The 57,205-nt window shown below is 69.2% G+C and carries 52 protein-coding genes and 3 tRNA genes (1 of these 55 running past the window's edge); 37 read left to right on the top strand and 18 right to left on the bottom strand.

The genetic code is table 11. From position 1 onward, the window contains the following. A protein-coding gene (gene ppsA, locus C560_RS0119280) for a phosphoenolpyruvate synthase (protein ID WP_026539438.1) crosses the window boundary here: on the top strand, positions 1-930 show its 3' end. Its footprint begins 1,491 nt before the window's first position; only the last 930 of its 2,421 coding nucleotides appear in the window; its start codon lies beyond the left edge, outside the window; its stop codon occupies positions 928-930. 25 nt (positions 931-955) lie between these two features. Here the strand turns inward: ppsA and C560_RS22455 are convergent, their stop codons facing one another. Then, positions 956-2,890, bottom strand: coding sequence for a heavy metal translocating P-type ATPase (locus C560_RS22455; RefSeq protein ID WP_043423424.1), 1,935 nt, complete (start codon positions 2,888-2,890; stop codon positions 956-958). A gap of 214 nt (positions 2,891-3,104) precedes the next feature. On the opposite strand from C560_RS22455, the gene C560_RS0119270 reads away from it, so the two are divergent. The 3 genes from C560_RS0119270 to C560_RS0119260 all read left to right on the top strand — a co-directional run bounded on the left by C560_RS0119270 (position 3,105) and on the right by C560_RS0119260 (position 8,529). Next, positions 3,105-4,196, top strand: coding sequence for an SDR family oxidoreductase (locus C560_RS0119270; RefSeq protein WP_026539437.1), 1,092 nt, complete (start codon positions 3,105-3,107; stop codon positions 4,194-4,196). A gap of 67 nt (positions 4,197-4,263) precedes the next feature. After that, on the top strand, positions 4,264-5,241 hold the full coding sequence (locus C560_RS0119265; RefSeq protein WP_026539436.1) for a polysaccharide deacetylase family protein: 978 nt from the start codon (positions 4,264-4,266) through the stop codon (positions 5,239-5,241). 57 nt (positions 5,242-5,298) lie between these two features. After that, positions 5,299-8,529 (top strand): HAD family hydrolase, encoded by a 3,231-nt coding sequence (locus C560_RS0119260; protein WP_026539435.1) that lies wholly within the window; start codon positions 5,299-5,301, stop codon positions 8,527-8,529. Between the two features lie 41 nt (positions 8,530-8,570). Here the strand turns inward: C560_RS0119260 and C560_RS0119255 are convergent, their stop codons facing one another. Continuing rightward, positions 8,571-9,578, bottom strand: coding sequence for a zinc-dependent alcohol dehydrogenase family protein (locus C560_RS0119255; protein ID WP_026539434.1), 1,008 nt, complete (start codon positions 9,576-9,578; stop codon positions 8,571-8,573). 55 nt (positions 9,579-9,633) lie between these two features. Then, on the bottom strand, positions 9,634-10,545 hold the full coding sequence (locus C560_RS0119250; protein ID WP_026539433.1) for a universal stress protein: 912 nt from the start codon (positions 10,543-10,545) through the stop codon (positions 9,634-9,636). A 238-nt stretch (positions 10,546-10,783) separates the two neighbouring features. On the opposite strand from C560_RS0119250, the gene C560_RS0119245 reads away from it, so the two are divergent. Further along, positions 10,784-11,752: a spermidine synthase gene (locus C560_RS0119245; protein WP_026539432.1), complete on the top strand. Its 969-nt coding sequence runs from the start codon at positions 10,784-10,786 to the stop codon at positions 11,750-11,752. Positions 11,753-11,780: 28 nt separating this feature from the next. Here C560_RS0119245 and C560_RS0119240 read toward each other — a convergent pair whose 3' ends face one another. Continuing rightward, positions 11,781-12,698, bottom strand: a complete 918-nt coding sequence (locus C560_RS0119240; protein WP_043423423.1) for a LysR family transcriptional regulator — start codon at positions 12,696-12,698, stop codon at positions 11,781-11,783. Positions 12,699-12,829: 131 nt separating this feature from the next. On the opposite strand from C560_RS0119240, the gene C560_RS0119235 reads away from it, so the two are divergent. Together C560_RS0119235 and C560_RS0119230 are read left to right on the top strand one after the other, a co-directional pair. Next, the gene (locus C560_RS0119235) at positions 12,830-14,212 is read left to right on the top strand and encodes an MFS transporter (RefSeq protein ID WP_026266668.1); all 1,383 of its coding nucleotides are present in this window, start codon (positions 12,830-12,832) and stop codon (positions 14,210-14,212) included. A 78-nt stretch (positions 14,213-14,290) separates the two neighbouring features. Continuing rightward, positions 14,291-15,040, top strand: a complete 750-nt coding sequence (locus C560_RS0119230; protein ID WP_026539430.1) for a 3-hydroxybutyrate dehydrogenase — start codon at positions 14,291-14,293, stop codon at positions 15,038-15,040. 96 nt (positions 15,041-15,136) lie between these two features. Here the strand turns inward: C560_RS0119230 and C560_RS0119225 are convergent, their stop codons facing one another. Both C560_RS0119225 and C560_RS0119220 read right to left on the bottom strand, forming a co-directional pair. After that, positions 15,137-15,772, bottom strand: coding sequence for a LysE family translocator (locus C560_RS0119225; RefSeq protein ID WP_026539429.1), 636 nt, complete (start codon positions 15,770-15,772; stop codon positions 15,137-15,139). 58 nt (positions 15,773-15,830) lie between these two features. Beyond that, on the bottom strand, positions 15,831-17,327 hold the full coding sequence (locus C560_RS0119220; RefSeq protein ID WP_026539428.1) for an amino acid permease: 1,497 nt from the start codon (positions 17,325-17,327) through the stop codon (positions 15,831-15,833). Positions 17,328-17,593: 266 nt separating this feature from the next. On the opposite strand from C560_RS0119220, the gene C560_RS0119215 reads away from it, so the two are divergent. Then, positions 17,594-18,565, top strand: coding sequence for an NAD(P)-dependent alcohol dehydrogenase (locus tag C560_RS0119215; RefSeq protein ID WP_026539427.1), 972 nt, complete (start codon positions 17,594-17,596; stop codon positions 18,563-18,565). 27 nt (positions 18,566-18,592) lie between these two features. On the opposite strand, the gene C560_RS0119210 is transcribed toward C560_RS0119215, so the two are convergent. Continuing rightward, a complete protein-coding gene (locus tag C560_RS0119210) occupies positions 18,593-19,033 on the bottom strand; it encodes a protein-tyrosine phosphatase family protein (RefSeq protein ID WP_026539426.1) in 441 nt (146 codons plus the stop codon). A gap of 294 nt (positions 19,034-19,327) precedes the next feature. Between C560_RS0119210 and C560_RS0119205 the strand changes: the two genes are divergently transcribed. The 5 genes from C560_RS0119205 (at position 19,328) to C560_RS0119185 (ending at position 25,719) form a co-directional block, all read left to right on the top strand. Further along, positions 19,328-20,200 carry an IclR family transcriptional regulator gene (locus tag C560_RS0119205; protein ID WP_026539425.1) on the top strand — a complete coding sequence of 291 codons (873 nt, stop codon included), beginning with the start codon at positions 19,328-19,330 and terminating at the stop codon, positions 20,198-20,200. Positions 20,201-20,470: 270 nt separating this feature from the next. Further along, positions 20,471-22,225, top strand: coding sequence for a urocanate hydratase (gene hutU, locus C560_RS22450; protein WP_051533279.1), 1,755 nt, complete (start codon positions 20,471-20,473; stop codon positions 22,223-22,225). Positions 22,226-22,320: 95 nt separating this feature from the next. Further along, complete coding sequence (gene hutH / locus C560_RS0119195; RefSeq protein WP_026539424.1) at positions 22,321-23,913, top strand: histidine ammonia-lyase; 1,593 nt, start codon at positions 22,321-22,323, stop codon at positions 23,911-23,913. 152 nt (positions 23,914-24,065) lie between these two features. Beyond that, positions 24,066-24,302 (top strand): hypothetical protein, encoded by a 237-nt coding sequence (locus C560_RS0119190; RefSeq protein ID WP_018774814.1) that lies wholly within the window; start codon positions 24,066-24,068, stop codon positions 24,300-24,302. A 112-nt stretch (positions 24,303-24,414) separates the two neighbouring features. Then, positions 24,415-25,719 (top strand): cation:proton antiporter, encoded by a 1,305-nt coding sequence (locus C560_RS0119185; protein ID WP_026539423.1) that lies wholly within the window; start codon positions 24,415-24,417, stop codon positions 25,717-25,719. 31 nt (positions 25,720-25,750) lie between these two features. Here C560_RS0119185 and hutG read toward each other — a convergent pair whose 3' ends face one another. Then, the gene (gene hutG, locus C560_RS0119180) at positions 25,751-26,710 is read right to left on the bottom strand and encodes a formimidoylglutamase (RefSeq protein ID WP_026539422.1); all 960 of its coding nucleotides are present in this window, start codon (positions 26,708-26,710) and stop codon (positions 25,751-25,753) included. A gap of 109 nt (positions 26,711-26,819) precedes the next feature. After that, a complete protein-coding gene (locus tag C560_RS0119175; RefSeq protein ID WP_018774811.1) occupies positions 26,820-28,262 on the bottom strand; it encodes an NCS2 family permease in 1,443 nt (480 codons plus the stop codon). Positions 28,263-28,383: 121 nt separating this feature from the next. Between C560_RS0119175 and C560_RS0119170 the strand changes: the two genes are divergently transcribed. Continuing rightward, positions 28,384-28,977, top strand: coding sequence for a copper resistance CopC family protein (locus tag C560_RS0119170; RefSeq protein ID WP_026539421.1), 594 nt, complete (start codon positions 28,384-28,386; stop codon positions 28,975-28,977). A 40-nt stretch (positions 28,978-29,017) separates the two neighbouring features. Here C560_RS0119170 and C560_RS0119165 read toward each other — a convergent pair whose 3' ends face one another. Continuing rightward, complete coding sequence (locus tag C560_RS0119165; protein ID WP_043423421.1) at positions 29,018-29,647, bottom strand: FAD-binding protein; 630 nt, start codon at positions 29,645-29,647, stop codon at positions 29,018-29,020. 472 nt (positions 29,648-30,119) lie between these two features. On the opposite strand from C560_RS0119165, the gene C560_RS0119160 reads away from it, so the two are divergent. The 6 genes from C560_RS0119160 (at position 30,120) to C560_RS0119135 (ending at position 38,071) form a co-directional block, all read left to right on the top strand. Next, positions 30,120-31,157: a universal stress protein gene (locus C560_RS0119160; RefSeq protein WP_018775998.1), complete on the top strand. Its 1,038-nt coding sequence runs from the start codon at positions 30,120-30,122 to the stop codon at positions 31,155-31,157. Between the two features lie 43 nt (positions 31,158-31,200). Further along, on the top strand, positions 31,201-33,951 hold the full coding sequence (locus tag C560_RS0119155; RefSeq protein ID WP_026539419.1) for a PEP/pyruvate-binding domain-containing protein: 2,751 nt from the start codon (positions 31,201-31,203) through the stop codon (positions 33,949-33,951). A gap of 85 nt (positions 33,952-34,036) precedes the next feature. Continuing rightward, complete coding sequence (locus tag C560_RS0119150; RefSeq protein ID WP_026539418.1) at positions 34,037-34,834, top strand: hypothetical protein; 798 nt, start codon at positions 34,037-34,039, stop codon at positions 34,832-34,834. Positions 34,835-34,943: 109 nt separating this feature from the next. Continuing rightward, positions 34,944-36,032, top strand: coding sequence for a LolA family protein (locus C560_RS0119145; protein ID WP_026539417.1), 1,089 nt, complete (start codon positions 34,944-34,946; stop codon positions 36,030-36,032). Between the two features lie 40 nt (positions 36,033-36,072). Further along, entirely contained in the window at positions 36,073-37,161 is a 1,089-nt protein-coding gene (locus C560_RS0119140) for an ABC transporter ATP-binding protein (RefSeq protein ID WP_026539416.1), read from the top strand. 97 nt (positions 37,162-37,258) lie between these two features. Beyond that, positions 37,259-38,071, top strand: a complete 813-nt coding sequence (locus C560_RS0119135) for an ABC transporter permease (RefSeq protein ID WP_051533294.1) — start codon at positions 37,259-37,261, stop codon at positions 38,069-38,071. 64 nt (positions 38,072-38,135) lie between these two features. Here the strand turns inward: C560_RS0119135 and C560_RS0119130 are convergent, their stop codons facing one another. From C560_RS0119130 to C560_RS0119110, 5 genes are all read right to left on the bottom strand, one after another. Further along, entirely contained in the window at positions 38,136-39,611 is a 1,476-nt protein-coding gene (locus tag C560_RS0119130) for a C40 family peptidase (RefSeq protein WP_026539414.1), read from the bottom strand. Positions 39,612-39,804: 193 nt separating this feature from the next. Beyond that, the gene (locus tag C560_RS0119125) at positions 39,805-40,725 is read right to left on the bottom strand and encodes a cation diffusion facilitator family transporter (RefSeq protein WP_026539413.1); all 921 of its coding nucleotides are present in this window, start codon (positions 40,723-40,725) and stop codon (positions 39,805-39,807) included. Between the two features lie 10 nt (positions 40,726-40,735). Then, a complete protein-coding gene (locus C560_RS0119120) occupies positions 40,736-41,197 on the bottom strand; it encodes a metallopeptidase family protein (RefSeq protein ID WP_026539412.1) in 462 nt (153 codons plus the stop codon). A gap of 9 nt (positions 41,198-41,206) precedes the next feature. Further along, positions 41,207-42,187, bottom strand: a complete 981-nt coding sequence (locus tag C560_RS0119115) for a DMT family transporter (RefSeq protein ID WP_018775989.1) — start codon at positions 42,185-42,187, stop codon at positions 41,207-41,209. An 86-nt stretch (positions 42,188-42,273) separates the two neighbouring features. Continuing rightward, complete coding sequence (locus C560_RS0119110) at positions 42,274-43,155, bottom strand: ArgP/LysG family DNA-binding transcriptional regulator (RefSeq protein WP_026539411.1); 882 nt, start codon at positions 43,153-43,155, stop codon at positions 42,274-42,276. A 68-nt stretch (positions 43,156-43,223) separates the two neighbouring features. Between C560_RS0119110 and C560_RS0119105 the strand changes: the two genes are divergently transcribed. Together C560_RS0119105 and C560_RS0119100 are read left to right on the top strand one after the other, a co-directional pair. Then, positions 43,224-43,826, top strand: coding sequence for a LysE/ArgO family amino acid transporter (locus tag C560_RS0119105; protein WP_026539410.1), 603 nt, complete (start codon positions 43,224-43,226; stop codon positions 43,824-43,826). A gap of 127 nt (positions 43,827-43,953) precedes the next feature. Further along, positions 43,954-44,499 (top strand): methyltransferase family protein, encoded by a 546-nt coding sequence (locus C560_RS0119100; RefSeq protein WP_043423420.1) that lies wholly within the window; start codon positions 43,954-43,956, stop codon positions 44,497-44,499. Between the two features lie 56 nt (positions 44,500-44,555). On the opposite strand, the gene C560_RS0119095 is transcribed toward C560_RS0119100, so the two are convergent. Beyond that, on the bottom strand, positions 44,556-45,575 hold the full coding sequence (locus tag C560_RS0119095; protein ID WP_026539408.1) for a PHP domain-containing protein: 1,020 nt from the start codon (positions 45,573-45,575) through the stop codon (positions 44,556-44,558). A gap of 188 nt (positions 45,576-45,763) precedes the next feature. On the opposite strand from C560_RS0119095, the gene C560_RS0119090 reads away from it, so the two are divergent. The 15 genes from C560_RS0119090 (at position 45,764) to C560_RS0119020 (ending at position 55,416) form a co-directional block, all read left to right on the top strand. Further along, positions 45,764-45,836 (top strand) — tRNA-Glu (locus tag C560_RS0119090). A 105-nt stretch (positions 45,837-45,941) separates the two neighbouring features. Beyond that, positions 45,942-46,015, top strand: a tRNA-Asp gene (locus C560_RS0119085). A gap of 48 nt (positions 46,016-46,063) precedes the next feature. Next, positions 46,064-46,139 (top strand) — tRNA-Phe (locus C560_RS0119080). 281 nt (positions 46,140-46,420) lie between these two features. Then, positions 46,421-47,125, top strand: a complete 705-nt coding sequence (locus tag C560_RS0119075; protein ID WP_026539407.1) for a class I SAM-dependent methyltransferase — start codon at positions 46,421-46,423, stop codon at positions 47,123-47,125. Between the two features lie 348 nt (positions 47,126-47,473). Continuing rightward, the gene (locus C560_RS0119070) at positions 47,474-47,932 is read left to right on the top strand and encodes a hypothetical protein (RefSeq protein WP_026539406.1); all 459 of its coding nucleotides are present in this window, start codon (positions 47,474-47,476) and stop codon (positions 47,930-47,932) included. Between the two features lie 196 nt (positions 47,933-48,128). Then, a complete protein-coding gene (locus tag C560_RS0119065; protein WP_081801766.1) occupies positions 48,129-48,650 on the top strand; it encodes an Asp23/Gls24 family envelope stress response protein in 522 nt (173 codons plus the stop codon). Further along, positions 48,647-48,838, top strand: coding sequence for a hypothetical protein (locus C560_RS0119060; RefSeq protein WP_026266861.1), 192 nt, complete (start codon positions 48,647-48,649; stop codon positions 48,836-48,838). Before C560_RS0119065 ends, C560_RS0119060 begins: the two co-directional genes overlap by 4 nt. Further along, on the top strand, positions 48,835-49,218 hold the full coding sequence (locus C560_RS0119055; RefSeq protein WP_026539405.1) for a hypothetical protein: 384 nt from the start codon (positions 48,835-48,837) through the stop codon (positions 49,216-49,218). Before C560_RS0119060 ends, C560_RS0119055 begins: the two co-directional genes overlap by 4 nt. After that, positions 49,215-49,874, top strand: a complete 660-nt coding sequence (locus tag C560_RS0119050; RefSeq protein ID WP_026539404.1) for a DUF6286 domain-containing protein — start codon at positions 49,215-49,217, stop codon at positions 49,872-49,874. The genes C560_RS0119055 and C560_RS0119050 overlap by 4 nt, the downstream gene beginning before the upstream one ends. Continuing rightward, positions 49,871-50,482, top strand: a complete 612-nt coding sequence (locus C560_RS0119045) for a hypothetical protein (protein ID WP_026539403.1) — start codon at positions 49,871-49,873, stop codon at positions 50,480-50,482. Before C560_RS0119050 ends, C560_RS0119045 begins: the two co-directional genes overlap by 4 nt. A 267-nt stretch (positions 50,483-50,749) precedes the next feature. Then, positions 50,750-52,033, top strand: a complete 1,284-nt coding sequence (locus C560_RS0119040) for an ABC transporter substrate-binding protein (protein ID WP_026539402.1) — start codon at positions 50,750-50,752, stop codon at positions 52,031-52,033. 7 nt (positions 52,034-52,040) lie between these two features. Continuing rightward, positions 52,041-53,078, top strand: coding sequence for a carbohydrate ABC transporter permease (locus C560_RS0119035; RefSeq protein ID WP_026266860.1), 1,038 nt, complete (start codon positions 52,041-52,043; stop codon positions 53,076-53,078). Continuing rightward, a complete protein-coding gene (locus tag C560_RS0119030; RefSeq protein WP_026539401.1) occupies positions 53,075-53,974 on the top strand; it encodes a carbohydrate ABC transporter permease in 900 nt (299 codons plus the stop codon). Before C560_RS0119035 ends, C560_RS0119030 begins: the two co-directional genes overlap by 4 nt. A gap of 10 nt (positions 53,975-53,984) precedes the next feature. Further along, positions 53,985-54,239: a hypothetical protein gene (locus C560_RS0119025; protein WP_026539400.1), complete on the top strand. Its 255-nt coding sequence runs from the start codon at positions 53,985-53,987 to the stop codon at positions 54,237-54,239. A 109-nt stretch (positions 54,240-54,348) separates the two neighbouring features. Beyond that, the gene (locus C560_RS0119020; RefSeq protein ID WP_026539399.1) at positions 54,349-55,416 is read left to right on the top strand and encodes a LacI family DNA-binding transcriptional regulator; all 1,068 of its coding nucleotides are present in this window, start codon (positions 54,349-54,351) and stop codon (positions 55,414-55,416) included. A 3-nt stretch (positions 55,417-55,419) separates the two neighbouring features. On the opposite strand, the gene C560_RS0119015 is transcribed toward C560_RS0119020, so the two are convergent. After that, entirely contained in the window at positions 55,420-56,331 is a 912-nt protein-coding gene (locus tag C560_RS0119015; RefSeq protein ID WP_026539398.1) for a hypothetical protein, read from the bottom strand. A 31-nt stretch (positions 56,332-56,362) separates the two neighbouring features. Continuing rightward, positions 56,363-57,169: an exodeoxyribonuclease III gene (locus C560_RS0119010; protein ID WP_026539397.1), complete on the bottom strand. Its 807-nt coding sequence runs from the start codon at positions 57,167-57,169 to the stop codon at positions 56,363-56,365. Positions 57,170-57,205 lie beyond the last annotated feature (36 nt).

The following is a 57,205-nucleotide window of genomic DNA, read 5'->3' as shown; positions in this document are numbered from 1 at the left end:
GCCTTCCAGTGGTGGCGGCTGCCGGCGGACGGCGTCGGGCTCGCCCGGATGGAATTCATCATCAGCAGCCTGATCCGCGTCCATCCCATGGCACTTGTCCACCCGGAACGGGTCACGGACCCCACCGAGACGCAGCAGATCCGGGAGCTGGCGCAGGCCTATGCGGACCCGACCGAGTACTTCGTGGACGCCCTGTCGCAGGGCATCGCCAAGATCGCCGCACCGTATTATCCGCGCCCCGTGATTGTCCGGCTCAGCGACTTCAAGACCAACGAATACGCCCACCTGCTCGGCGGGGGCGCCTTCGAGGAACCGGAAGAGAATCCCATGCTTGGATTCCGCGGCGCTTCCCGGTACTACGACCCCCGTTACCGCGAGGGGTTCGCGCTCGAATGCGCCGCGCTCAAGCGTGTCCGCGAGAAGCTCGGGTTCACCAACGTGATTGTGATGGTGCCGTTTTGCCGCACGCCGCAAGAGGCGGACAAGGTCCTGGCCGTGATGGCCGAGCATGGTTTGGTCCGCGGCAGCAACGCTCTGCAGGTCTACATGATGTGCGAAATCCCGTCCAACGTGGTCCTGGCCGAGAAGTTCGCCACGCGGTTCGACGGGTTCTCGATCGGCTCCAACGACCTCACACAGCTGGTCCTGGGCGTGGACCGTGACTCCGGCCAGCTCGCGGCGCTCTTCGATGAGCGGGACGAGGCCGTGATGGCGATGATCAGCGAAGCCATCCGGAAGGCCCACGCCGGCGGCATCAAGATCGGCATTTGCGGGCAGGGACCGAGCAACCATCCGGAGTTCGCCGCGTTCCTGGTGCGGGAAGGGATCGACTCGATCTCCCTGAACCCGGACAGCTACCTCAAGACCGTGCCGCGGATCGCGGAAGCGGAGGCAGAATCAGCGAAGGCAGCGTCAGCCAGGACGGCGTAAGCCAGGACGGCGTAAGCCGGGAAACTCAGCCCGGTAGCGGGGCCCGCCGCGCGCTTTCCCCGGACCGCACCCTGGCGGCTGCGCCGTGGCGGCCGGGGCCGAGAGAGCGCAGGGCGTTAAGGATCGTGGCGAGATCCACCAGTTCCTGGGACAGGGCGCCGGCGATGGCCGGCACGTAACCCGCGGCCGCGGCCAGCATGAGGGCCACGCTCAGCCCGATGCCGATCCAGATGCTCTGCAGCGCCACCTGCACGGTGCGTTGGCCGATCCGGACGGCGGTCGCCACCTTGGAGAGGTCATCGAGGATGATCACGACGTCGGCCGACTCGCCGGCCGCCGTCGAGCCGCGGGCGCCCATGGCGATTCCGACGTCGGCGACCGCCAGGACGGGGGCATCGTTGACGCCGTCGCCGACCATCATGACCGGACGGTCCGGCAGCGACCTGACGGCCTCGACCTTGTCCCGCGGCAGGCACTCGGCGCGGACATCGGTGAGCCCTGCCTCGTCCGCGATGTGCCGGGCCGTGGCGAGCGCGTCCCCGGTCAGCATGACCGTCCGGCGCACGCCCAGGTCCTTGAGCTCGCCGAGGGTGCGGCGGGCCTCTTTGCGGATGGGATCGCTCATCACCAGGGAGCCCACGAAATTTCCACTGGCACCGACGTAGATGGCGAGCTCGCCGCTGGCCAGCCCCGTCTCCACCACGCCGGACGCCCACTCCGCGACGAACGCGGGCTTGCCCACCACCACGTCCTGGCCGTCGAACCTGGCGCGCACCCCGTGGGTGGCGAATTCAGTGGCTTCGGTGGCGGCCGCGAAGGGCAGGGCCCGGTTCCGGGCGGCGTCCATCACCGAGGCGGCCAGGACATGCGAGGAATACTGCTCCGCGGACGCCGCCAACTGCAGGACCTCGTCTTCTGCGAGGGGCCCGGCGGTCCGGATATGCACCAGGGACGGGCGCCCGTACGTAAGGGTTCCCGTCTTGTCGAAGGCGGCCGTCTTGATCCGGCTCAGCTGTTCCAGCACCCCGGCGTACTTGACGATGACGCCGGAGTGCGCGGCGCGGCTCATGCCGCCGAGGAATGCCACCGGCGCGGCAATCAGCAGGGGGCACGGCGTGGCCACCACGAGGACCTCGGCGAAGCGTTCCGGGCTGCCGCTGATGATCCAGCCCACGGCGCCGAGCAAGTACGCGAGGGCCGTGAACGGCACGGCGTAGCGGTCAGCGAGCCGGACCATGGGCGCCTTGCTTTCCGCCGCCTCCTTCACAAGGGCGACGATCCGGCTGTACTGCGAATCCTCCATGCGCGCCGTGACCCGCATCCGGACCGCGGCCTCACCGTTCAGCGACCCGCTCATGAGGCCGTCCCCGGCGGACCGCTCCACCGGCAGGCTTTCCCCGGTGAGCGAGGACTCATCGAAAGATCCGAACTCGGAGAGCAGGACGCCGTCCAGCGGCACCACCTCGCCGGGCTTGACCAGCAGGATGTCCCCGATCTCGACGTCGGCGGCCGCCACGTCCTCGTGCTGGCTCTCTGTCTGGGTTCCGGCTGTGTCGGTTCCGGCTGTGTGGGTTCCGGCAGCGGGGGAGCCGTTGCGCTCCCGGTGGGCCGTCTGCGGGACGCGTTCGAGCAACGCGGTGAGTTCGCCCTTGGCCCGGCCGGCGGCGTAGTCCTCAAGGGCAGTGCCGCCCGCGAGCATGAGTACGACGATCATCGACGCGATGTACTCGCCCACCAGCACGGTGCTGACGATGGCGGTGACGGCCAGGATGTCGATGCCGAACTGCCCGCCCGCGAGCCGGCGCGCCATCCCGACGGCGAGGTAGGCCGCAACGGCCAGGGCGTAGACGCTCGCAGCGGCCCGGGCTATGCCGTCCTGGCCTGCAGCCACAAGGACCAGCACCGCCAGCAGGACAAGGAGGGTCCCGGCCACGAGCGGATACCGGAGCACGTATTTCACGGAGGTTCCGCCTTAGCTTCGTATCAGTTTTGGCGTCTCCCTGAATCCTACTGCGCGGCTGCGACCGGCTTGCCGCGGCAGCCTCCCGGACCGTCCCCGGACCCCGGCATGAGAGGCTGGAAGAGCATCCGTCCCGTTCAAGCCGGGCCGGGGCGCCGGACCCGGCAAATGTAACGGCCCGCGGCGCAGCACAAGCGATGCCAGGAGGAATGACGTGCAAAGCAGTTCAGAGACCGTCGGCACCCGGACCGCCCTAGTGGTGGGGGCAAGCGGAATTGCCGGATCCGCCCTGGTGGACAGGCTCGCCGAGGAGGGCTGGGACGTCGTGGGGCTCTCCCGCAATCCCCTCCGCCGCCGCGGCGTACGCCATGTGAGCGCGGACCTGACCTCCGTGGAGGACCTGCGCAAGGCCCTGGCAGGTGTTTCACCCACCCATGTGTTCTACACCGCCTGGTCCAGGCGGAAGACCGAACAAGAGAACATCGACACAAACGCGGGCATGCTGCGGAACGTCCTCGCCAGCCTCAACGGCAAGCCTGTGAGGCACGTCGCCCTCATGACCGGGCTGAAGCATTATCTGGGCCCGTTTGAAGCGTATGCGGCCGGGGAAATGCCGGACACCCCCTTCCGGGAGAGCGAGCCGAGGCTGCCGACGCCGAACTTCTACTACGCCCAGGAAGACGAGTTGTGGGCAGCGGCCGCGAAACAGGGCTTTGGCTGGTCCGTGCACCGGGCGCATACGGTGATCGGGCATGCAGTCGGGAACACCATGAACATGGGACTCACGCTCGCCGTTCAGGCATCCATCTGCAAGGAACTGGGCCAACCATTCATCTTCCCGGGTTCCGAGACGCAATGGAACAGCCTCACGGACATGACCGACAGCGGTCTGCTGGCGGACCACATGATCTGGGCGGCCACAGCGGACAACGCGAGCGACGAGGCCTACAACATCGTCAACGGCGACGTCTTCCGCTGGCGGCGCATGTGGCCTGCGCTGGCAGGCTACTTCGGGGTCGAACCGGTGGGCTACTTCAACGAACCCCGCCCCCTGGAGCAGCAAATGCGCGGCATGGAAGGCGTGTGGGCGGACATCGCCGCCCGCCACGGGCTGGCCGAACCCGATATGGCACGGCTGGCATCCTGGTGGCACATGGACGGCGACCTGGGCCGGAACCTCGAGGTGGTCACGGACATGAGCAAGAGCCGGCTCGCCGGCCTTACCGGGTACCGCCGCACGGAAGACGCATTCCTGCAGCTGTTCGACCGCTACCGTGCGGACCGCTTGATTCCGGCGTCCTCCTAGGCTGCGGCACGGCCGCGCGGGGCTTTCAGCACTGGACCGGCCTTGACCGGCGAGGCCACAGTGAACCATGCGGTCCATGGTTGCGGGCGGCCGGCGCCGGCTGATGGTGATAGCGGCCGTCGTGGCTGCGCTGGGCCTGCTCGCCGCCGGCGCCGCGGTCCTGCTGTTGCCGGGGACGCCGACGGCGTTCCCGCCCGCATCCACGCCTGTCACCGCGACGGCATCCGGGACCGTCCCCGCAACTGCCTCCGCCTCCGGGACACAGACCCCTGCCTTGACGAGCGCGGCATCGCCGTCCCCGGGCACCGGCCTGCCTGCTCCGGCCGTGCCGGTTCCCGTCCCGCCGCCCGCCCCGGAACCGGCAGCTCCCGCTCCGGTGCCGCCCGCGGTGCCGCCCGCGGCGCCGTTCCCCGGCGCGCTCGCCGGCCGCGACGTGGAAACCATCCCGGGTGCGGGCGCCGCCGTCGCCCTGACCTTTGACGCCGGCGCCAATTCGGCCGGACTGCCCGGCATCCTGCAGAGCCTCGCCGCCGCGCGCGTGCGGGGCACGTTCTTCCTCACCGGCAGCTGGGCAGCCGCGAACCCCGGAGGGGTGGCGGCGATCGTCGCCGGCGGGCACCGGGTAGGCAACCATTCCATGACGCACCCGGCCTTCACCGGCCTGTCGGATGCCGGCATCGCGGACCAGCTCCGCTCGGCCGAACAGGCCATCAGGGCGGCCGGCGCGGACCCGCGGCCGCTCTTCCGCTTTCCCTTCGGTGACCGCGACGCCAGGACCATCGCCGCGGCCAACAACCTCGGCTATCTTCCGGTGCGCTGGAGCGTTGACACCCTGGGCTGGAAAGGCACCAGCGGCGGCGTGACAGCGCAGCTCGTGGCGGACCGGGTCCTGGCGGGCCTGAAACCGGGGGAAATAGTCCTGATGCATATCGGCTCCAATCCCGACGACGGGACCACGCTGGACGCTGATGCGCTGCCCCAGGTCATCAGCCGCATCCGCCAGGCCGGCTACGACTTCACCACCCTCGATGCACTGCTGGGCTGAGCGCAGCCGGGCCAAACGCCGCTGTCGCCCCGCGCCGATCGCTGGTAGGACTGGGCCATGACGGAGTCGCCCACAGTTGCCGCCGCGCTGGCGCCCGTCGATGCCGTGATCTTCGAGCTCGACGGAGTCGTGACAGACACCGGCGAGCTCCGCGCCGCGGCCTGGAAACAGCTCGTGGACGACCTCATGAAGGACCCCCGGCTTCCCGCTGGCGCGCGGCGCGGGTCCCTCACGGACGACGAATTCGCCCGCTGCATCGAGGGCCGGACCCTGGAGGACGGCGTGGCCGGGTTCCTGGCCTCGCGCGGGGTCGCCATTCCCCGCGGCTCACCCGCGGACAGCCCGGCAGGGTGGACGGCGTTCGGGCTCGCGCGGCGCCAGAACACGACCTTCGAAGCCCTGTCCGCGGGCCGGCCCGTCCCCGTCTTCCCCGGCACGGCCGCCCTGCTTGAACGCCTCCGGGCAGGGCGGATCCCGGTGGTCCTCGCCACGTCCGGCCTGAACGACGCCGCGATCGTTGCCGCAGCGGGCCTTGTCGATGTCTTTGACCACATCGTGGACGGCCAGGCTGCCCCGGACAACGGCGCCGCCGGAGTGCCAGCGCCGGAGCTGGCCCTGGAGGCCGCCCGCCGGCTGGAGATCGCCCCGGCCCGGGCCATGGTGATCGCCGGGGCCGCGGCGGGGGTGGACGCCGGGCGGCGTGGGGGATTCGGGCTCGTGGTCGGCCTCGACCGGGCCGGGCGGCGGGCCGCGCTGGAAGCCGCGGGCGCCGACGTCGTGGTTGAAGACGTCAGTGAACTGGACATCGGGCTGGTCATCACGCACCCGTGGCTGCTGGTGTACGAGGGCTTCGATCCCGCCCACGAAGGGCACCGGGAGGCGCTGACCACGCTCGGCAACGGCTACCTCGCCACCCGCGGCGCCGCCCCGGAACACCGCGCGGGGGGCGCCCATTATCCCGGCAGCTACCTTGCGGGCGTCTACAACAGCCTCGCGAGCATCGTCCAGGGCGTAGAAACCGTGGACGAGCACATGGTTAACATCCCGGACTGGCTGCCGCTGGATGTCCGGGTGGGCGACGGTGCGTGGTGGTCCGACGGCGGCCTGACCCTCCGCAGCGAGCGGCGCACCCTGGACCTCAAGCGGGCCCTGCTGAGCCGGGAAGCGCTCTTGGCGGACGACGCCGGACGGCAGCTTCAGGTACTCCAGCGCCGGCTCGTGTCCATGGCCGAGCCCCACCTGGCCGCACTGGAAACCACGCTGACCGCCGTCGGGTGGAGCGGGTCCATCAGCATCCGCAGCGGTTGCGACACCGGCGTCACCAACTCCAACGTGCCCGAGGACGCCCAACTGGCCAACCGGCACCTGACAGCGGTGGCCGTATCCTCGTCGGTGTCTTCGTCGGTGTCTTCGTCGGAGGACGGTTCGGGCGCCGCGGAGCTGACTGTTCAGGTGCAGACGTCCGGGAGCAGGATCGGGATCGCCCTGGCGCTGCGGACCCGGATTTCCGGCGGCGGGGTTCCCGGGACGGTCGGGGCCGGCGCGGTTCCCGAGTCGGCCGGAGGCATGTACAGCCACCGCTTCGAGCTGCAGGTCACTGACGGCATCCCCGTCACGGTCACCAAGACAGCCGCCGTCGCCACCTCCCGGGACCACGCCGTCGCCTCGCCAGTCTCGGGGGCGCTCGCGGTGCTCTCGCGCGCACCCCAGGAGTTCGACGCGCTGCTGGCGGACCACGAGGCGGCATGGAGCCTGCTGCTGGCACCGTTCATCATCGAATCCGATGCCCCGTCCCAGGCCCAGCTGATCCTGAACCTGCACGTTTTCCATCTGCTGCAGACACTGACCACCCACACCGCCGAGCTCGATGCCGGGGTCCCGGCCCGGGGGCTCCACGGCGAAGGCTACCGGGGGCACATCTTCTGGGATGAACTCTTCGTCCTGCCGGTCCTGAACTCCCGGCTGCCCGCGGTGGCGCGCGAGCTGATTGACTACCGCTGGCGGCGGCTGGGAACCGCGCGGGACGCGGCCCGGAAGGCCGGGCTGCGCGGCGCGCTTTTTCCGTGGCAGAGCGGCAGCGACGGCACCGAGCAGACACCCAAGTTCCTGTTCAACAAGCTTTCCGGGCACTGGATGCCGGACTACTCACGCCTGCAGCGGCATGTTGGGCTGGCGGTGGCCTACAACGCCTGGCAGTACTTCGAAGCGACCCAGGACCGGGGCTGGCTGACCCGGCACGGCGCCGAGATTGTGGTGGACGTCGCCAGGCTGTTCGTCTCCCTGGCGGAGCACGACGCCGCCCAGGACCGGTTCCACATCAAAGGCGTCATGGGCCCGGATGAGTACCACACCGGCCATCCGGGCAACCCCGGCGGCGGGCTGGACGACAACGCCTACACGAACATCATGGCGGCCTGGGTGTTTGACCAGGCGGTCTGGATCATGCATTCAGTACGGGGTTTCGACATGGAGGAACTCCGGGCACGGCTGGGGATCACGGGCACGGAAATCGACGCCTGGGCGCACATGAGCCGGCGCATGTTCGTTCCCTTCCACGACGGCGGCATCATCAGCCAGTTCGACGGTTACGGCGCCCTGCGGGAACTCGACTGGAATCACTACCGCCGCGCCTACCGCAACATCGAACGGCTGGACCTGATTCTCGAAGCCGAAGGGGACAGCACCAACCACTATCGGCTGGCCAAACAGGCGGACGTCCTCATGCTCCTGTATGTCCTGGGCGAGGACCAGCTCCTCGGGTTCCTGCGCCGGATGGGCTACGACGTCGCGCCGGCGCAAATCGCGGCCACTGTGGACTTTTACCTGGCCCGGACCGCGCACGGCTCCACCCTTAGCCGGGTCACCCATGCCTCGGTGCTGGCGCAGCACGATCCGGAGCGGGCGTGGGCGACCTTCCGGGAAGCCCTGGACACGGACCTGGACGACACCCAGGGCGGCACCACGCGCGCGGGCATCCACCTGGGCGCCATGGCAGGCTCGATCGACGTGATCCAGCGCAGCTTCGCCGGACTACGGATCACCCGGGACGCCCTGGACTTCACCCCGCGGCTGCCCGCCGAGCTGTCCCGGGTGGAGTTCCAGGTCCGCTACCGTGACCAGTTGCTGGCCGTGCACCTCGGCTCGGACCGGCTGCGGGTGTCCGCCGCCCCGGGGGACGCGTCTCCGGTGCTGGTGCGGGTGGGCGTCGAGAAGGTGCTGCTCCGGGCGGGCCAGGAACACGAGTTCCGCCGGGACGCCGGGACCCCCGGCTGGACGCGCGGGGCGTGACCTGGGCGTCTTTGCGGCGACTCGCCTGCGATGGTTCCGGGCTACGTCGCGTCCAGGTGCAGCACGGCCGCTCCGGTGATCCGGTCCTCCGCCAGGTCCCGCAGGGCCTGGTCCGCGGCCTCGAACGGGTACGCCACAGTGGTCGGGCGGAGCGGGATCTCGGCGGCGATCCGGAAGAACTCCTCGCCGTCGGCCCTGGTGTTGGCGGTGACGCTGCGCAGTTGGCGCTCTTCGAAGAGCTCGTCGGCGTAGTGCAGGGACGGAATATCGCTCAGGTGGATGCCCGCGACGGCGAGCGTCCCGCCGCGGTCCAGGGCGCGGAGCGCAACCGGCACCAGCCCGCCCGCGGGGGCGAAGAGGATCGCGGCATCCAGGGGATCGGGCGGTTGCTCCTCGGCCCCGCCCACGAACGTCGCGCCCAGGTCCAGGGCCAGCGCGCGCGCCTGCGCGGACCGGGTCATGACGTACACGCGGGCACCGCGGTAGAGGGCGATTTGGGCGGCCAGATGCGCGGAGCCGCCGAACCCGTAGATGCCCAGCCGGCCGCCGATCGGCAGTTCGGCCCGGGTCAGGGCACGGTAGCCGATGATGCCTGCGCACAGGAGCGGTGCGGCCTCCTCATCGCTAAACGTCTCCGGGATCCGGTAGGCGAAGTTCTCCGCCACCGTGATGAGCTCGGCGTACCCGCCGTCGCGGTCCCAGCCGGTAAACGTGGGCGACAGGCAGAGGTTTTCCTGGCCGCGCAGGCAGAACCGGCAGGCGCCGCAGGTACCGCCCAGCCAGGCCACGCCCACCCGTTCGCCAAGGCCGAACCTGGCGGCCCCCGGGCCCTGCCCGATCACCTCGCCCACTACCTCGTGGCCCGGGATAATCCCGGGGTGCCGCGGCGGGAGGTCGCCCTCGGCCAGGTGCAAGTCCGTGCGGCACACACCGCAGACCCGCACTTTCAGCAGGACCTCTCCGCGTCCCGGCACAGGGTCCGGGCGGTCGGCGGCCACGAGGGGCCCGCTGGACATGGGCCCCGGACGTCCAACTTGCCAGGCGCGCACCGCGGCCTCCTTCTCTGCAGCCTGTGCAGGTCCGCATCGGTTACGTTCGCGGCGGCTAGCGGGTGACCAGCACGTTGCAGCGCGCCTTGTGCAGCACGGCGGAGACCGTGTTGCCGGCTCCGGCCGCGGGGTTGTGGGTCCCGAGCACCAGGACGTCGGCGTCGTCCGCGGCGTCGAGGAGCTCCCGGGCGCCATGGCCCTCGCGCAGGACGCCGGAAACCTCCAGCCCTGGCGCCAGCCCGCGGGCCTCGTCGATGGCGCGGTCGAGCAGCTCCTGGCCCTGGAGCATGGCGTGGCGGCCGTGATCTTCCCGCGCCCCGCCGCGCAGCGGTTCGACGTGGACGAGGTGCAGCGGGGCGCCCAGGACTTTGGCCAGCCGGACGGCCTCGGCCACCGTGGCCGGGCTGCGGGGCGAGGCATCGACTCCCACCACGACGGGGTGGGCCCGGCGGCGCGGGCGCCGGATGATCATCACCGGGCAGGGTGCCGAGCCGGCCAGATCAATGCAGACCGAGCCGGCCACCTGGCCCAGGACGGCGCCGAGGCCCCGGCTGCCGACTACCAGCAGCCGCGCGTCCCGGGCGGCGTCGCGCAGCACGGGTGCCGCGAGCCCGGCCTCCATGAGCCCGTCGACGGCGGGGCCCGGGCGTTCCGGCCCATTCTCGGAAACGGTTGGCTCGAGGCCCGGCGGCGCGGCGCCGGCTGCTTCGCGGACGGCCTTGCGGGCCAGTTCTACGCCCTCGGCGAGTATGGCTTCCGCGGAGTGCCGCAGCCCGCTGCCGGCCACCCCCTTGACGGGGCCCAGGTTCTTGGTGAAGACCGGCCACACCCAGGCATGGACCACCAGGAGGTTCAGCCCGGCGGCGGCCGCGTATTCGGCCGCCCAGCGAACGGCGAGTTGGGCGGCCCCGGACCCGCCGTAGCCGACCGCCACGGTGCCGCCCTGTTGCCCTGTGGGTGCCGACATTTTCCCTCCCGGCTCGGCGGACGCACCCCTTCGCCCGGCACTCTGTGCAGCCCCAGTAGAACCCTGCGGCCCGGGAATGGCTAGGGGCTTTGGTCCCGCGGGCTGCCCGTGGCGTCCGGTGCGGTGCCACCCGGCCCCGGGGCCCCGTTCCCCGGTTCCGGGTTCCCCGGTTCCCGCGGCCGGGGGCGGGGCTGTCGGTGAACTAGGGTTGAAGCATGCATAATGCGGGGGAAAGCTGATGGCCAAGCGGGGCAAAGGGCGGGGCGCCCAAACCGCCGGGCCGGGAGTGGTGGAAGTGCCCAAGGGTTCCCGTCCGGCCGGTCCTGTGGCCGGGGTGTATTACATCGATACCGGGGACTGCGAGCTGATCCCGGACCAGGACAATTCCACCGGCTGGCTCCTGCGCATCAACGGCGTCATGAGCTCGCACATTGACCTCGCGGACCCGTTGTTCCTGGACTTTGAGTACATGCGCTGGATCGCAGCCCTGGTGGAGTCGCGCTGGCCGCGGGAGCCTGGTCCCAGGCTGCGCGCCCTGCACCTCGGCGGGGGAGCATGCTCGCTGGCACGCTATTTCCACGCCGCCTATCCGGACGCCCGCCAGGTGGTGGTGGAGCTGGACGGCAAGCTTGCCGACTACGTCCGGGGCTGGTTTGACCTGCCCAAGGCACCGCTGCTGCGCCTGCGCGTGGGGGAGGCCCGCGAGGTCACGGAGGGCCTGACCCCGCAGACCCGGGACCTGATCATCCGCGACGTCTTCGCCGGCTCGCTGACCCCGCGGCCGCTGACCACCCGGGAATTCATCGGGCACGCCAAACGCGTCCTGGCGCCGGGCGGGATATATGTGGTCAACTCCGGCGACGCCCCGGACCTCAAGAATGCCCGCGAGGACGCCGCCACCATCGCCGACGCCTTTGCGTACACAGTGATCATCGCGGATCCGGCCATGCTGAAGGGCCGGCGCTACGGCAACATGGTCATGGCCGGCAGCGATGTCCCGTTCGACGACGACCCCGGCCTCGCGCGGCGCCTGCTCGGCGGTGCGGTGCCGGCCCACATCTGGAACGACGAAAAGGTGCGGGCGTTCGCGGCCGGCGCCGCCGTCCGGCATGACCCGAAGACGCCTGTTCTCGTGGAGCCGCCCCTCGCGGAGCCGCCCGTCGAGCCCCCGGCCGGGCCCCGCGCAGGGACGCCGGCTGCTCCGTAGCGGCCCTTTTGCGGCACCATAACGGCGGCTACGGAGCAATCGATGTGGTTGCTCCCCGGCCCAGCAGGGCATCGCGGTGCGCCGCGGTCTGCTCCCGCAGCGCCTGCACGAGCGCGGCCACTGCCGGCCGGCGCATCGAATCGGGCCGGAGCACCATCCAGTAGGGGAGCAGTTCCGCGAATTCCTCCGGCAGGAGCCGGACGAGATCCGGATGCAGGTCGGCCGCGAAACAGGGCAGGAACCCGATCCCGGCGCCGGCCCGGGTGGCCTCCACATGGACGAAGACGTTGGTGGAGCTGAGGCCGTCCCGCATGGTGGGCACCAGCCGCCGCGGGGCGTCCAGATCGTCCACCTGCAGCATCGAATCGACGAAATAGACCAGCGAGTGGGCCGTCAGTTCCTCCACGGTCGCGGGGGTGCCGTACTCGGCGAGGTAGCCGCGGGAGGCATACATTCCCAGCATGTACTCGCCGAGCCGCGCGGCCTCTGCCCGGTGCACCTGCGGCTCGCCGACCACCACCTCGATGTCCAGGCCGGACCGCTGCTGGAGCGCCCGGCGCGTCACGGTGATGATCTCGACGCTGAGGCCGGGATGGTCGCGGCGGAGCCGGGCCACGGCCGGGGCGGCGATGTAGGCGCTGAAACCGTCCGTCGCGGTCATCCGTACGACGCCGGTGATGGGGTCCGGCGTGTGCCCGGGCTGTTCCAGGGTGCGCACGGCACTCTCGACCTGCTCGGCCACCCGCACGGCCTCGGCACCGAGCTCGGTGAGCTCCCAGCCGCCGGAGGCGCGCGAGAGCACGCGGCCGCCCAGCGCCTTCTCCAGCGCCGCGATCCGCCGGGAGACGGTGGTGTGGTTCAGCCCGAGCGTCTGGGCCGCCGTCGTAAATTTCGCCGAACGGGACACCGCGAGCAGGACCAACAGGTCATCGGGATTGGCGTTCATATCTGCAATTCTGCACATACAGGGTGCCGGTTTGGCCATTGAATCGCCGTGGATGTGCGGCAATACTCAATGGAGCCATTTCAGTGCTGTGCGTCACAGCGCGTGTCACCGTGGACACTAAGGAGAATCAGATGAGCGTAAACGAACGCTCTGCAACAACCCCCGTAGCACCCGCATCCAAGGGTTCCGGGCTCAAGAAAATCGTCGCAGCATCGATGGTGGGAACCGTCGTCGAGTGGTACGAATTCTTCCTCTACGCCACCGCCGCCACCCTGGTGTTCGGCAAGTACTTCTTCCCCGCCACGGGCAACGAACTGGACGGCATCATCCAGGCGTTCCTGACCTACGCCGTCGGTTTCGTGGCCCGCCCGCTGGGCGGCATTGTCTTCGGCCAGATCGGCGACAAGCTCGGCCGCAAGCCCACCCTGCAGCTCACCATCATCATCATCGGTGTCTCCACCTTCCTGATGGGCTGCCTCCCGGGCTTCGCCACCCTCGGCTACCTGGCGCCGGCGCTGCTGGTTTTCCTGCGGTTCATCCAGGGCTTCGCCCTCGGCGGTGAATGGGGCGGCGCAGTCCTGCTCGTCGCCGAGCACAGCCCCAACAAGTCCCGCGGCTTCTGGTCCAGCTGGCCCCAGGCCGCCGTTCCCGTGGGCAACCTGCTCGCCACCCTGGTCCTGTTCATCATGTCCAACGTGCTCAGCTCCGCCGACTTCCTCAGCTGGGGCTGGCGGGTGGCGTTCTGGCTTTCCGCCGTGATCGTGTTCGTCGGTTACTACATCCGCACCCACGTCTCCGAATCGCCCATCTTCCTCGAGGCCAAGGCCCAGCTGGAAGAGGATCAGTCCGCCAGCTACGGCGTCCGCGAAGTCATCCGCAAATACCCCAAGGGCATCCTGCAGGCCATGGGGCTGCGGTTCGCGGAAAACATCATGTACTACCTCGTGGTCAGCTTCGCGATCGTCTACCTGAAGTCCGTGCACAAGTACGACACCTCCTCGCTGCTGCTGGCCCTGCTGATCGCCCACGTCGTCCACTTCCTCGTCATCCCGCAGGTCGGGCGCCTCGTGGACAGCTGGGGCCGGAAGCCGGTGTACCTCGTCGGTGCCGTCACCGGCGCCACCTGGCCGTTCTTCGCCTTCCCGATGTTCGATACCCGCAACCCGGTAATCATCGTCCTGGCGGTCACGATCGGCCTGTGCCTGCACGCCTTCATGTATGCCGGCCAGCCGGCCCTCATGTCGGAGCTGTTCCCGACCCGGATGCGCTACGCCGGCGTCTCCCTCGGCTCGCAGGTCACCTCGATCTTCGCCGGTTCGCTGGCGCCGCTCCTGGCCACCCAGTGGCTCAAGGACACCGGCTCCTGGCTGCCGACCGCGATCTACCTGCTGGTCGCCTGCGCCATCACCACCGTGGCAGTGCTGAGCCTGAAGGAAACCAAGGGCATCGCGCTGGAGGACGTGGACCGGGCCGACGCCGAACGCGAAGGCCTCCCCGTGGCAGCCACCCGCTGAGCTGCCTGAGTTTGGGCCGGCTCCAGCATGGCTGGAGCCGGCCGCCTCATCGAAACTTTTGACATGGAAGGCTGAGTTATGGAAAACACGCTGAACGGGCGCAAGGCCCTGGTCACCGGCGGCGCCGGCGGGATCGGCGCGGCCAGCGTCCGGGCGCTGGCGGCACGCGGGGCCAAAGTTGTGATCGCGGATAGGGACGAGTCCGCGGCAGCCGCGCTCGCCGACGAGGTCGGCGGCACCGCGTGGGCCGTCAACCTGCTCGACGTCGAATCCCTCCAGACGCTCAGCCTGGACTGCGACATCCTGGTGAACAACGCCGGAATCCAGCGCATCAGCCCCATCGAGGACTTCGATCCGGCCGACTTCCGCCGCATCATCACCCTCATGCTGGAGGCGCCGTTCCTGCTGATCCGGGCCGCGTTGCCGCACATGTACGCCAACAACTTCGGCCGCATCATCAACCTGTCCTCCGTGCACGGGCTCCGGGCCTCGCCGTTCAAGAGCGCCTACGTTTCGGCCAAGCACGGGCTCGAGGGCCTGAGCAAGGTGACGGCCCTCGAAGGCGGGGCGCACGGCGTCACGTCCAACTGCATCAACCCCGGCTACGTCCGCACGCCCCTGGTCGAATCGCAGATCGCGGACCAGGCGAAGGTGCACGGCATCCCGGAGTCCGAGGTGCTCGCCAAGATCATGCTGACCGAATCAGCGGTCAAGCGGCTCGTGGAGCCCGAGGAAGTGGCGTCCCTGGTGGCGTGGCTTGCTTCCGACGACGCCGGGATGGTCACCGGCGCCAGCTACACGATGGACGGCGGCTGGTCCGCGCGGTAACCCGGCCGCCGAAACCATCGCGGGGTCACTTATCGCCCATGCGGAAGGTATTTATGGGCGGTAAGTGACCCCGCGATGTACTGCTGGAGCAGTGTGCTAGTTCTTGTTGCCCACCAGCGCGAGGGTGCCGCCGAGCCCGATCATCATCACGCCGCCGGTGGTGCTCAGAGCGGCGATCCGCCGGGGGGAGCGGGCAAACCAGTGCCGGGCCGTCCCGGCCGCGAGGGACCACGTGCTGTCCGAGACCAGGGCAATGAGCAGGAAGACCGCCCCCAAGGTAGCGAGCTGCACGGGAATCGCTCCGGCCGAGTAGTCCACGAACTGGGGAAGCACGGCCACGAAGAACACAATCGACTTGGGGTTGGTCGCGCCGACGATGAAGCCTTCCCGGAGCACGCGGGCGGTCGAGGTCGGGTTCGAGGACGACGCCGTCGCCGGCGCGCCGCCGCGGTGCCGGATCGCCTGGATCCCGAGGTAGACCAGATAGGCGGCGCCGGCGAATTTCACCACGCTGAACAGCAGCAGGGACTGGGCCAGCACCACGCCGACGCCCAGGGCCACGGCGGCGATCTGCACCACCTCGCCGGCCGCGTTGCCCAGGACGCTCAGCAGCCCGCCCCTGCGTCCCAGGGCCAACGTCCGTCCGATCACGAACAGCACGCTGGGCCCCGGGACGGCGATGAGCACGAGGGCGGCAAGGGCAAAAGCCAGGAGGTTGGCGGCGGGAACCATGCCTGATCTTAACCCCGTGAGGGCGCGCCCGGGAGTGCCCTGTGAGGGGCGGGGACCATTACCGCCCGGCGGGAACCTGCGGGAGCTGGGCGGTCTCGTCGACCAGTTCCGCCCGCGCCCGGCCGTGGCCGCGGACCCAGAGCCGGTAGGCGAGGACCAGGAGGCCGAGCCAAACGGTGCCCACGTACAGCGCCACCCGGGTGTCCTCGAATGCGCCCAGAATCACGATCACCAGGGCCATGAACGCGATGGTCAGGATGGAGGCGGCGGGCCACCACGGGGAGGGGAACTCCGACGCCGGCAGGGACTTGCGGGCGATCTCGCGTTTCATGGCGACATGGGAGGCCAGGATCATGACCCAGACCCACACGGTGGCGAAGGTGGCGATCGAGGCGATCAGCAGGAAGACGTCCTCCGGGATCACGGCGTTCAGCACCACCCCCACCAGCAGGATGCCGGTCATCATCACGACGGTCATCCACGGCACCCCGTGACGGGAAACCTTGCCGAAGCTCGCCGGGGCGTGGCCCTGCCGGGCCAGGCCGAAGAGGATCCGGCCGGCGCCGAAGATGTCGCTGTTGACCGCCGAGAGCGCCGCCGTGATCACCACGGCGTTGAGGATGTGCGGCGCGGCCGGGATCCCCAGGCCGCTGAAGATCTGCACGAAGGGGCTGCCGTTGCTGCCAATTTCGTCCCACGGGAACAGGCTCATCAGCACGCCGAGGGTCAGCACGTAGAACAGCAGGACCCGGACGGGGACGGTGTTGACGGCCTTGGGGATGACCGTTTTCGGATCGGCGGCTTCACCGGCGGTGATGCCGAGGGTCTCGATGCCGCCAAACGCGAACATCACCACGGCGAAGGAGGCAAGGAGCCCTTCGAACCCGTTGGGGAACAGGCCCCCGTGGTCCACGAGGTTGCCGAGCCCTGGCGCCACGGTGGCGCCGCCGGTCTGGAAGCCGAAGACGATGATCGCCGCCCCGCCCGCGATCATGGCGATGATGGCCGCAACCTTGATCAGGGAGAACCAGAATTCCAGCTCGCCGAAGACCTTGACGCTGAGCAGGTTCAGTGCCGCCAGGAAGAAGATGATGGCCAGGATCCAGACCCAGCGCTCCACGCCGGGGAACCAGAATCCCATGTAGATGCTGAACGCCGTGACATCCGCGATGGCCACGATCGCCATCTCGAAGACATAGGTCCAGCCCGTCACGAACCCTGCCAGCGGACCCAGGTAGCGGCTCGCGTATTGGCCGAAGGAACCGGACACCGGATGCCGCACCGCCATTTCGCCGAGGGCGCGCATCACCATGAAGACCGCGGCGCCGCCGATCATGTAGGCCAGCAGGACGGCCGGCCCGGCCTTCTGGATGGCGGAGGCGGAGCCGTAGAACAGCCCCGTGCCGATCGCCGAGCCCAGCGCCATGAAACGGATGTGGCGGACGTTGAGTCCCCGGCTGAGTACGGAGTCGACTGCTGCGCCGACGGCGGTGACGGCGTTGCCGTTGCCTGCTTCGGCGGGCGCCGGTTTCGTGGCGGTTTGGGCTTGTTGCATGCGAATACCTTCTCGTCATTGGGAGGGGGATCGCTATCCAGCAGACCATGTCCGGCCTTGCTGTGATGAGTTTCACGGGAACTTGGTGTCTTTCATTTCAGACTGTGCGGCGCCCCGCGCGGGGCGGCGGCCGCCGCCGTCGTCAAACCCCGACCGGCGGGGGAGCGGCGAAAGAGCTTGACAACATGTCAGGATTTCCTCACATTCGAGGTGTCGTCCGGCGCCTGCGGTTACACAATGGCGAGCTGACCCAGAGGAGACGCACCATGAAAGCGATCGTCCAGGATGTTTACGGTTCCGTTGAGGTGCTGGCACTGCGCGACGTCGACGCCCCCGTGCCCGGCGACGACGACGTGCTGATCCGGGTCCGGGCCGCCGGCGTCGACCAGGGCGTCTGGCACCTCATGACGGGCCTTCCGTACCTGACCCGTGTGGTTGGCTACGGGCTCAGGAAACCGAAGACCCGCATCCGGGGCCGGGCCGTGGCCGGCCTGGTGGAGGCTGTCGGCCGGAATGTCGTCGGCTTCCGGACCGGGGATGAGGTGTACGGCACCTGCGAGGGATCCTTCGCCGAATACGCGTGCGCGAAGGAAGGCCGGCTCGCGCTGAAGCCGAAAAACCTCAGCTTCGAGCAGGCCGCCGCCGTTCCGATCTCGGCCGTCACGGCCCTGCAGGCGCTCCGGGACGCCGGCAGGGTCCAGGCCGGGCAGGAGGTCCTCGTCATCGGCGCGGCCGGCGGTGTCGGCACGTACGCGGTGCAGCTCGCCAAGGCGTTCGGGGCGCAGGTGACGGGGGTGTGCAGCACCGCGAAAACCGATCTGGTCCGCTCGATCGGCGCGGACCACGTCATCGACTACAAACATGACGATTTCGCGGACGGATCCCGGCAATTCGACCTCATTGTGGACACCGCCGGCAACCGGCCGCTCACCGTGCTGCGGCGGGCGCTCAAGCCGAAGGGAACGCTCGCGATCGTCGGCGGGGAAGGCGGCGGGCGGCTGGCCGGGGGCATTGGACGTTCGCTCGGCGCCGGACTGCTCTCGGTGTTTGTCGGCCAGCGGCTCACGGGCGTCATGTCCGCAGAACGGGCGGAGGACCTCCGGTTCCTGACCGGGCTGATCGAGGCCGGCGCGGTGACCCCCGTTATCGGCAAGAGCTATGCCCTGGCGGACGCGCCGGCGGCCATCCGTGACCTGCGCGCAGGCCAACTCCGCGGGAAGGCCGTCGTCACCATTTGAGCCCGGTTTCGTTTGGTGCGGCGCGGCCTACGGTGTCCCGGCGGGGAAGCGGGCGACGTACTGCCGCTGCCACGGGGTTTCCACTGTCCGGCGCCGGTATTGGCGGCGGACGTAGGACACCGCCTGGCCGGGCGGGACTCCGTCGAGGATCGCGATGCAGGCCAACGCGGTGCCGGTCCTGCCGATGCCGCGCCAGCAGGCCACTTCAACCCGTTCGGCCTCGGCCCGGCGCCACACCTCCCGGAACGCCTCGAGGGCATCCGGCTGGTCGAGCGGCAGCCGAAGGTCGGGCCAGGGCACCCAGCGGGACTCCCACCCCACGGGCGGCGGCTGCTTGCCCAGCAGGTACACGCCGAACTCGGGAAACGGCCCGGCCGGAAGCGGGTAGTGCAGGCCGCGGCCACGGATGAGCCGGCCGGACGGAAGGGCCATGATGCCCTCCGCGGAAGCTTCCCACGTGTGCTTCATGAACCCGATCGTAGTCCGTCCTGCCGCCCGTTGTCCGTGAAACGGAGCCGCCGGATGTCCGCCGCTGCAGGCGGCGACGGGCTGGTGCCGGTGGCCGGGGACCCGCCGGGAAGCCGGCGCCCATGTTCATCGGCACACCGGAGGCCGGGCGGGCGAGGGGAAGCCCCTGCACTGCCTTCCGGAACTTGTCCGGCATTCCAGACAGTCGTTCCTGCGGGAGGGTGTCGGTTGACCGTCGCGGGGCGCATGCTTAAGTACGGGATACCGGACACCGCCCGACCCTGAAGAGGATCCATGCCACCCACCAGCACCGCCGTGAGCCGCGCCGCCGCGACTTTGTCCGCCGCGCCCGACGCCGCGCCCAAAACCGTCCACAGGACCGCCGGCACCAAGGCGGCGTCGAAGGTGCCGGCCGCCGAGAACACCCTGCGCATCCTCAAGCTGCTGGCCTCCCGGCGCGGGCCGATGGCGGCGTCGAACATTGCCACCGCGCTGGGACTGCCGCGCTCCAGCGTCTACCACCTGCTCGGGGTGATGGAGGCGAACGGCTTCGTGCTCCACCTGCACGAGGAGCAGCGCTACGGCCTGGGCATCAGCGCCTTCGAACTCAGCTCGGCCTATTCCCGGCAGGAGCCGCTGTCCCGGCTGGGCCGGCCGATGCTCGCCTCGCTCGTGGACGTGATCGGTGAAAGCGCGCACCTCGCGGTGCTGCACGGCCGCGACGTGCTTTACATCGTGGAGGAGCGGGCCAAGAACCGGCCGTCCCTGGTGACCGACGTCGGGGTCCGGCTGCCCAGCCATCTCACCGCCAGCGGCCGCGCGATTCTTGCCGCGCTGCCAAAGTCCCAGGTCCGGGCGCTGTACCCGAACGCCGCCGCGTTCACGGCCCGGCATGAAACCGAATCGCCCATCATGAAATACTCCGCGCTGTCCTCGCATCTGGACCAGGTGCGGCAGCGCGGCTACGCCACCGAACACGGCGAGGTCACGCCCGGATTCGGGTCGATCGCCGCCGCCGTGACCGACCACGTGGGGTGGCCCACCGCCGCCGTCGCCGTGACCTTCCTCGAGGACAAGCTGCCCGCGGACCAGTGGCCGGTCCTGGCCGCCCGGGTCCAGAAGGTCGCCGACGAACTCTCGGTCCGGATCCACGGCCGCCCCGCCTGACCGGTTGCCCCGCCCCACCCGCACCCCCCCACAACCCCCAGGTTGCGCTATCGCTTGCGGCTGCCATCCGGCCTTTTTAGCAACCGGAAGTGATAGCGCAACGGGGGAGGGGAAGGGTCTGGAATCCCGGACAGCACCCCTCCGCTGGGTCTGTTTCCGCGGCCGCGAAGGGGCTTTAGTTGATACAGAACCTCATTCCTCCGGATACACCTGGACACCCGTCCGAACAGGCATCATCCGGCCACATATCCAGCGACAAAGGAGACCCTCATGGCACCCGCCGATTTCACCACCGGTGCCCGCCCGGTCAAAGCAGCCCGCGGCACCGAGCTCACCGCCAAGAGCTGGCAGACGGAAGCCCCGCTGCGCATGCTCATGAACAACCTCGACCCCGAGGTCGCCGAGCGCCCCGATGACCTGGTGGTCTACGGCGGCACCGGCCGCGCCGTCCGGTCGTGGGCCGCGTTCGACGCCATCACCCGCACCCTGGAAACCATGGAAAAGGACGAGACCCTGCTGGTCCAGTCCGGCAAGCCGGTCGGCGTCTTCCGCACCAACGAATGGGCGCCGCGCGTGCTGCTGGCCAACTCCAACCTCGTCGGCGACTGGGCGAACTGGCCCGAGTTCCGCCGGCTCGAGGCCGAGGGCCTGATGATGTACGGCCAGATGACCGCCGGGTCTTGGATCTACATCGGCACCCAGGGCATCCTGCAGGGCACCTTCGAGACCTTCGCCGCGATCGCCCGCAAGCTCACCGGGGACGAGAACGGCACCCTCGCCGGCACCCTGACCCTCACCGGCGGCTGCGGCGGCATGGGCGGCGCCCAGCCGCTCGCCGTCACCCTGAACGACGGCGCCTGCCTGATTGTCGACGTCGACGAGACCCGCCTGCGCCGCCGCGCCGGCAAGCGCTACCTCGATGAGGTCGAAACGGACCTCGACACCGCGATCGCCAAGGTCCTCAAGGCCAAGGAAGAACGCCGCGGCTGGTCCGTGGGCTACGTCGGCAACGCCGCCGAGGTCTTCCCCGAGATCCTGCGCCGCCACAACGCCGGCGAACTCACCGTCGACATCGTCACGGACCAGACCTCCGCGCACGACCCCCTGAGCTACCTGCCCGAGGGCATCACGGTCGAGGAATGGCACACCGAGGCCGCCGCGGATCCCGAAGGCTTCACCAAGAAGGCCCAGGCCTCGATGGCCAAGCACGTCCAGGCCATGGTCGAGTTCCAGGACGCCGGCGCCGAGGTCTTCGACTACGGCAACTCCATCCGCGACGAGGCCCGCAAGGGCGGATACAACCGCGCCTTCGAATTCCCCGGCTTCGTCCCGGCCTACATCCGGCCGCTGTTCTGCGAGGGCCTCGGCCCGTTCCGCTGGGTGGCCCTCTCCGGCGACCCCGAGGACATCGCGGTCACGGATGCCGCCATCAAAGAGCTCTTCCCCGAGAACAAACACCTGCACCGCTGGATCGACGCGGCGCAGGAACGGGTCGAGTTCGAAGGCCTGCCGGCCCGCATCTGCTGGCTCGGCTACGGCGAACGCGCCAAGGCCGGCCTGCTGTTCAACCAGCTCGTCAAGGACGGCAAGGTCAAGGCGCCCATCGTGATCGGCCGCGACCACCTCGACTCCGGCTCCGTCGCCTCGCCGTACCGCGAGACCGAGGCCATGGCCGACGGCTCCGACGCGATCGCCGACTGGCCGCTGCTCAACGCCCTGCTCAACACCGCCTCCGGCGCCACCTGGGTCTCCATCCACCACGGCGGCGGCGTCGGCATCGGCCGCTCCATCCACGCCGGCCAGGTCTCCGTCGCCGACGGCACCGACCTCGCCGCGGAGAAGCTCGCGCGCCTCCTGACCAACGATCCCGGCATGGGCGTCATCCGCCACGCCGACGCCGGCTACGACCGAGCCGTCGAGGTCGCCAAGGAACGCGGCGTCCGCATCCCCATGTTCCCCACGGACTCCCTAACCTCGCAAGCTCGGCCAGGGAACCCTGTCCGCGTGGCCCCAGAAACCCGCTAACCAAGGTCCCAACCCCACATCGATTGCTCCGTAACTGCCGTTTTGAGCCACTAAAAGGGCAGCTACGGAGCAGTCGATGAGATTGAAGGAACACCATGACTGTCACAACCCACGAACCGCTCACCGTCACCCTCGGCTCCAGCGGTGTCACCCCCGAGGACGTCGTCGCCGTCGCCCGCCATGACGCCCACGTCACCATTTCCCAGGACGCCCTGGACGCCGTCGCCAAGGTCCGCGCCCACATCGACGACCTCGCCCACAGCGAGGTCCCGGCCTACGGGATCTCCACGGGCTTCGGGGCGCTGGCCAACCGGCACATCCCGGGCGAGCTGCGCACCCAGCTGCAGAAATCCCTGATCCGCAGCCACGCCGCCGGCATGGGCCCGGCCGTGGAACGCGAAGTGGTCCGCGGCATCATGTTCCTGCGCGCCAAGACCCTCGCCTCCGGCCGCACCGGCGTCCGCCCGGTGGTGCTGCAGACCATGGTGGACGTGCTCAACGCCGGCATCACCCCAGTGGTCCGCGAATTCGGCTCGCTCGGCTGCTCCGGCGACCTCGCGCCGCTGTCCCACTGCGCCCTGGTCCTGATGGGCGAAGGCGAAGCCACGGGCCCCGACGGCGTGACGTACGGCGGGCGGGACGAGGAACCTGTCGCCGCACTCCTCGCCGCGCACGGCATCGAACCCGTCACGCTGGCCGAAAAGGAGGGCCTGGCCCTCGTCAACGGCACCGAGGGCATGCTCGGCATGCTGCTGATGGCCATCGCGGACATCCGCCAGCTGCTCACGACGGCGGACATCACCGCCGCGCTCAGCGTCGAGGCGCTGCTCGGCACGGACCAGGTGTTCCTGCCGGAGCTTCATGCTGCGCTGCGCCCGCACCCGGGCCAGGCCGCCGCCGCGGACAACATGCTCCGCGTGCTGTCCAACTCCCCGATCGTGGCCTCGCACCGGATCAACGACACCAAGGTCCAGGACGCCTACTCGCTGCGCTGCGCCCCCCAGGTGGCCGGCGCCGTCCGCGACACCGTGGACCATGCCGCCCTGGTCGCCTCCCGCGAACTGGCCGCCGCGATCGACAACCCGGTGGTCCTGCCCGACGGCCGGGTCAGCTCCAACGGCAACTTCCACGGCGCCCCGGTGGCCTACGTGCTGGACTTCCTCGCGATCGCCGTCGCGGACCTGAGCTCCATCGCCGAGCGCCGGACCGACCGGATGCTGGACCCGGCCCGTTCGCACGGGCTGCCCGCCTTCCTGGCCTCGGACCCCGGCGTCGACTCGGGCCTCATGATCGCCCAGTACACGCAGGCCGGCCTGGTTTCGGACAACAAGCGGCTGGCCGTCCCGGCGTCGGTGGACTCGATCCCGAGCTCGGCGATGCAGGAGGACCACGTCTCGATGGGCTGGCACGCGGCCCGCAAGCTCCGCCGCGCGGTGGAGAACCTGCGCCGGGTCCTGGCGATCGAACTGGTGACCTCGGCCCGGGCACTGGACATCCGCACCCAGCTCTCCGGCGGCGAACTCACGCCGGGACCTGCGGGCGCGGCCGTGATCGCCGCGCTGCGCGACGTCGTCGACGGTCCGGGCACCGACAGGTTCCTGTCGCCGGAGCTCGAAGCGGCGGATGCCCTGGTGGCGTCGGGCAGGGTCCGGGCGGCGGCCGAATCGGCCGTCGGAAATCTAGCCTGAGAAGAAACAAAATGCACGGCGGCTGAACAATTCCCGGCGTCCCCGAAATCTTTGGCGACACGGACGGCGGGGGCCCGGGAACTGTAGTACAAATGGAGAGTCCACACCAACGAAGTTGTGGCAAAGAACACATACAAAGGGGTAAAAGTTCTATGAAAGCACGCGGCACGGTACTGTCCAGGCGCCTTGCATCCGCAGCTACGGTTTCCGACTGGAGCGGCCTCCGGGTCGGCGAACGAGTCGAAATTGTCAAGCACGCACAGGTCATTGCGGCCGGTGAGGTCGAAGAAGTCTCAGTGAGCGGAAATGTGCTCTGGCTGGTCCCCGCCGGGCCGTCCGAGACGCAGCTTTTCCTGCAGTCCGACGGCGTGCAGGTCCGCCGCAGCTAGGCTGACCGTTTTCACGCCGCACACGAGTATCTTGGTGAGAGGGGCGCCGTTCCGCAGGGACGGCGCCCCTCTTCATCCCCGGGCACCGGGGCCCCGGCGGGAGGAATAAGCAATGTTCGAGGCTCCCAGCATCGTCTTTGCGGCGGCAGGCATTGCCGTCTTTGCCGCCGCACTCTTACCCAAGCTGCTGCGCAACGCGCCGCTGTCCATGCCGATGGTCTTCCTGGCAGCCGGCATGCTTGCCTTTTCCTTCATCCCCGGACTGCCGGACCCGGACCCCCTGCAATACGGGGAGTTCACCACCCACCTGACGGAAGTTTGCGTCATCATCTCCTTGATGGGCGCCGGCCTCGCACTCGACCGTCCCGTAGGACGACGCGAATGGTCCACCACCTGGCGGATGTTGGGGATCGCCATGCCGGTCTGCATTGTTGCCCTGACACTGCTGGGACTCTGGGCGCTGGGGCTGGGGCTCGGAGCGGCGCTGCTGGTCGCAGCCGCGCTCGCCCCGACCGACCCGGTGCTGGCCTCTGAGGTGCAGGTGGGCGAGCCAGCCGACGACGAGCAAGAAACCGAGCGCGGCGAAGACGAGATCCGTTTCGGGCTCACCTCCGAGGCAGGGTTGAATGACGGGCTGGCCTTCCCGTTTGTCTATCTGGCCATCGCCATCAGCCTGTTCGGTTCTGCGCCGTCCGAGTGGTTGCTGCCCTGGTTCCTCACGGATGTCCTGTGGCGGATCGGCATGGGGCTGGTCGTCGGCTGGCTGGCAGGGAAAGCATTGAGCCGGCTGTTCTTCTCCGCCCGTGACAGCGTCCGGCTGTCCAACCACTCGGAGGGCTTCGTGGCGCTGGCGGCGACGTTCCTCGCATACGGGGTGACGGAAATGCTGGAAGGCTACGGGTTCATCGCCGTCTTTGTCTGCGCCGTGACCATTCGGGCCGCTGAACGCACGCATGGGTTTCACCGCGTGATGCACTCCTACGTGGAGCAGCTCGAACGTCTCATGACCGTGATCATCCTGGTGCTGCTGGGCGGCGCGATTGCGCGGGGCCTGCTGGCAGGCATTGGCTGGGCCGAGGTCCTCGTGGCGCTGGCGTTCCTGCTGCTCATCCGTCCGCTGGCCGGCTGGATAGGCCTGGCCCGGGGTAAGACCGGCCCGCGGGAACGGATCGCCATTGCCTTTTTTGGCATCCGCGGCATCGGTTCGCTCTACTATCTCGCCTACGCGCTCAGCAAGGGCGACTTCAACGCCCAGGCCGAGGAATTGTGGGCGTTCATCGGCCTGGTGGTGGGAATGTCCATCGTGCTGCACGGGGCGACGACCGCTCCCGTCATGAACCGGCTGGACCGGCTCCGCGAACGGAAGGCTGCGCAGCAGCATGGCGACGAGGGTAAGGCGCCGAAAACGCCTATCTGAGGCGGCAGCGTGCCTTGCCCGCCACCGCCACCTATCCCAGCAGCGTATTGACCAGCCGGGCGGCCACTTTGGCGGTGCGGCCGTCGATATCGAACTCCGGGTTCAGCTCGGCGATATCCAGATGCAGGAGCTTGCCGCTCGCGGCCACCTGACGGCACACGGCGCTGATCACCGGCAGCGGCACACCAAAGGCCGCAGGCGCGCTCACCCCGGGGGCCACAGAGGCCGGCAGCACGTCCAGATCGATGGTCAGGTACAGCGCGTCCACCTGGGCCAGGAAGGCCGCCACAAACGCCTGCGCGGCGTCCGCCGAGCAGTCCTCGTCGAGCAGGTAGTCCACGCCGAGCTCCTCTGCCGTCCGGAACAGCGTACGGGTGTTGTTCGGCTCGGAGATCCCGACGACGGCGTAGCGCAGTTCGCGGCCGGAGGCGGCTTCCGCGCGGGCCATCTGGAGGAACGGCGTGCCGGAGCTGGGCACCGGCTCATCGCGGAGGTCGAAGTGCGCGTCGAGGTTCAGCACGCCGACGCTCAGGCCCTCGCGCACGGCCGCCGACCCCGCCACGCCGAGATAGCTGGCAAAGGCGGTCTCGTGGCCGCCGCCCAGCACCACGGGAAGCCGGCCGGCGTCGAGCAGCCTGGTGATCGCGAGCCCGGCACGTGCCTGCCCCGCCTCCAGCGCGTCCCCGGCCACGGTGACGTCACCGGCGTCGTGCACGGCCCGCGTCAGGTGGAACGCGAGCGGCCCGAGCGCGGCCCGGATGGCGGCGGGGGCGGCCGCGGCGCCGGTCCGGCCCTTGTTGCGCCGCACTCCGGCGTCGCTGCCGAAGCCGAGGATGACGGCGGAGCGGGCAGCGGGGGAACCTGCCGGAACCGTGCGGGGAGCGTAGGGGGTCACCGCCTGCCACCAGCGCCGGTGCTCGTCGCCGTCGCCGTCGAACCGTCCGGTCCAGGGCTGGGGCGGGACATCAACGGGGAGCGTGGGAGAAACCATGCCCCTAGCTCACCTCAGCCCGGGCCGGAAAACCAGCGGCGCCGCCGTCGGACTGTCCGGAATCCCGGAAACTGGGCTTAAACGCCCGGCGGGACCGGGAGGAACTGCGTTAGTGGATCCCGAGGGCGGCCTCGATCGGGCCGATCGCGAAGAAGAGCAGGAACGCGGCGGCCACGGCCCACATGAGCGGGTGCACCTCGCGGGCCCGGCCCTGGAACAGCCGGATCAGCACGAAGCTGATGAAGCCGGCGCCCAGGCCGTTGGCGATCGAGTAGGTGAACGGCATGAGGGTGAAGGTCAGGAAGGCCGGGATCGCGATGCCCCAGTCCTGCCAGTCGATCTTGCCCACCTGGGAGACCATCATGAAGCCGACGATCACCAGCGCGGGGGCCACGGCCTCGAACGGCACGAGGTTGATCAGCGGGGTGAAGAACATGGCCACGAGGAACAGCAGGCCGGTGACGACGGATGCCAGGCCGGTGCGTGCGCCTTCGCCGATGCCGGCACCGGATTCGACGTAGATCTGGTTCGAGGAGACGGAGGCGCCGCCGCCGATGATCGCGCCCAGGGCGTCGACCTGCAGCACGCGGTCGACGTTCGGGATGTTGCCGTCCTTGTCGATGGTGCCGGCCTCGGTGGCCAGGCCCACCATCGTGCCCATGGCATCGAAGAAGATGCTGAGCAGGATCACGAACGCCAGCAGGGTTGCCGCGACGAAGCCGAGGTGCTCAAAGGCGCCAAAGGGGTTGGCCTTGCCGATCAGGGACAGGTCCGGAGCCGCCCACTCGGAGAACGTCGGGGCCACGAGGGACCAGCCCTGCGGGTTGTGGTTCTTGCCGTCAAAGCTGGGCCCGATGTGCAGGATGGATTCCAGGATCACGGACAGGACGGTCGAGGCGACGATGCCGATCAGGATGGCGCCCTTGACCTTGCGGACCACCAGCGCGATGGTCAGGACCAGGCCGAAGACGAACACGAACGTGGGCCAGCCCAGGAGTTTGCCGTCAAAGCCCAGTCCGACCGGGACGGTGGTGCCGGCGACATCCGGGATGCGGCGCACGAAGCCCGCGTTGACGAGGCCGATCAGGGCGATGAACAGACCGATGCCCACCACGATCGCGGTCTTCAGCCCCTCGGGAACGGCCTTGAACACAGCCGTCCGGAAGCCGGTGAGGACCAGGATCAGCATAGTGATGCCCGAGAGCACCACCAGGCCCATCATGTCCGGCCAGGTCAGGCCGGGGTTCGTGGCCACCGTGACGGCGACGAACGCGTTGACGCCGAGCCCGGTGGCCAGGGCGAAGGGATGCTTGGCCCACGCGCCCATGAGGATGGTGAGGATGCCGGCCACGAAGGCCGTGACGGCAGCGACGGCGGGGAAGCCGAGCGTTGCGCCCGTGGAATCAGGCCCGGAGAGGATGAGGGGATTCAGCACCACGATGTAGCTCATGGCGAAGAACGTGGCGAACCCTCCGCGGATCTCGCGCGAGACGTTCGACCCCCGCTCGGATATCTTGAAATACCGGTCGAGTGCGGAGCCTTGCTTGAGCATTAGGTCTTGCATTAGTCCTCCGGGAGTGATGTGTGTTGCCTAAATCCTATTTGGCGTCCAACGGCCAACCCTGCGTTTTCGCCTAGTCTGTAAGGAAGCCAACACTAGGAGTAGCCTGCCCATGCGCCGTATCCGCCAGCTTCGCAGTGCCCTGCTGGGCGCCGTCGTCCTCGTGGCAGTCCTGCTCGGAGCAGTGAGCCCGGCGTCGGCGCACGACACTGCGGAGTCCACCAGCCCGGCCGCCGGAGCAACCGTCGCGGCACCGCCGGAGCAGGTCTCGGTCACGTTCAACCATAATCCGCTCGCCCTGGGCTCGCAGATCCTGGTCAACGACGCCACTGGCGCCAACTGGTCGGACGGCCCGGTGCAGATCGTGGACAACGTCGCCGCGCAGAAGCTGAAGTCCGGCGCCCCCGCGGGGCAATACACCGTGCACTGGCGGGTGGCCAGTTCCGACGGCCACCCGATCGAGGGCAGCTTCACCTTCACCGCGACGGCGGCGGCAGCAGGCACGACGGCGGCTGCCGGCGTCCCCACGATGGGCACCGCCCAGCCGGGCACCACACCGGCGCCCGCCCCTGCGCCGGCCGGGTCGCAGCAGTTTCCCTGGAGCGTCATGGTCTTCGTCGCCGTCGGGGTCGGCATCCTGGTGGCCCTGGGCCTGATGGCCAAACGCCGCCTCACACCGGACGAGGGCAGCGACACCGAAGGCTGAACCAACCCAACGCGCCCCTGGCAGCGCGACCAAAGTGCGCCTAGGCGGGGGCCGCCAGGGCAAAGCCGCCAGGCAGCAGGGCGGGGATCCCGTTCGGGTGGACCTTGGCGGAGATCGCCTGTCCCACCACTTTGGCCTGGCGCAGGACTTCCTTGGGCGTCGGGGTAATGAGCTCGCCCACGCCCACGAGGTACATTCCGAGGGCATGCATCGCCGCCATGAGGTTCTGCCCGGCCGCCATGCCAAGCTCCGAGAGCATGCGGCGCAGCTGGCTGTGGGCGCAGCGGGTCAGGACAAGGTGGTCGGCCAGCAGGACCCCGCCGGGGGTCTGGACGGCCCACTTCTCCGTGGCTGAGCCGTCCGTGCCGGCCTCGAGGAGGTCCAGCTGCAGGGCCCGGATGTTGTTCCGCACGTCGAGCTTGTGGCTTGCGGCGTAGTTGCGCAGGTGCCGCAGGATTTCGTTGCGCTCCCGCAGGCTGGCGGCGTCCGCCGCGTCGCAGCGCTGGAGCGAGGAGGTGTTGGCCGGATGGCCGGCTCCCAGGAGGTCGAGCCCGTCCACAATGATGGACGAGACACCCCGGCGCTGGAGCTCGCTGGCCACGGCCAGGCCGGAGAGCCCCGTCCCGATGACTACGGCGGTGGTCCGCTCAATCCCGCCGTACAAAGGCATGCTCGACACTGCAGGGTACCTCCTTGAAATGGTGCGAGTCGCGGGGAAAACCCCGGACGCCAACCCAGTCCTGGCCCCACAGCCCCAGCGGCTGCTTTCTGGAATACCAGTCTCGGTTCGGCAGTGCCTCGAAGGATACCTAAGATTCCCGCCCGTGGATAGAGGAGGTAGGACATCGGCTGTGGTCCCGGATTTCGGCGGTTTCCGTGCCCGGATCCAATGGAAACCGTCCCAAAGTCCCGGGAATCCGGGCCATGAAACGGCGTGTTAACTCTGCGTAAATCCTTCCGCCAAGGCCCGCCGGGGACGCCCCCGCCGCCGTCTTGAATGTTCGCAAATAACCGAGAATAGTGAGGAAAATCAGGGGTTCCTGTACGCGGATTCCGGGTCGCCTCGCCGGTGGACGCCGGGCGGCAGTACTTCTGGCAGAATAGCCGCAACATCAGGCAAGAATCGCGAGGAGGCGGACCCCATGGGCCGTGAACAGGTGCATCCGGACCCGGCATGGGAGACCGGAGGCGAGCCGGCGCCGCCCCGCGGAATCGTCGTGGGAGTGGACGGCTCGGACCACAGCCACTGCGCCCTAGTCTGGGCAGCCCGCGAGGCTGAGCGCCGCCGCCGCCCGCTGCACATCGTGACCGCCTATTCCGTTCCGATCTTCGCCGCTTCCGGGCTCGACGGCGGCTACGCCACGGTGGACGACTCCGTCATCCGCGAGGGCGCCGAAGCCATCCTCAAGCACGCCATGGACAAGGTCGCGTTCTACAACATCGACGTCGACGCGTCCGTCGAAAACGGGGACGCGTCCGGCGTGCTGCTGGAAATGAGCGAAACCGCCGAGCTTCTGGTCTTCGGCACCCGCGGCCGGGGTGGCTTCGTGGGCCGGCTGCTCGGCTCCGTCAGCAGCGCGCTGCCCGCCCACTCGAAGTGCCCCACCGTGACTGTGCCGCTGATCTGCTCGGACCGCCTGGGCGAAACCACAGAGGACAAGCACGTCCTCGCCGAACGGGCAAAGTCGGGCAGCCAGCCGGTCGAGAACGTCGTGGTCGTCGGCGTCGACGGCTCCGAGCAGGCCCGCGTCGCCGTGTTGGAGGCAGCAGCCCAGGCGGAGCGGCTCTCCGCCCGGCTTCGCGTGGTGTGCGCGGTGCCGCAGTACACCGGCTCGCTGGCCTGGGTGCCCACCCCGATGGACCGCGACGCCCTGTTCGCCGACATCAAGGTCCAGCTCGACGCCGGCGTGGCCTGGCTCCGGAGCCACTTCCCCGCCCTGCAGGTGGAGACGCAGCTCGTGGACGGTTCGCCCGTCGACATCCTCGTCGATGCCAGCCGGCACGTGGAGCTTGTGGTGGTCGGCACCCGCGGACGCGGCGGTTTCACCGGAATGCTGCTGGGCTCCACGTCGGACGGCGTCCTCCACCACGCCAAGGGGCCGGTCATGGTGGTGCCGGACCGTGACGACCCGCGGCTGGCGGACAGGGCCAGCTTCGGCCCGATGCTCGGCGACTCTTAGGATCCCGAGTCCACGGGCCCGGCGTCGAAAGGACGGATTGCGGATGGAGCACCCCGGGACGCCGGACCCTGCCGAGGGCGGGCCGGTCCTGGCCTTGGAACGCCTTGGCCCGGACATGCTGGCTACGGTCGGCGGCAAGGCGGCCAACCTGGGTGAACTGGCACGAGCCGGCCTTCCGGTGCCCGCCGGCTTCTGCCTGACCACCCGGGCCTATCTGGAGGCCACGGCCTCCCCGGCGCTGGCGGAGGTGCACCGCGCCCTCGCCGCAACAGCCCCCGATGACCTGGCGGGGCTGGCTTCGCTGGCCGCGGAGGCCCGCGCGCTGGTGCTCGACGCCGGTGTGCCCGCCGGCATCGACGCCGCCGTCCGCGCCGCCTATGCGGCGCTGGGCGCTGATACGGCCGTTGCGGTGCGGTCCTCGGCGACCGCCGAAGACCTGCCGTTCGCCAGTTTCGCCGGCCAGCAGGACACATTCCTGAACGTGGTGGGCGCGGATGCCGTGCTGGCTGCCGTCCGCCGGTGCTGGGCCTCGCTGTGGACAGACCGCGCGGTGACCTACCGTGCGGTGCAGGGGATCGAGCCCTCCGCGGTGTCCCTCGCCGTGGTGGTCCAGCGCATGGTGGACGCGGCAGTGGCCGGAGTGCTGTTCACGGCCAATCCCGTGACCGGCCGGCGGCACGAGGCCGTCATCGACGCCAGCCCGGGGCTGGGGGAGGCCGTGGTGTCCGGGGCGGTGAACCCTGACCACTTCGTGATCGACGGCGCCACCGGACGGATTCTCGAGCGGCGAATTGGGGACAAGGGCCTGCTCATCCGGCCCCTGCCCGGCGGCGGCACCGAGCGGGTGGCGCAACCGGACGCAGGGTTGGCGCCCAGCCTTGACGATGCCCAACTGGCCGCCCTGGAGCTCCTGGGCCGCCGCGCGGAGGTGCGCTTCGGCTCGCCGCAGGACCTCGAATGGGCCATCGGCCAGGACGGTGCCGTATGGCTTACGCAGTCCAGGCCCATCACCACGCTCTATCCGATGCCGGACCGGCGTCCCTCCGGGCCAACCCCGCGCGTGTATTTGTGCTTCAGCCTGGCCCAGGGACTCACCCGGCCCCTCACGCCGATGGGCCTCGCCAGCATCCGGCTGATTGCGTCCTCGGTTGCGGGGGCGGCGCATTTCCCGGTGCCGGTGCCCCGTGACGGGCCCGCGCCCTACACGGAAGCCGGTCAGCGCATTTTCTTCGATCTCACGCCGGTGGTCCGGAGCCAGTCCGGGCGCGCGATCGTCCCCCGCGTGTTTGACGTCATGGAGGCGCGCTCGGCCACCGTGATGCGCAACCTTTTCGCCGATCCCAGGTTCTCCGTGACCACAAAAACCCCGTGGCGGCTCCTGCGCCACGTCGCCCCGGTGGCGGCCCGGGCGAAAGTCCCGGAGACCCTGATCCGCGGCCTCATCCGGCCCGAGGCGGCACTGCGCCGGGCAGACCGTGTGGGCGAGCAGCTCCGCGCCGCACTCGCGGTGCCCGCCGGCGCCACCGCCACGCAGCGCCTGGACCACGTCGAGCGGATCCTCGGCCAGCATGTCTTTCCCGTGGTTCCCGCGATCCTGCCGCTGCCCGCCCTGGGGTTCGCCTTGCTGGCCGCGGCCGGAAAACTCGCCGGGAACCCGGGGAACGGGGCCTTGCAGGAAGTCCTGCGGGGGCTGCCCAACAACGTGACCACCGAAATGGACCTGGATCTGTGGTCGCTGGCTACTGCCATCCGCAACGACCCGGCGTCGGCGGCGGTGTTCGGCGACGCCGCATTGCCCGAGATAGCCCGGCGTTACCGGGCGGCGGACCTTCCCGGCGTCGTGCAATCCGGGCTGCGGGACTTCCTGGGCCGGTACGGCCACCGCGCCGTGGCGGAGATCGACGTCGGCATGCCCCGCTGGTCTGATGACCCGACCCACATCCTGGGGGTCCTGGCCAACTATCTGCGCATGGATGATCCTGCGCTCGCCCCGGACCGGCAGTTCGGCAAGGCGGCCCGCGAGGCGGAGGCACAGGTAGGTCGGCTTGTGGCCGCCGCTGGGCAGCGCAGCCGCCTTCGCGGTGCACTCGTGCGGGCCGCGCTGCGGCGGACCCGGATGTTCGCCGGGCTGCGTGAGCTGCCCAAGTACCACCTCGTGGAAGCGCTCGGCGCCGTCCGGCAGGAGTTGGCGACGGTCGGGGCCGAACTCGCCGCGGCCGGGGCCATCGATGCGGCGGACGATATCTTCTTCGTCGACCTGACCGACGCGCACCGGGGGCTCGGCGGCGCCGCGCTGCAGGGGCTTGTGGCCCAGCGACGGGAAGCGTACGCGGCTGAACTGGGCCGCCGGCACATTCCCCGTGTGCTGCTCTCGGACGGCACCGAGCCCGAGGCGGTGCAGACCGGTGCTGCCCAGGCCGGTGCAGTGCGAACCGCCGCCGGCGGATGGGGGCCGGCGGGTTCCGACGGCGGCGCGGGGCGGCTCTCCGGCACGCCGGCCTCGGCCGGCACCATCACGGCCAGGGCCCGCGTGATCCTCGACCCCCACGGCGCGCACCTGGAACCCGGCGAGATCCTCGTGGCGCCGTCCACCGATCCGGGCTGGACGCCGTTGTTCCTGACGGCCGGCGGCCTCGTGATGGAAATGGGCGGGCCCAACTCCCACGGCGCCGTCGTCGCGCGGGAATACGGGATCCCCGCGGTGGTGGGGGTCCCCGACGCGACAGCGAGGATCACCACGGGCCACAGCATTACGGTCGACGGCGCCGCCGGCACCGTGACGCCGGCCAACTAGCGCCGGGCAGCCCGCGGCGGCCGCCGCCGGCGGCGGCACCGTGACGCCGGCACCATGCGGCCGGCCGGCTCGCTACAGTGGGCCCATGAGCGAAGAGCGCGGTTCCGAGGGCCGGGAGCCCGGGACCGCCGGAATGCCCGCTGCGGGCACCCCGGCGCCTGATACCGGGCCGCCCGAAATCCCCGCGCCCGGAGCCCCCGCGCCCGCGGCTGCCCCGGACGAAACCCCCGCGCCCGCGGACCAGGACGCGTGGCTGCCGGACTGGTTCGTGGGGCGTCCGCTCACGGCCGGCTGGGCGTGGGCGGGGTTCTGGGCGGTCCTGATAGTGGCCGATGAATTCCTGGATCTGGCCGGCTGGTCCTGGTATGTGCTGGTTGGCCTGGCCGCCCTGCCGACGCTGCTGGCAAGCATCGCGCTTCTGCACGCCACCCCGCGCCGCTACCTGAAGCCGCGCCGGGACTCGGTCCTGGGGCATTTCTTCGTCCGCTTCCTGGCCCTGATCGCCGCCTTCCTTGTGTGGGGCGTGTCCGTGGTCATGAGCGCCTCCATTTCGACCACCCTTCAGTCACTCGTCGGGGCGTCCGAACGCGAGGTCACCGCGGTGGGCTTCAACCTCCTGCTGGCCGCGATCCCGCTGGTGGTCTCCGTTCTGTGGCTGGCTTTCATCATTCGCTGCGCCTGGTTTCTGCGGCGGCTCCGGGGCTGGAAACAGACGCCGGAACCTGGCGCCGTGCCCAAGAAGTTCCTGCGGGACAGGCCCCGGCTGAGGCGGGTAGTGGTGGGCCTGGCCCATCCCGGCCTGCTGCTCGTGGCGGGCCTTGGCACGTCCGTGCTCGCGTTCCTGCTGGGCGCGGTGGAACTGACCATTAATGTGCTGAAGTAGGAGGACCGTGCTGCCGGGGCCAGGCGTACTGTTGACCTATGAGCTGCACTGAAGCGCGCATTCCCCAGGCGCGGATAGTTGGAACATCTCTTTCCGGGGCGCGGTTACGATGACGCCCAAATGGCTGCGCTGGCTGCCCGCCGTCGCCGTTCCGGCCGTTATTGCCGCCGGCGCGCTGGCCGGATCCGTGCCCGCCAGCGCCGGGGACCCCCTGCCGCCCAAGACGCCGGAGCAGGTGCTGCAGTTGATCGCCCAGCACCGCGAGCCTGCCCTCTCCGGAACCCTGGAACAGTCCTCTGAGCTCGGGCTTCCCGAGCTGCCCAAGACCGGTGCCGGCTCGGACGCGTCAGGGACGGCATGGCTCGAGCTGCTGACAGGTCCGCACACCGCGCGGATATATCGCGACGGCCCGGACAACGCCCGCATCCAGGTGATGGACCGGCTGGCCGAACGCAACGCCATCCGTCACGGCAACGATGTGTGGTTCTACAACTCCAAGGACAACACGGCCGCCCACGCCCAGCTCCCGGCCGACGACGCCGGTGACACCGGCCGTCACAGCGCCGGCAGCGACATCACCGCCACCCCCGACCAGCTCGCCGCGATGCTTCTGGCCAAGATCGAACCGGGCACGGACGTGGCGGTGGGCGCCGATGTCCAGGTAGCCGGCCGGGCCGCCTACAACCTGGTGCTCACACCGAAGTCCGATGCGACGCTGGTCGGGTCCATCGCAGTAGCTGTTGACGGCCAGACCGGGCTGCCGCTGGGTGTCGAGATCAAGGCGCGCGGACAGTCGGATCCCGCCTTCCGCGTCGCCTACACCAGCCTGACCCTCGGGGCCCCCGACGCGTCGGTCTTCGCGTTCACTCCGCCGCCGGGCGCCACGGTCGAGGAGATTCCGGTAAAGGAGCACAAGCACGGCAACGACGCCGGGAACGCGACGGCCCCGGCGGCCAAGGACAGCACCCGCAAACCGGCCGTTACCGGCTCCGGCTGGGACTCGGTTGTTGAGTTCCCGGCGGGAACGGCCGGACCGGCGTCGGACGCCACGGCCCTGCTTGAACAGGCCACCGTTCCGGTCCAGGGCGGCCGGCTCTTGTCCACCGCGCTGGTGAACGTGATGGTGCTCGACGACGGCCGGGTCGTTGCCGGCTCCGTGCCACTGGAGCGGCTCCAGGCCGCTGCCGCACAGAAGTGATGACGGGCGCGGTATCCGGTGACTGCCCGGTGACGGCCGCGTGAGGGCCGCCGGGCCGGCGGCCGACCTGAGCATTGAGACCAGGGGCCTGACCAAACGGTTCGGCCAGCAGATGGCTGTCGACGGCGTCGACCTGGCCGTGCCGAAAGGCGCGGTCTTTGGTTTCCTGGGCCCGAATGGCTCGGGGAAGACCACCACCATCAGGCTCCTGCTCGGCCTGGCCACGGCCACCGGGGGCTCCATGCGCGTGCTGGGCGAGGAGATGCCCGGGAAACTGAACGTCGTGCTGCCCCGGGTCGGGGCGTTGGTGGAAGGACCGGCGTTCTATCCGTTCCTCTCCGGCGCGGCCAATCTGCGCCGCATGGACGCCGCGGACCCGTATGGTTCGGCCGCGACGCGGCGTGCCCGGGTCCAGTCAGCCCTGGAACGGGTGGGCTTGACACACGCCGCGGACAAACAGGTCCGGGCCTATTCACTGGGGATGAAGCAGCGGCTGGGGATCGCCAACGCCCTGCTCGCCCCGCGGGAGCTGCTGGTGCTGGACGAGCCCACCAACGGGCTGGATCCCCAGGGCACCCGTGAAGTGCGGAGCCTGGTGCGATCGCTCGCGGCCGACGGCGCCACGGTGTTCGTCTCCAGCCACCTGCTGGCCGAGGTTGAGCAGATCTGCACCCATGCGGCCATCATGAGCGCTGGCCGGCTTGTGGCGCAGGGAACCCTGGCGGAACTGCGCGGGGCGGGCCAGGCAAGGATCCGCGTGCTGACCCCGGATCCGGGGACCGCGGCGCAGGTGCTGGCCGGCCTGGGCCTGACCGCGACCCTGGGCGCCGACGGCCGTACTTCCGGCGGCGATGGTTCCGGTGCCGCCGGCTCCGGGACGGACGCGGCCCTGTTCGCGTCGCTGCCTGCGGCCCCGGCTGTGGCTCCGGCTGCGGCTCCGCCAGGGGCGGCCGCCCGGGAAGACGGAGGCTCGGCCCGCACCGTGGAGCGGGCGGCCGTGCAGCCGGAAGCTGTGGTGGCCGCCCTGGTGGCGGCGGGGGTCCGGGTCCGCGGCTTCGCGACCGAGCAGGCCAGCCTCGAGGACCGCTTTGTGGCACTAACGGGGGAGGGGTTCGACGTTGTCCAGTAACAGCTCATCCATAGGCGATCCGGCCGCCGGCCCAGCACTTGCCCCGGCGGCGGGCCGCGACGGCGGGGCAGGCGCCCCTTCGTCCCGGCGCGGGTCCCTGACCGGCGGACTGCTGGCGTCCGAGCTCGGGGTGCTGTTCCGCCGCCGCAGGACGTGGGCCATGTTGTGCGCGCTGGCGGCCATCCCGATCCTGATCGCGGTGGCGGTGCGGGTCTCCTCGGCCGTGCCGCCGGGCCGCGGGCCGGCCTTCCTGGACCGGATCGCCCAGAACGGCCTGTTCGTGGGCGTCACGGCCATGGTGGTCTCGGTTCCGCTGTTCCTGCCCCTCACCGTCGGCGTCGTGGCCGGAGATACGATCGCCGGCGAGGCCGGGCAGGGAACCCTGCGGTACCTGCTGGTGGCTCCCGCCGGGCGGATCCGCCTGCTGATCATCAAGTATGCCGGGGCGGCCGTGTTCGTGGTCGTTGCCCCGCTCGTGGTGGCCCTGACCGGGGCCGGAATCGGTGCGGCGCTCTTCCCCGTGGGGCCGGTGACTTTGCTTTCCGGCGACACGATCGGCACGGGCGAGGCCATGGTCCGGCTCCTGCTGATTGCCGCCTATCTGGCGGTTTCGCTGCTGGGGTTGTCGGCGATCGGGCTGTTCATCTCCACCCTTACCGATGTTCCGGTGGGGGCCATGGCGGCCACCGTGGTGCTCTCGGTTGTCGCGCAGGTCCTGGACGCGCTGCCGCAGCTCGAGTGGCTGCATCCCTGGCTTTTCAGCCACTACTGGCTGGACTTTGGCGATCTCCTCCGGCAGCCGGTTTCCTGGGATTCCTTTGCCGCCAATGCCCTCCTCCAGGGCGGCTACGTCGCCGTCTTTGGCGCGCTGGCTTACGGCAGGTTCATCACCAAGGACGTGCTCTCCTAGCCGCCAGAGAGGCCGTAACGGAACCCAAGGAACGGCGCCCCGGAACGGGTCTCAGTGGCGGGTCTCAGTAGCGGGCCGCGTAGCCGTACAGCTGCATCCCGGACATGGCGGCAACATCGGTCACGGTAATGCCGGCGTCGGGGTTCAGTGCCTGGACCACGCGGCCGCCGCCGAGGTAGATCGCCACGTGGTAGAAGCCCGGTGCCGAACCCCAGACGAGCAAATCGCCGGGACGCGCCTGGGAGAGCGGGACATGGACGGGGGCCTGGGCGAACTGCTGGGAGGCCGTGCGGGGCAGGTACTTGCCGGCCGCGGCGAACGCATTCTGCACCAGGCCCGAGCAGTCAAACCCACGGGTCCCGGTTCCGCCGTACTGGTAGAAGAACGGCGATCCGGTCTTGCCGAGCGCCACCGAAATCGCGGTCTGGTTTGACCCGCCGGAAATCGGCGCCGGAACCGGAACGGGTACGGGCGCAGGAACTGGCGCCGGAACGGGCGCAGGAACGGGTACAGGAACGGGCGCCGGAACTGGCGCCGGAACGGGTGCCGGGACCGGGGCGGGTGCCGGCGCGGACGCGGGTGCCGGAACGGGGGCGGGCGCTGCGGCGGGAGCCGGCGCGGACGCGGGAGCCGGAGCGGCCGGCTGCCCTGCGGCCGAATCGTCCCGTCCCGGTGCTGCCGGGGCAGGCTGCGAATCCGTGCCGGGCTGCGGCGCGGGGCCGGCCGCCGCGGTCAATGCTGCGAGCCGAGCCTGCTGGCGCTGGCGGTCCAGGGCGTCTACCCGGGCCGATTCCAGCGCCGCGGTGGTGTTTCTCAGGCTTGCCAGCTGGTCCACGAGCGCGCTGCGCTGCGCTTTGGCATCGGCCACGACCTGGCGCTGGGCGGTCGCGGCGCGGTCGGCGTCGGCCTTGCGGTCCTCGGCGGTCGCGGCGGCCTCGTCGGCGGCGCGGTTGGCGTCCGCTGCGGCCTCGGTCAGGGACTGCGCGGCAGTGGCCGCGTTTTCCGCGGACTCGAAGGCCCGCGCACGTCCCGCCGTTACAGCCTCCAGCGTGGCGGCATCCTCCAGGGCCCGCCCGGAGCCACTGACAAAGCTGCCGAGGGCCGGGTTCAGGCCGCCGTTGCGGTACAGGTCGCCGGCCAGCTGGCCAACCTGTTTGCGGGCCTTGGCCTGTTCCGTCCCGGCGGCGGCAGCCCGGGCGGCCGCCACAGCCGCCGCGTCACGGCGTGTGGCCAGTTCCACGAGGGCCTCGCCGTACGCGTTGTTTGCTTGCAGGGATGCGGCCAGGGACGTTTCCTGGCCGGCCGACGCGTCGGCCAGCAGCCCGTCGATCCTGGTGACCTCTGCCGCCGTCGAGCTCGCATTGGACTTGGCGGCAGCGATTTCTTCCGGTGAGGGGATCTCGGGCGAGGCCGGAACCCGGCCGGCAGCCGCCGGCGCGGAAATCGGCGGTGCGGCCTGGGCGGGGAGCGCGAGCGTTCCAAGGAGGACGACGGCGGTGCAGAGCACAGCCGTCTTGCGGCCGGATCCGGTCCAACTCATGGGCAAACCTCGCGAAGTTTCAGGCTGGAATGAGCGAGGTCGGATTTTGGCGCGTGCAAGCCCCTCTGCGGATCACCCAGCAGGCATGAGGCTACGTGCCAAAGGTCACTTTGGCAACACGAGTCACATCAATAACATAAACAACACTGGTGTCATTTGGCCACGTCCGCGGCGGGTGTGTCCCGCCGCCGGATCAAGCGTGCTGGTGGGCCTCGTGCTCCGAATGCGTGGCGGGCTCGAGCTGGAACGTGCAGTGTTCGGTGTCGAAGTGGGAGCCCAGGCAGCTGGTGAGCTTGTCCAGGACCCGGTCGGCGCCCCTGGCACCGAGCGCCGCGTCCTCCACCACCACGTGGGCGGAGAAGACGGGCACGCCGGAGGTAATCGTCCAGATGTGGATGTCATGGACGGACACCACTCCGTCCACTGCGAGGATGTGCTCGCGGATCATCTGGACGTCCACACCCTTGGGCGTGGCCTCGAGGAGCACGTCCACGACGTCGCGCAGCAGGTGCCAGGCCCGGGGCAGGATCATGAGGGCGATGAGGATCGAGGCGATGGTGTCGGCCGCCTGGAACCCGGTGACCATGATGACCACCGCCGCCGCGATCACGGCGAAGGAGCCCAGCAGATCCCCCAGGACTTCGAGGTAGGCGCCGCGGACGTTCAGGCTGTCCTTCTGGGCGCCGCGCAGGATCAGCAGGGAAACGAGGTTGGCGACGGCGCCGAGGACCGCCGCGCCGAGCATGATGTCGGTGTGGACCTCGGGGGTGGCGCCGAGCCTGCGGATGGCCTCGGTGAAGATGACCACCGAGATGACAATCAGGACCAGGGCGTTTGCCAGCGCCGCCAAAACCTCGGCGCGCTGGTAACCGTAGGTGCGCAGATCGCTGGCGGGCCGGGTGGCGATCCACGCGGCCAGCAGGGCGATGAAGACGCCGGCGGCGTCCGAGAGCATGTGCCCGGCATCGGCGAGCAGGGCCAGGGATCCGGAGACCACGGCGCCGATCGTCTGCACGAGCACCACGGCGAGCGTGATGGCCAGGACGGCGACCAGGCGCTTGCGGTGCTTCCCTGTGGCGGTAACGCCGTGCGTGTGGCTGTGGTCGTGTCCCATGCCTACAAGGCTATCCCCAGCCGAGCTCGTGCAGGCGCGCGTCGCTGATGCCGAAGTGGTGGGCGATCTCGTGCACCACGGTGACGGTGACTTCCTCGATCACGTCCTCGCGGGAGGCGCAGATGTCCAGGATGGGCTGGCGGAAGATGGTGATTCGGTCCGGCAGCGAACCGGCGTCCCACCAGGAGTCCCGTTCGGTCAGGGGGACGCCCTCGTAGAGCCCCAGCAGCACGGTGTCCGGGTCCTCCCCGGGCTGCGGGGTGTAGTCGTCCTCGATGAAGATCGCGACATTGCTCATGGTCCTTGCAAGATCGGGCGGGATCCGGTCCAGGGCATCACTCACGGCGGCCTCGAAATCGGCCTCGGACATCGGGAAGGGGCCGCCAGCCTGGCCGTCACCATTGTCACCGCCGTCACCGCCGTCCCTGCCGTTCGGATCGATCGGCAGGCCGGGCGGCAGGGAGGAGGGCATAGGCAAACTCTAGCGGGACCGGCGCCGGGTCAGCCCCACGCCCACGAGGCAGATCGCGCCGCCCACCAGGCCCCAGATGGTCGGAATCTCGCCCAGGACCAGCCAGGAGATCAGGATTGTGGTGCCCGGGACCAGGTAGGTGGTGGCGGCGAGGCGTCCCGCATCAATCATCGAGAGCGCGTAGGCCCAGGTGGTGAACGCGATCGCGGTGGGGAAGATGCCCAGATAGACCAGGCCCAGCGTGGCCGGCAGGGGAGCGGCCTGCAGCTCGGTGATCAACTGGCCGCTGAAGGGCAGGCAGCAGAGGGCGCCCACCATGATGCCGAACCAGGTGGCCTGGGCGGCCGGGAACTTGCGGAGTACCGGCTTCTGGACGATCACGCTCACCGCGGCCAGCGCGGCCGCGAGCAGGCAGAGCAGCACGCCGGCCACATCCGCCGTCGACCGCTGGCCGGAACCAAGCGCGATCACGGCCACGCCGCCGAACGCGATCAGGCTGCCGATGATGAGCCAGCGCGGAAACCCTTCTTTCAGGATCACGCCGGCCATGACGGCGACCAGGATGGGGTTGACGTTGATCAGCAGGGCGGCTGTGCCGGCGTCGAGCATGTGTTCGGCGGCGTTCAGGGCCACGTTGTAGCCTCCGAACCACATGACGCCGTAGGCCAGGATGGGCCACCACTCGCGGCCCCGGGGCAGGCCCCTGAGCTTGGGTACCACCAGCAGGCCCAGCACGACGGCGGCAACCGCCAGCCGGCCGAGCGTCAGGGAGCCGGGGGAGAAGCTCGGGCCCACGGCGCGGATGCCCACGAACGCGGAGGCCCACAGGACCACGGTGACGACGACGGCGGCGATGCCGAGTCTGCTGATCGTGCCCGGCTGCCCGGAAGGGGGCGGCGCAGGTTGCGGGGCGGGTGCGGGGGCAGCGTGCGGAGACCCTTCGTGGGGGCCTGCGGACGGAGTGGGGCCGGATGCGGCGGTTGTTGCCATGCTGTCAATCTAGCCGTTCCCGCCGCCGCCCGGCTGGCGGGAATCGGTCACGTCTAGTCGAGATCCTGCCAACATCCCGGATGGCCTCAGCGCAGGACGCGCGCCGCCGCCCGGACAGCGGCCGCGACGTCGGTCAGCGCCGCCGAGCCGCGCCGCCACTGCTGCCAGTAGAGGGCAACGTCCACGTGCGCCCGCGGGGCGAGCGGCTCGAGCCGGCCGGCCAACAGGTCCTCGCCGATTTCGATCTCGGGCATCATGCCCCAGCCCATGCCCCAGCGGATGGCATCGCCGAACTCCTGGGCGGCCGGGACATAGTGGCGCGGCGGCTGAAGTGGGGCGCGGCTGATCCGGCGCAGCCAGCGGTCCTGCAGATCGTCCTTGCGGTCGAAGACCACAACGGGAGCCGCGGCGAGCGCCGCGCCGGTCGCCCCGGCCCCAAACCAGCGGCGCGTGAACTCCGGAGCGCACACCGGCAGATAGCGCATGGTGCCCAGTTTGCTGGACGAGCAGCCGGGCACGGGCTGGGCCGTCGCCGTGATCGCGGCAGCGGCGGCTCCGGCGCGCAGCAGGTCCAGCGAATGCTCCTGGTCTTCGCGCAGGATCTCGAGCTGGATGTTGTCGCTGGCCGCCGCGAGGCCGGGCAGCGCCCAGGTGTGCAAGGAATCGCTGTTGATCACCAGCGTCAGCCGCGTCGCCCCGCGGGGTTGGTCCGGCTGCAGCTCCTCGGCCAGGTCCGCGGAGAGCAATTCCAGCTGCCGGGCGAAGCGCACCACGGCCTCGCCGGGCTCCGTGAGTCCGGGCGGACGCGCCCGGGTCAGGACCGGCCGGCCGACGGCGGTCTCGAGGGCCCGCACCCGCTGGCTGATCGCCGAAGGCGTCACGGACAGGTGCGCGGCCGCGGCGTCGAAGCTCCCGTGCGTCAGAATCGCGGCCAGTGTCCGGGCCTGCTCTGGGGTGATCTCCATCATTAGCCCATCTTACGTATCAGCAGAATCTTTAACTGGTTTCATCTTTGGCGGGCGCCTACCGTGGAGTGGTGATCCTCTCCCTGTTTTCCGGTCTCTCCGCCGGGCTGTCCCTCATCGTTGCCATTGGCGCGCAGAACGCATTTGTCCTCCGGCAGGGCATCCAGCGCTCGCACGTGGTCATGGTGGTGGCCGTCTGCGCGGTCTCGGACCTCGTGCTCATTCTGCTGGGCGTCGCGGGCATCGGCATCCTCCTGGACCGGGCGCCCGCTGCCCTCATCGTGATCCGGTGGGCCGGGGCCGCGTTCCTCCTCGCCTACGGGGCGCTCGCGGCCCGGCGTGCGGTCCGCGGGGAGCAGATGGAGAATCCCGCCGGCAAGCCGGCCGCCGGCCGGGCCGCCGTCCTTGGCACCTGCCTGGCCTTCACCTGGCTGAACCCGCACGTCTACCTGGACACGGTGCTGCTGCTCGGGTCCCTCGCTGCCGCCCAGGGCGAGGCCGGGCGCTGGTGGTTCGCCGCCGGGGCCGGCCTTGGAAGCATTGCCTGGTTCACCGCCCTTGGCGCGGGGGCGCGGTTCCTGACGTCCCTGTTCCGGCGCCGGACGGCCTGGCGCGTGCTCGACGCCGGAATCGCCGTCGTGATGGTCACCCTTGCCGTGCTGCTGCTGACCTGACACCCGCCCGCCCACCGATCCTCCCAACGCGCGCTGCCGCAAGGTGTGGGGAAACCCCAGGCTGGTCCGCCCCCGTGGGGCGGCCGGGCCCTTGCCCGCTTAGCGTGGCGGGGCCACGATTGCTGGTATGACCGCAGCCCCAGCTTCCGCCCGCGAACGGCGGCGTGCAGCCATCGGCACAGCCGCCTTCGCGGTTGCCCCCGCAACCGCCGCCGGCGTGGTTCCGTGGCTTCTGACCCGCTGGAGAGTGGAGTCCCCGGTCCCCGGCGGGGTGCCCGCGCAGGTTGTCGGCGCCCTGATGATCGGGGCGGGCGCGGCCGTCATCGCGAACTCCTTTGTGCGTTTCGCCGTCGAGGGCATCGGGACCCCCGCGCCATTTGCCCCGCCCAGGCAACTGGTGGTTGGCGGCCTTTACCGGTACGTGCGGAATCCGATGTACGTATCTATTGCGGCGGCGGTCGCAGGCCAGGGGCTCCTGCTGGGCCAGCCGAAGCTTTTCCTGGCCCTGGGCATCGGTGCCATTCCGGTGGTGGCTTTTGTCCGGCTGTACGAGGAGCCGGCGCTGACCCGGAAGTTCGGGGCGGCCTACGAGGAGTACCGCAGCAACGTCCCGCGCTGGCTGCCCAGGCCCACGCCGTGGCGGCCCGAGCGGCCGGACCGGTCCCGGGCCTAGGGCATCGTCGGGCTGGGGTAGGCCCGGGGCATTGCCCAGAACAGTTGAACCGCCCGCTATTTGCCGCCTCCGGACCATTCCAGCAATCGATCCAGCGGCCAGGTGGTGACGATCCGCTCGGCTGGGACGCCGTTCGAGGCCGCCCGCTCGGCACCGTACTGCAGGAAATCCAGCTGGCCCGGCGCATGGGCGTCACTGTCGATGCTGAACAGGCAGCCGGCATCGAGGGCCAGCCGGATCAGTTCGTCCGGCGGATCCTGCCGTTCGGGGCGGGAATTGATTTCGACGGCCACATTATTCTCGGCGCACGCCGCGAAGACGCGCCCGGCGTCGAACTCGGACTGCGGCCGGGTTCCCCTGGACCCCTGCAGCAGCCGGCCGGTGCAGTGGCCGAGGACATTCATGTGCGGATCATTGATGGCGCCCAACATCCTCTCGGTCATGGTGCGCCGGTCGGAACGGAGCTTCGAGTGCACGCTCGCCACCACGATGTCCAAACGGTCCAGCATCTCCGGGGACTGGTCCAGGGTGCCGTCCTCCAGGATGTCCACCTCGATCCCGGCCAGGAGGCGGAAGCCCCCGCCGTCCCCGTTGATGTCCGCAACAACGTCCAGCTGTTCCCGAAGCCGTTCGGCGCTCAGCCCGTTGGCGATCTTGAGGCTGGGGGAGTGGTCCGTCAGGGCGAGGTAGTCCCGGCCCAGCGTCCGGGCGGCGTCAGCCATGAGCCCGATCGGGGACCCGCCGTCGGACCAGTCGCTGTGGCTGTGCAGGTCCCCGCGGAGGGCGGAGCGCAGTTCGGTGCCGCCGGTCGCCAGGGGCTGCTGCCCGCGTTGCCGCAGGCCCTCAAGGTAGTCGGGCACGCCGCCGTCGACCGCCTGCCGGATGACTTCGAAGGTTCTGTCCCCGATGCCCTTCATGCTTTTGAGCCTGCCGTTGCGTGCCCGCGCTGCGACCTCGTCCGGGTCCAGGGCGCCGATAGTCCCGGCTGCTTTTCGGAACGCCTGAATCTTGAAGGTGGGGGCCAGCTCGCGTTCCAGCCAGAACGCGATCTCATTGAGGGCATCAACGGCATCCATCAGTCCATCTTGCACCCACTTTGCCCGGCCCTGCCCCGGTCTTGCCCCTGCGGAGGGGGCGATTTTGGATATTCCGGGGGTCTGCCCTTATAGTTTTATAGTCCAGTTCGGAGGAACCCGAAAGGACAAAAACGACAGGCTTCGGCCCTTAATTTTTGCCCTGAGATGTTTCACCGGATGGCGTCCTGGCCCCCATCGTCTAGCGGCCTAGGACACCGCCCTTTCACGGCGGCGGCACGGGTTCGAATCCCGTTGGGGGTACGCAAGGAACTGGTCAAACCGGATGAAAAAGTCTGGTAGGCTAAAGGCCTTGAAAATTTGCGGTAGCGATACCGCAGAGTGCAAGAACAAGCAGTAAACAAGCAAGGCCCTGTAGCGCAGTTGGTTAGCGCGCCGCCCTGTCACGGCGGAGGTCGCGGGTTCAAGTCCCGTCAGGGTCGCTCTGATTGCCGGAAGAAATTCCGGCCTTCAAGGTGACATGTCACCTAGGCTCTGTAGCTCAGTTGGTAGAGCGTTCGACTGAAAATCGAAAGGTCACCGGATCGACGCCGGTCGGAGCCACCACTGGGAAGCATCAGTTCTTTGAGAACTGGTGCTTTTCTTCTTTAACGCCGATCGGCTGCTCCGCCTTAAACCCCCATCGATTGCTCCGTAACTGCCGTTCTGACGGGTCAAAAGGGCAGTTACGGGGCAGTCGACGGGGGCCCACCCACTCGGATCATCCAACGGCCCCTGCTCTCGAAGGGTTCGTCTGCGGCTTCTGGATGGATGCGGATTCGGCGACCAGGTTGTTAGGATCGGGCCGACCGTCCTGACCATGAGCGTTCGCCCGAGAGCGAGGACCCGTGAAAGCCGACCACTATGACAGGTTCGCCGAGAGCTATTCGGCGGAGAACGAGTCCAGCCTCCTCAACGCCTACTACGAGCGGCCGGCGATGATTGGCCTCGCCGGCGACGTCGACGGCCACCGGGTCCTGGACGCAGGGTGCGGCTCCGGGCCCCTGTCCGCGGCACTGAGCGCGAGAGGCGCGATCATGACCGGCTTCGATTCCAGTCCTGCGATGCTCGAATTGGCAAGACAACGCCTTGGCGCGACCGCGGACCTGCACGTGGCCGACCTCAGCAAGCCGCTCCCTTTCGCCGATGGCTCCTTCGACGACGTTGTCTCGTCCCTGGTCCTGCACTATCTGGAGGACTGGTCGGCACCACTTGCCGAACTTCGGCGGGTGCTGAAGCCCGGCGGTCGCCTGATCCTCTCGGTCAACCACCCCACGGTCAGCGTGATCACCCAACCAACCGAGGACTACTTCGCGATCAGGCAGTACTCGGAGGATTACGAGTTCGCTGGCGAGCCTGCGGTCCTGACCTTCTGGCACCGGCCACTTCACGCGATGATCAAGGCCTTCACGTCGGCGGGATACCGCGTAGCCACCGTGAGCGAGCCAGCGCCATCTCCAGACACACCGCACGAACTCCTTCCGCCGCGCATCCTCAACGGCGAGAAGACAGCGTTCCTGTCCTTCATCTTCTTCGTCCTCGAAGCCGCCTGAGGGCTAAACGGACACCGTTCCTCCCTATCGTGGCGATGCTGACATCCGCAGAAACCACTGGCAGAGCCGTAAACACTATCGACTGCTCCGCAACTGCCCTTTTGACGGGCCAAAAGGGCACTTGCGGAGCAATCGACGGGGTACGCGCCGCGCATCCGACCGGGCGGCGGGCGGACGCCGGGCGGCGGGGCGGTCGACGGGGCGGACGACGGCGGCGGGTTGCGGCGACCGGTTGAGGGCCGTCCAGCTGGCCCGGCTAGACTCGCACGCTGGGGAAAGAACACCAAGGCCGCCGGCAGCCCGGTCCGGGCGGGCGGCGCAATCTCAACCGAAAAGTGATTCTGCAACGTGATTTCGAAGAATATTGCCCGCCCTCTCGCCGCAACCTCCCTCCTCGCCGCCCTGGCACTCACCGGCTGTTCGGCCCCGCAGGCCGGCAGCGCGCCGTCGTCCGCCGCGGGCTCGTCCACTGCTTCCGCGTCCGCTGCGCCGAGCCCCAGCGAGACCTCGGGACCGTTCGGCGGCTTCAGCAGCGCCGCCGAGGCGTGTTCCAAGATTTCGGAGCAGGCAACCGGCGCCACGCTCCTTCCGCTGTCGGCCGCCCAGGGCAAGACGGCGGAACTGGAACAGTTCAAAACGGAGCTGGCCGAGACGGCCGAGCGCGTCCCGGACAGCCTCAAAGCCGACTTCGCCAACCTCAAGGAGGTGGCCGTTGCCGGCGTCACCGACCAGACGGTGTTCTCCAGCGGAAAGCTCCAGGCCGCGATGGCGCCGGTTACGACGTGGATCGCCACCAACTGCAAGTAGGGCGTTCGGCCAGGCCATCGCCCGCGTCGGCTCCCGGCTGGCATCCCGCGGCTGACACACGGCCGGCCCTGCCCCGGCCGCAGATCGCCCGTTCCCGCCCCCACCTGCATGGACTGTGGGAACGGGCGCCGCAAGATTCCCCCACGCGCCCCAAGGCAGGGACTAGGGTTGTGTCAAAGAGAAGGGGGAGTGCGTTATGGAATACCAGAATTCTCAACCCGTCGCCGGTCCCGCGGCCGGTCAGCACGTTGCCGGCCTCGCGGCCGCTCAGCCCGTGGCTGGTGCTCTGGCCAGTCCTGCGGACGGTCTGTCCGCACCGGCCGGCACTGGCCGCACGGTCATAGCGGAAACCGCCGTCGCCAAGGTCGCGGGCATCGCCGCCCGATCGGTACCCGGCGTCTACTCGTTGGGATCAGGACCCTCACGCGCCCTCGGGGCCATCCGCGACGCCGTCGGCAACGCCGATCACGCAGCGGGCGTCCGCGTGGAAGTCGGCGAAACGCAGGTCGCCGTGGACATCGATCTTGTTGCGGTGTACGGCACCCCCCTTCAGGCCCTCGCGGACCAGGTCCGCGCCGCCGTCTACGCCGCCGTCGGGGAACTCGTGGGGCTCGAGGTGATCGAGGTAAATATCGAGATCAATGACGTTTATGTGCCCGGCCCGGCCAAACCGGCCGCGTCCGCCGAGGCCCGGCCGGTCAGGGAGGCTATCCAATGAGTCTGACGGTAGTGGGAATCGCCATGGGGGCCTTCGTGGCTTTCATGTCCTTCCAGTTCGGTGTTTGGGGCTTCCTCGGCGCCCTGTTCTTCATGGCCATCGGCGCTCTCCTGGGCCGGGCCGCAGAGGGGAAGCTGGATCTGCGCAGCGTGTTTGACGCCCTCACAGGCCGGCGTTCCTCCTCATGAGCATCACGGCTGAAACGCCCATTCCCGGCACCGTGATGGCCGGGCACAACCGCATCAGCACCCAGGCCCTGACGAGCGTGGCCCGGGCGGCCGCGGGGGAGGCCCTCGGTGTCCCGGCGCACGACGTGCGCGCCAACTGGTCGGACGATGACGGGCTGCTCGCGCTGTCGCTTGTCATGCCCGTCGCGGTCCCGAACCTCACCGCTGTGGTCCGGGACCCCGGCCGCGTCGCCGGATTCGGCGGTTCCATCTGGGAGCGTGCCGTCGCCGCCAAGGCCCAGATCCTGCGCCGCGTAACGGAACTGACCGGAGCGCAGCTGAGCCGGGTGGACATCCGCATCAGCGGAGCCGCAGTGCGCGGGGGAGGCCGGGTACATTGAGCCAGGACATCCAACACGCCGGAACGGGCTCCGGCGGGCACGACGCCGACGCGGTGCCGGGGAGCGCGCCGCTGGGTTCCGGCGCCGCGGGCATGGATCGGATATTGAAACGGGAGACGCACACCTCGCGCGCCGTTGTGTCCGTGATCGCGGCCTGCCTGGTCATGGCCGTGTTCGGCTACGCGCTGCTTGAGACCGGGGTCCGTGCGATCGGGCAGCCGCCGTGGCTCGTGGATCCGCAGACCGCGGCCGAGCGGGTGGTCGCGCTCCCGGCGGGAATCCCGCCGCTCCTGCTCGGCGTCACGGGCGCCGTGGTCGCGATGGCCGGATTGTTTTTCTTCCTCAACGCCGTGCTGCCCGGCCGGCGGGCACGCCACCTGCTCCCGGACCGCCGGGCCGGCGTCGTGGTGGACGATGAGGTGATCGCCGCTGCCCTGGCGCGCCGGGCCCGGCTGGCCGCCAACGTGGCCAAGGAACAAGTGATGGTGGTCGTGTCGCGGAACCGGATCACGGTCAACGTCCGGCCGACCTCCGGTGTGCCGCTGCGCCCGGACGCCGTCCTGGAGGCTGTGCGCCGGGAAGTTGAGCAAATGCGCCCCTGGCCGATGCCGGAAGTGCGGATCCAGGTATCCACGGCAGGGGTGGTGGGGGCATGAACAACACTCCCCGGGCGCTGAACCGCGTACTGATTGGCATCCTTGGCATCATCCTCCTCGCCATCGGCGTCCTCCTGATTTTGCTTGCAACCGTCCCGATCGTGGGTGTGTGGTGGCATGAGTGGGCAGGCGGCGTCCTGAGCTTCTGGCTCGATTTGTTCGAACGGACGCAATTCCCGCGCCGCCAAGGGAGCTGGCTGTGGCTCGTCATCTGCCTGGCGCTGCTGGTGGTGCTTGGCCTGATGATCGCCTGGATTGCCCAACAGGGTAAGGGCCGGACCAGCCTGCTCGTGGCAGAGGAGGACCCGGGGGAGGTGCCCGGCAACGTCGGAATCAGCGGCGGCGTGGCGGAGCAGACGCTCCGCGCGGCTCTCGCGGACCGGCCCGACCTCGCCGGCGTCACGGTAGCCGCCTACGAAATCAGCGGGGAGCCGGCCCTCAAGATCCGGGTGGAACCGCGCCAGGGCGTCGCCCCGCACCGGCTGGCCGCCGAAGTTTCCGCCCTGGTGGAGGCGCTCGACGCGGTGATCGGCAAACGCACCCCCGTGCTGATCCACATCGGATCCGGCGCGCGGTCGCGGTTCGGCCGTTCCGAGCGGGTCCGCTAAGCCGGCCGTGAGGCTGAGGCAGCCTTCCCCGTAGGCGCCACGGGGCCGGTCGGCAGCCAAAGCGCCCGGAATGGCGGCTGAATCGTCCGGAACGACGCCCGGGGTGGCGGCATGGCCGCCCGGGCTGGACGGCCGGCCCCGGAATCTCCTTTGCATAAAGGTTTCATGTAAACGCTTGCATTCCGGGCTGCCTGTTGATTACTGTGATGGTCGGCACGCCAACACTACGGCCGTTTTTCACAGGTACTCAGCGAGGAGCACTCCAGTATGAAAACCCGCAATTTCCTACTTCCCGTCGCCACGGCAGGCATTTTGGCTATCACCCTTTCGGCGTGTGGCGGCGGAGGTGGCGGCACTACCAGCGGCAGCGACGCCGCCTCGCAGGGCCTGGACGGGCGCGGCCCCATCACTTACGTTCAGGGCAAGGACAACAGCAACGTGGTCCGCCCGCTGATCGAGAAGTGGAACGCCGCCCACCCGAACGAGAAGGTCACCTTCAAGGAGCAGACGGACCAGGCCGACCAGCAGCACGACGACCTCGTCCAGCACTTCCAGGCCAAGGACGCCGGCTACGACGTCGCGAGCGTCGACGTCGTCTGGACCGCCGAATTCGCCGCCAAGGGCTGGCTGCAGCCGCTCAAGGACAAGATGGCGCTGGACACCTCGGCCATGCTGAAGCCGACCGTTGATGCCGCTTCCTACAAGGGCACGCTGTACGCGGCACCGGAATCATCCGACGGCGGCATCCTGTACTACCGCAAGGACCTGGTCCCCACGCCCCCGAAGACTTGGGACGAGATGATGAGCATGTGCTCCATCGCCAAGACCAACAACATCGGCTGCTACTCGGGCCAGTTCAAGAAGTACGAGGGACTGACCGTCAACGCCTCCGAGGCAATCAACTCCGCCGGCGGAGCCGTGCTGGACGAGAACGGCAAGCCCAACCTGCTCACCGCGGAAGCAAAGGCCGGCATGGCCAACCTGACCAAGGCCTACGCAGACGGCGAAATCCCGAAGGAAGCCATCACGTTCCAGGAAGAGGAAAGCCGCCAGGCGTTCCAGGACGGCAAGCTGCTGTTCCTGCGCAACTGGCCCTACGTCTACAACCTGGCCACCACCGAAGGCTCCTCGAAGGTCAAGGACGTCCTGGGCATGACCGCACTCCCCGGCAAGGACGGTCCGGGCGCTTCCTCCCTCGGCGGCCACAGCGCCGCGATCAGCGTCTACTCCAAGAACAAGGCCACCGCAGTGGACTTCCTGAAGTTCCTCACCACCGAAGAGACCCAGAAGTTCTTCGCCACGCAGGGTTCGCTCGCACCGGTGCTCGGCAAGCTCTACGACGACAAGGAACTCGTCGCCAAGCTGCCGTACCTGCCGGTCCTGAAGACCTCGATCGAGAACGCCGTGCCGCGCCCGGTCACCCCGTTCTACCCGGCCGTCACCAAGGCCATCCAGGAAAACGCGTACTCGGCCATCAAGGGTGAGAAGACCGTAGACGCGGCCCTGTCCGACATGCAGAAGTCCATCGAGTCCGCTAGCGCGGGACAGTAGGTCCATCATGGCAACTGAAGTAGGCCCGACGTCGGTCAAGGCACCGGCGTCGGGCGGGGCTCCGATCCACCACGCACCCAAGGGTGTTGGAGAGGACAACCGCATCGCGACGCAGGGGCGCTGGGCAGCATGGCTGCTGGCGCCGACTATCCTCGCATTGTCGGTCGTGATCGTGTACCCGATCATCACCGCCATTGTGATGTCATTCCAGAAGGATGCCGGTCTGGACCCCGCCACGGGTCTCTTCGTTGAGGGTGGCCCGGCCGGCTTCTCGAACTACTACAACTGGATTTTCCAGCAATGCCCGGCACCCTCCGGCGGAACCGTTGACTGCCCGCCGGGAACCCTGGGCGCGCAGTTCTGGTCCGCCACCGGAACCACATTCTTCTTCACCATCGTCACGGTGGCACTGGAGACTGTGCTCGGCTTCTGGATGGCCGTCATCATGGCACGTGCCTTCAAGGGCCGCAGCCTGGTCCGCGCCGCTGTCCTGGTGCCGTGGGCCATCCCCACCGCCGTGACGGCCAAGCTGTGGCTGTTCATCTTCGCCTTCGAAGGCATCGGCAACAAGCTCTTCAACACCACCGTCCTGTGGACCGGCAGCGAATGGCCGGCCAGGTGGGCCGTGATCATCGCGGACGTCTGGAAGACCACACCCTTCATGGCGCTGTTGATTCTTGCCGGCCTGCAGATGATTCCCGCTGAAGTGTATGAGGCGGCCAAGGTCGACGGCGCCAGCGCCTGGCAGCGGTTCCGGATGATCACCCTGCCGCTGGTCAAGCCCGCGCTCATGGTGGCCATCCTGTTCCGTACCCTGGATGCACTGCGCATGTTCGACCTCCCGTACATCCTGACGGGCGGAGCGAACAACACCACGACGCTGTCCATCCTGGTGATCAACCAGATCAGGCAGGGCTTCAACGCGGCGGCGGCTTTGTCCACCATCACGTTCATCATCATCTTTCTGGTGGCTTTCATCTTCGTGCGCTTCCTCGGGGCGAACGTCGTGGAACAGCAGACCGGCGCAGGTAAGGGGAAGAAATGACCGCCGCGACGAGCGCCGCAACCGAGTTGCGCGCAGAGCAGGACCGGGGGCGGAAGGCCGCGCAGAACCGCGAAAGGTGGGCCCAGAGCCGCACCTACATCAGCGCGGCCGTGATTCTCTTCTGGTGCCTGGCCCCGGCCTACTGGATGGTGGTGACCGCGTTCCGCGACGTCGGCTACACCTACGACACCTCGATCCTGCCGACCCACGTGACGCTGGACAACTTCAAGACGGCGTTCGACACGTCCTTCGGCAACCACTTCGGCCAGGCCCTGCTCAACAGCTTGTTCATCGGCACCGTCGTCACCCTGGTGTCGCTGGTGATCGGCGTGTTTGCCGCCTACGCCCTGGCCCGCTTGAACTTCAAGTTCAAGTACCTCGTGCTGGGCTTCATCCTGGGGGCGTCCATGTTCCCCGGCGTCGCCCTCATCACCCCGCTGTTCCAGCTCTTCACGAACATCGGCTGGATGGGCACCTACCAGGCCCTGATCATCCCGAACATCTCGTTCGTGCTGCCGCTGACCGTCTACACCATGACGTCCTTCTTCCGGGAGATGCCGTGGGAGCTCGAGGAATCGGCGCGGGTGGACGGGTGCACGCAGGGACAGGCGTTCCGGAAGGTCATCATGCCGCTGGCCGCCCCGGCCATCTTCACGACCGCCATCCTGGCCTTCATTTCCTCGTGGAATGAATTCCTGATCGCCAGCCAGCTCTCGTCCGACGCAACGCAGCCGGTCACAGTGGCCATTGCAAGCTTCGCGGGTGCGCAGCCGAACCAGATTCCGTACACCGCCATCATGGCTGCGGGCACCATCGTGACCATTCCCTTGGTCATTCTGGTGCTGGTGTTCCAGCGTAAGATTGTCGCGGGCCTCACGGCCGGCGCGGTTAAGTGACTGAGGGATGATGACTGACGAGCAGAACCAGGGCCACGTGCCGGCGACGCGTCGAAAGGTGCGCTCCGGCGAGGACTTCGACATCATCATCGGGTTCCTCGGCTTCTGGGCCGTGGTGCTGCTGGTGGTCACCGTCTGGATGGAAGTGACCGCCCAGGATGCCCTCGGCTGGGCCCTGGGTCTGCTCGCCATGCTGCTGGCCCTGTACGGGATGATCCGGTTGCGCCGGCGGTTGCCGCGCCGGACGGCCAGCCGGCGCGCCTAGCAAGGGCCAGCCGCCAGGGACAGGATTATTCAGCCGCCGGGGGGAGGCGGACGCAACAGGTCTGCGGGCAGCCGCCAGGCTTCCACGGACCGTTTACAAGGGGGCACAGGTGGCACGGATAGAAAGGGCGCAGCGCGGCGGCCACTCCGGCGTCAGCATTGAGGATGTAGCCGCCGCCGCGGGCGTGTCCACTGCCACCGTCTCCCGGGCCGTCCGCGGACTGCCCCGTGTTTCCCCGGCGACCCGGGAAAAGATCCTCGGCATTGCCGAATCCCTGGGCTACGTCGCGTCGTCCTCGGCGTCCGGCTTGGCGACGGGCCGAACCAAGACCATCGGTGTGCTGGCCCCGTTCGTCAGCCGCTGGTTCTTCTCCAAGGCCATCGAGGGCGCCGACCGGGAACTGCACTCCCGGCAGTACAACCTGTCGCTTTTCAACCTCGGCGGGCACGGCAGCCACCGTGAGCGGCTCTTCAGCAAGACCATGGTCTACAAGCAGATCGACGCCCTGCTGGTCCTCTGCATGGCGCTCACCCACGAGGAAATCGAGCATCTGCAGAAAATCGACATCCCGCTGGTGGTGGTGGGAGGCCATGTCGAGGAGTGCCCCTACATTGGCATCGACGACTACGCCGCGGCCGCCACCGCAGTGCGCCACCTGATCGGGCTGGGCCACACGGACATCGCGCTCCTGCACGGCGACGACGAAACCGACCTCAACTTCGACGTCCCCAGGGTCCGGATCCAGGCCTTCCACGACATCATGGGCGAGGCGCGGCTGCCCGTCCGGACCGAATGGGACCTCTGGGGGGACTTCACCGTGCGCAGCGGGCAGGAGGCATTCCGCCGCCTCTGGACCGCCGACGGTCCCAAGCCCACCGCAATCTTCTGCGCCTCCGATGAGATGGCCATGGGCATCATCTTCGAGGCCAACAAAGCCGGTGTGCGCGTCCCGGAGGACCTGTCGGTCATCGGCATCGACGACCACGACTTCGCCGAGGCCATGGGCCTGACCACGGTCGGGCAGCGCCCGGACCAGCAGGCCGAACTCGGCACCAAAATGCTGCTGGACGAGCTCGACGGCATCGCCGGTTCCGTGCAGTCCGCCGTGGCGCCGCACCGGCTGATCGTCCGGACGACGACGGCGCCGCCGCTGCGCCAGTCCGCGCGGCTCCGCTAGAGACTAGGACGCGCGGGCGAGCTGGCGGATCGGCACCCAGCGCGAGGCCAGCCGGCGGTAGGCCGCGGCGGCGCCGGTCATGTCCCCCTCCGCCAGGCACTCTATGCCGAGGCGCACATCCAGCGGCGAATCATCCGGATAGACCTTGTCCGCCACCCCGCCGTAATCGAGTTCCACAGCCGAATCCGGGTGGAAGAGTTCAAGCCATTCCGTGAGCTGGGTCAGGTCCTCGAGCATGTCCAGATCGGGCGCGGCCAGGGCCAGGTGCGCCACCGCGTAGCTCACCCGTTCCAGTGCCTTGCCGATGCCCGTACGGATGCGGACCGTGACAATGTGGCCCTCGGCTTCGACGACGTCGGTGGGATCCGATTCCTGGAAGAGGCAGAACCAGCTGAAGGGAATGCCCCACGTGGACGCCCTTGTGTGGACCCGGCTCAGGCCATCGTGGGCCCGCACCTCATCAATGCGTTCCTGGTGCTTGTCCCGCTGCTCTTCCGGGATCAGCAGCTGGGCCAGGGGCCCGTGGATGCCTTCCATCAGCGCATTGGCGGCCAGCCCGGCGCGGAGGACCAGCTGGCTGGGGCAGTACAGCAACCGGTCGGCCTGCGCGGCGGCGGCAGTCCCGGTCTCGGCGCCCTCGTGCGCTGCGCCGGACGACGCCCGCCTGGCCGGAGCCGGGACAACGCGCACCAGATCGGTCCGGCCGGTGGGAAACGGGTCCCCGTCGGGCCGGGTGATGCGGCCCAGGGACGCCAGCAGCTCGGCGTTCTCCACAGCCGCGCGGGACGCCTGGCCAGCGCCGGCGGCCCTCAGGGTTTCCTGCTGCTGCTCGGGGAACGCCTCGAGGGGCTCGTAGATCCGGAGCGCGGAAGAAAACGGCAGCCCGGCCTGTCCGTGGTAGATGCTCCCCGTCATTGGATCACGACGCTTCCCTGGGCGGCAGCCATCAGTCCGCCAGTTCCGCAATCACCGGGGCATGGTCCGAGGCGCCCTTGCCCTTGCGCTCCTCGCGGTCGATCATCGCACCGGTGACCCGTGCCGCCAGGGCCGGGGAGGCGAGAATGAAGTCGATCCGCATTCCCTCTTTTTTCGGGAAGCGGAGCTGCGTGTAATCCCAGTAGGTGTAGACGCCGGGCCCCGGGGTGTGCGGGCGGACGACGTCCTGGAAGCCGGCCTCCTCAAAGGCGTGGAAGGCGGCCCGCTCAGGCTCGCTGACGTGGGTCATGGCGTTGGCACGGAAGAAGTCGATGTCCCAGACGTCGTCGTCCTGCGGCGCGATATTGAAATCGCCCATCAGTGCAATCTGCGCCTGGGGGTCCTCCCTGACCCAGGTGCCGGCGTGGGTTTTCAGGGTGTCCAACCAGTTGAGCTTGTAGGGCATGTGTTCATCGTCGAGGGCGCGGCCGTTGGGGACGTAGAGGCTCCAGACCCGGACGCCGCCGCACGTGGCGCCGATGGCGCGGGCCTCCTGGACGGCGTCCTTGCCGCTCTTGCCGAACACGGGCTGGTCCAGGAAGGTGCGTTCGACGTCGTCGAGCCCCACCCGGGAGGCGATCGCGACGCCGTTCCACTGGCTCAGGCCGAAGTGCGCCACCTCGTAGCCCATGCTCTCGAAGAGCTCCCAGGGGAAGTTCTCGTCCTTGCACTTGGTTTCCTGGATAGCCAGGACGTCGCAGTCCGTGCGCTGAAGCCAGGCCTCCACACGGTCGGCGCGGGCACGGAGCGAGTTCACATTCCAGGTAGCAATCTTCACAGTCCCTAACTTACCGAACTTGGCCCCCGGACGAAG

Origin of the sequence: Arthrobacter sp. 9MFCol3.1, assembly GCF_000620385.1 — a bacterium.
Classification (GTDB): domain Bacteria; phylum Actinomycetota; class Actinomycetes; order Actinomycetales; family Micrococcaceae; genus Arthrobacter.
Note: the sequence above shows the minus strand (reverse complement) of the source record. Positions and strands in the feature narration are given on the sequence as shown.

Coding starts and splice junctions, on each gene's coding strand:
- C560_RS0119265 (WP_026539436.1), top strand. CDS start 4,264: ATGCGGTCCATGGTTGCGGGCGGCCGGCGCCGGCTGATGGTGATAGCG.
- C560_RS0119260 (WP_026539435.1), top strand. CDS start 5,299: ATGACGGAGTCGCCCACAGTTGCCGCCGCGCTGGCGCCCGTCGATGCC.
- C560_RS0119250 (WP_026539433.1), bottom strand. CDS start 10,545: ATGTCGGCACCCACAGGGCAACAGGGCGGCACCGTGGCGGTCGGCTAC.
- C560_RS0119245 (WP_026539432.1), top strand. CDS start 10,784: ATGGCCAAGCGGGGCAAAGGGCGGGGCGCCCAAACCGCCGGGCCGGGA.
- C560_RS0119240 (WP_043423423.1), bottom strand. CDS start 12,698: ATGAACGCCAATCCCGATGACCTGTTGGTCCTGCTCGCGGTGTCCCGT.
- C560_RS0119235 (WP_026266668.1), top strand. CDS start 12,830: ATGAGCGTAAACGAACGCTCTGCAACAACCCCCGTAGCACCCGCATCC.
- C560_RS0119230 (WP_026539430.1), top strand. CDS start 14,291: ATGGAAAACACGCTGAACGGGCGCAAGGCCCTGGTCACCGGCGGCGCC.
- C560_RS0119225 (WP_026539429.1), bottom strand. CDS start 15,772: ATGGTTCCCGCCGCCAACCTCCTGGCTTTTGCCCTTGCCGCCCTCGTG.
- C560_RS0119220 (WP_026539428.1), bottom strand. CDS start 17,327: ATGCAACAAGCCCAAACCGCCACGAAACCGGCGCCCGCCGAAGCAGGC.
- C560_RS0119215 (WP_026539427.1), top strand. CDS start 17,594: ATGAAAGCGATCGTCCAGGATGTTTACGGTTCCGTTGAGGTGCTGGCA.
- C560_RS0119210 (WP_026539426.1), bottom strand. CDS start 19,033: ATGAAGCACACGTGGGAAGCTTCCGCGGAGGGCATCATGGCCCTTCCG.
- C560_RS0119205 (WP_026539425.1), top strand. CDS start 19,328: ATGCCACCCACCAGCACCGCCGTGAGCCGCGCCGCCGCGACTTTGTCC.
- hutU (WP_051533279.1), top strand. CDS start 20,471: ATGGCACCCGCCGATTTCACCACCGGTGCCCGCCCGGTCAAAGCAGCC.
- hutH (WP_026539424.1), top strand. CDS start 22,321: ATGACTGTCACAACCCACGAACCGCTCACCGTCACCCTCGGCTCCAGC.
- C560_RS0119190 (WP_018774814.1), top strand. CDS start 24,066: ATGAAAGCACGCGGCACGGTACTGTCCAGGCGCCTTGCATCCGCAGCT.
- C560_RS0119185 (WP_026539423.1), top strand. CDS start 24,415: ATGTTCGAGGCTCCCAGCATCGTCTTTGCGGCGGCAGGCATTGCCGTC.
- hutG (WP_026539422.1), bottom strand. CDS start 26,710: ATGGTTTCTCCCACGCTCCCCGTTGATGTCCCGCCCCAGCCCTGGACC.
- C560_RS0119175 (WP_018774811.1), bottom strand. CDS start 28,262: ATGCTCAAGCAAGGCTCCGCACTCGACCGGTATTTCAAGATATCCGAG.
- C560_RS0119170 (WP_026539421.1), top strand. CDS start 28,384: ATGCGCCGTATCCGCCAGCTTCGCAGTGCCCTGCTGGGCGCCGTCGTC.
- C560_RS0119165 (WP_043423421.1), bottom strand. CDS start 29,647: ATGCCTTTGTACGGCGGGATTGAGCGGACCACCGCCGTAGTCATCGGG.
- C560_RS0119160 (WP_018775998.1), top strand. CDS start 30,120: ATGGGCCGTGAACAGGTGCATCCGGACCCGGCATGGGAGACCGGAGGC.
- C560_RS0119155 (WP_026539419.1), top strand. CDS start 31,201: ATGGAGCACCCCGGGACGCCGGACCCTGCCGAGGGCGGGCCGGTCCTG.
- C560_RS0119150 (WP_026539418.1), top strand. CDS start 34,037: ATGAGCGAAGAGCGCGGTTCCGAGGGCCGGGAGCCCGGGACCGCCGGA.
- C560_RS0119145 (WP_026539417.1), top strand. CDS start 34,944: ATGACGCCCAAATGGCTGCGCTGGCTGCCCGCCGTCGCCGTTCCGGCC.
- C560_RS0119130 (WP_026539414.1), bottom strand. CDS start 39,611: ATGAGTTGGACCGGATCCGGCCGCAAGACGGCTGTGCTCTGCACCGCC.
- C560_RS0119125 (WP_026539413.1), bottom strand. CDS start 40,725: ATGGGACACGACCACAGCCACACGCACGGCGTTACCGCCACAGGGAAG.
- C560_RS0119120 (WP_026539412.1), bottom strand. CDS start 41,197: ATGCCCTCCTCCCTGCCGCCCGGCCTGCCGATCGATCCGAACGGCAGG.
- C560_RS0119115 (WP_018775989.1), bottom strand. CDS start 42,187: ATGGCAACAACCGCCGCATCCGGCCCCACTCCGTCCGCAGGCCCCCAC.
- C560_RS0119110 (WP_026539411.1), bottom strand. CDS start 43,155: ATGATGGAGATCACCCCAGAGCAGGCCCGGACACTGGCCGCGATTCTG.
- C560_RS0119100 (WP_043423420.1), top strand. CDS start 43,954: ATGACCGCAGCCCCAGCTTCCGCCCGCGAACGGCGGCGTGCAGCCATC.
- C560_RS0119095 (WP_026539408.1), bottom strand. CDS start 45,575: ATGGATGCCGTTGATGCCCTCAATGAGATCGCGTTCTGGCTGGAACGC.
- C560_RS0119065 (WP_081801766.1), top strand. CDS start 48,129: ATGGAATACCAGAATTCTCAACCCGTCGCCGGTCCCGCGGCCGGTCAG.
- C560_RS0119060 (WP_026266861.1), top strand. CDS start 48,647: ATGAGTCTGACGGTAGTGGGAATCGCCATGGGGGCCTTCGTGGCTTTC.
- C560_RS0119055 (WP_026539405.1), top strand. CDS start 48,835: ATGAGCATCACGGCTGAAACGCCCATTCCCGGCACCGTGATGGCCGGG.
- C560_RS0119045 (WP_026539403.1), top strand. CDS start 49,871: ATGAACAACACTCCCCGGGCGCTGAACCGCGTACTGATTGGCATCCTT.
- C560_RS0119040 (WP_026539402.1), top strand. CDS start 50,750: ATGAAAACCCGCAATTTCCTACTTCCCGTCGCCACGGCAGGCATTTTG.
- C560_RS0119035 (WP_026266860.1), top strand. CDS start 52,041: ATGGCAACTGAAGTAGGCCCGACGTCGGTCAAGGCACCGGCGTCGGGC.
- C560_RS0119030 (WP_026539401.1), top strand. CDS start 53,075: ATGACCGCCGCGACGAGCGCCGCAACCGAGTTGCGCGCAGAGCAGGAC.
- C560_RS0119025 (WP_026539400.1), top strand. CDS start 53,985: ATGACTGACGAGCAGAACCAGGGCCACGTGCCGGCGACGCGTCGAAAG.
- C560_RS0119015 (WP_026539398.1), bottom strand. CDS start 56,331: ATGACGGGGAGCATCTACCACGGACAGGCCGGGCTGCCGTTTTCTTCC.